Genomic DNA, 56234 nt, shown 5'->3' with positions numbered 1-56234 from the left:
GCATGGCGAGCGCGCGCTCGGCGATGTCCTGCGTGATGCGGCCGTCGCCCTTCACGTCGGCGTAGTCGCGCACGCGGCGCAGCAACCGGTTGGCGATGCGCGGCGTGCCGCGCGAACGGCGCGCGATCTCGAACGCGCCCTGCGCGTCGATGGGGGCGTTCAGCAGCCCCGCGGACCGCGTGACGATGCGCGACAGCTCCTCGGGCGTGTAGAACTCCAGCCGCGCGACGATGCCGAAGCGGTCGCGCAGCGGGTTGGTGAGCATGCCGGCGCGGGTGGTGGCACCAACCAGCGTGAAGGGCTGCAGGTCGAGCTTGATGCTGCGCGCCGCCGGCCCCTCGCCGATCATGATGTCGATCTGGTAGTCCTCCAGCGCGGGGTAGAGGATTTCCTCGACCACGGGCGAGAGGCGGTGGATCTCGTCGATGAAGAGGACGTCGTTCTTCTCGAGATTGGTGAGCAGCGCCGCCAGGTCCTTGGGCTTTTCCAGCACCGGACCGCTGGTCTGGCGCAGGTTCACGCCCAGCTCGGCCGCGATGATGTGGCTGAGCGTGGTCTTGCCCAGGCCCGGCGGGCCGAACAGCAGCACGTGGTCGAGCGCCTCCTCGCGCTTGCGCGCGGCGCCGATGAAAATCTCCAGCTGCTCGCGCGCCTTCGCCTGGCCGACGTACTCCTGCAGCAGCTTGGGCCGCAGCGCGCGCTCCAGCGCCTCCTCCTGCGGGGAGGTGGGGGCGGCGGAGACCACCCGCTTGGGCGGGGGCACGGGGGCGAAGTCGTCGGTCTGGATGCTCATGGGTTCGGGAAGCGGGAGAGGAAGGCCAAGCGCCGCCGGGCCGTCAGTTCGTCCAGGCGTAGTACACCGGGCCTTCGTACTTGAACACCGGGTAGGTCGCGATCACGAAATCGCGCTCGCCCTGGCTGATCGTGTAGAAGTGCGTGCCGGTTTTCGTGTTGAAGAAGCGGTACATCGCCGTGGAGCCATTGCCGGCCGCCGTCTGGGCATACCACGCGGGGCCTTCGTACTGGAACGCCGGGTAGGTGGCGCGCACGAAATCGCGCTCGCCGGCGTCGATGGTATAGAAGTGCGCGCCCGTCGAGGTGTTGAAGAAGCGGTAGACCGCGTTCTGGCCCGCCGTCGGGCTGCCGTAGGCATAGAAGACCACGCCTTCGTAACTGAACGCCGGGTAGGTCTGCTGCACGAAGTCGCGTTCGCCCGCGCTGGACGTGTAGAAATGCGCGCCCGTGCTGCCGTTGAAGAAGCGGTAGACGGCGGTGCGCCCGTTCGAGCTGGTAGCCGGGGAGAGCCACTGCTGCAGCGCCGCACCGTAGGCCACGTCGAAGCGGCCGTAGTAGTCAGAGCCGTTGCGTGCGGAGCAGGTGACGCTGCCGCCGTACAGGGTGCCGACCAGCGCGCCGTTCACGAAGAGGCCCGAGCCGCTGCTGCCGCCCTCGGTCACGCCGTCGGTCCAGCCGACGCGGTAGTAGTTGCCCGACGTGCCGCTGCAGGAGAAGCTGGTGCTCGACTCGCTCAGTGCGCTGCAGGAGCTCAGCGACGTGATGGAGCCGAACGAGATCTTCTGCAGATCGCCCCGGGGGTGGTGGATGCCCACCGCCGCGCTGCCGAGGGGCTGCGTGCCGGCGTTCCACGCGGCGAACACGGCGCCGGCCGGTGGCGTCTCGTTGAGCCGGACGAACAGCGTGTCGGTGCTGGAATTGGCATACAGCAGCGTGGCGCCGCCGGTGCGCGCCGTGGCGTTGGCCGACAGCGTGCGGCTGTTGCAGCTCGGCGAGCGGTAGAACCAGTCGGTGCGCAGCGTGGAGGCCACGGTCTGCGACGAGAAGCAGTGGTTGGCCGAGATGAAATACGGCGTGCGCGTGCCGTCGCGGTCGTTCAGCAGCGTGCCGGTGCAGACGTAGGCGTTGCCGTCGGGCCGCACGAAGACCATGCGCGCCACGGCGTTGCGCTGGCTGGCATAAGTGTCGTAGCAGGTGGAGTCGAGGTTGCAGGTTCCCGATTCGTTGATCTTGGCCTGCTCGCCGTCGTCGGCCGAGGGCAGGGAGAGATCGGTGTAGATGTGCGAAACCCGCGGGATCGCGATGTTCAGCGCGCTGGCGGGCGTGCCGGGCGGCAGCTCGATCTCGAGCGTGGCCTCGTCGCCGCCGGCATCGGGCGTCCACCAGGTGCGGGCCGCATCCGACGTGTCGCCGGCCGCGATGTTGCGGTCGATCGACTGCAGCACTTCCTGGCCCGAAATCTCGTAGACGGCGGAGGGGCGGTCCTGGCGGTAGACGCGCAATTGCGCGCCGCCCGGCAGGGCACGCACCAGCACGCCTAGGCGCAGGCCATGCGCATCCTGCGCCGAGACGCTGATCGCGGCAACGCGGCCGCCAGCCGGCGTGGGCGTCCATTGCAGCTGGGCCGACAGCTCGGCGGGGGTGGCCGTGGCGGCCACCGCACGCACGCTGCCGATCTGGCGAGCGCCGGTGCCCGTGGCCGCGGCATCGCTGCGCGCTTCCAGCATCGCGCCGAGCGACACGCGCGCCGGCACCACCGCAGGACGCGCGCTCATGTCCTTCACGCGAACGGTGTCCTGCGCGGCCGTGGCGGGCTGCTCGAGCGAATCCACGCTCCACACCACCGCCCGCGCCGTCGCCGCAGCGGGCGTGGCCGCGGCGGCTGCCGTGTCCGCTCCTCCACCCCCACCGCAGGCTGCCAGGAGCGCCGCGGCCCCCAGCAGAATCACCGATCGAACGCTCGCCAGTCTCAGATCCATGGCCATCCTCCTGTTGTATTTCGGCGGGCACCATGCACCGCCTTGACCCGACAATGTGCCACGGCCGCGTTGCAGTGCCGCCGGGCTCTCCGGTTTTTTCTCACTTCGCCAGCGCCTTGAGCGCCAGCTTGATGCCGTCGCTGACGCCCACGTCCTTCGGCAGGGCCTTCAGCGCGGCGGCGCCTTCCTTGTCGTTGTAGCCGAGCGCCAGCAGCGCCTGCAGGATGTCGGCCTGCGCGTCGTTCGCGGCCTCGGGGCGCGCGCCGATGTCGGCGCCGAGCTTGCCCTTGAGCTCCAGCAGCAGGCGCTCCGCGGTCTTCTTGCCGATGCCGGGCACCTTCACCAGACGGCCGACCTCCTGGAGCGACACCGCCTGCGCGAGATCATCCACCCCCATGCCCGAGAGGATGGACAGCGCCGTGCGCGGCCCCACGCCCGAGATCTTGATGAGCTCGCGGAAGGCCTGGCGCTCCGGCGCGCTGCCAAAACCATAGAGCAATTGCGCATCCTCGCGTACGATGAACTGCGTGAGCAGCTGCACGCGCTCGCCCACCGCGGGCAGGTTGTAGAAGGTGCTCATCGGCACCTGCACCTCGTAGCCCACGCCATGGCAGTCCACCAGCACTTCGGGCGGGTTTTTCTCCAGCAACGTGCCGGTGAGTTTGCCTATCATCTTCGTCCTGTCTTTTCGTCCTGCCGACGTACAACCGGAATTATCCGCGTGATCCTGCGCCACACCTTCACCCCCCACAACAACACCCGGCTCACGCACCTGTGCGGCCCGGCCGATGCCCACCTGCGCACCATCGAGGCGGCGCTGTCCGTCGGCATCGCGCACCGCCACGAGCAGTTCAAGGTGGACGGTCCCAAGGCCCGCGCCACCCAGGCGATGGAGCTGCTGCAGGCGATCTACGAGATCGCCGACCGGCCCGTGACCGAAGAGCAGGTGCAGCTCATGCTCGCGGGCGACGGTGCCCTGCGGGAGGCTCCCGACGGCGCCGTGGTGCTCAACACGCGCCGCGCCGACCTGCGCGCGCGCACGCCCACGCAGAGCGTGTACCTCGACAACATCGCCAGCCACGACATCACCTTCGGCATCGGTCCGGCCGGCACCGGCAAGACGTATCTTGCGGTGGCCTGCGCCGTCGACGCGCTCGAGCGCAGCGCGGTGCAGCGCATCGTGCTCACCCGCCCCGCGGTCGAGGCCGGCGAGCGCCTGGGCTTCCTGCCCGGCGACCTCACGCAGAAGGTCGACCCGTACCTGCGCCCGCTCTACGACGCGCTCTACGAATTGATGGGCTTCGACCGGGTGCAGAAGGCGTTCGAGCGCAACGCGCTGGAGATCGCGCCGCTCGCCTTCATGCGCGGGCGCACGCTCAACAATGCCTTCGTGATCCTCGACGAGGCGCAGAACACCACGCCCGAGCAGATGAAGATGTTCCTCACGCGCATCGGCTTCGGCGCCAGGGCGGTGGTGACGGGCGACGTGAGCCAGATCGACCTGCCCAAGGGCGCGATGAGCGGCCTGATCGACGCCGAGCGGGTGCTCAAGCGCGTCAAGGGCATCGCCGTGACGCGCTTCACCAGCGCGGACGTGGTGCGGCACCCGCTGGTGGCACGCATCGTCGATGCCTACGACGCCCAGCGCAGCAGCCGTTCCGGCGCGGCTTGACCGGCGGATCGCTACAGATAAAAGAGCGTCCAACGAAACCCTTCCAGCGCCGCTGCCGCATCTCGTCATTCGGGCGTGGACTGCCTGCGATGCAGAGCCTCGCCAGAACCGCGGCGATGAGACCGCTTCCTCACCACTCCAGCGCGATCGGAAACGGAAGGCGCACGCGATGCACTTGGCGCCTATCGGGGACGGTCATGCCGGAGGCTCCGTATTGGGGCAACCCGGTATCTGCGCCGCCTCCGTGCATTCCTGCGGGATGTTCTCGAAGACAACCTCCTTGCCCACATAGACTTTGTTGGCTTGCTCGGGCGGGTCGAGCTGCCAGCGGATCTCACGGCCGGCCGCAAGGTCGACCACCTGGCTTTCCCTCAGCCGCTCCCGGGGGTCGATCCGGTAGAGGCGGACGACGGACGGAACCTTCTGGTCGCGGTGCACGATGCGCTGCCACGGCGATGCGTGGTAGATCTCCAGCCGATACACATAGTGGGGGCTGTTGTAGCTGTTGAACAGTGTCGGCGTGGTCATATACCAGCCCAGCGCCACGCAGGCATCCAGCGCCAGGTACCAGACGATGCAGGACACGTTCTTGAGTCGGGGCAGTTTCATCACCACTCCAGCGTGATCGGGAACGCAAGGCGCGCAGGGCGCTTGGCGAAAGTGTTCATTCCGCAGCCTGGGTGCGGGGGCAACTCGGTATCCGCGCCGCCTCCGTGCATTCCGGTGGGATGTTTTCAAACATGACGCTCCCGGCATAGACTGTATTGAATTGCACAGGCGGATCAAGATGCCAACTGACGTCGCCGCCGCCGATGAGATCGACCACCTCGCTTTCTCCCAGCAGTTCTCTAGGCTCGACCCGGTACAGGCGGAAGATGGCCGGGTACTTCTGGTCGTAATGCACGATGCGCTGCCACGGCGATGCGTGATAAGTCTCCAGCCGGTAGACATCATGGGGACTGTTGTCGATGGTGAAAAGCGTCGGCCGGGTCGCATACCAGCCCAGCGCCACGCAGGCATGCAGCGCCAGGCACCAGACGATGCAGGACACGTTCTTGAGTCGGGACAGTTTCATCACCACTCCAGCGTGATCGGAAACGCGAGGCGCACGCGGTGCACATCGGAGACGATCATGAAATCCCCGCCCCGACCATGCAGGGCGCGCCATTGCCGGAAATGCCGGTTCTGCACCAGATAGCTCTGGCGGCTCGCGTCGTCGGCATCGGCGTATATCCACTGCTCGTCGAGGGGAATGTCCATCGCGGACCGGGGGGAACGCTTCACGCCGAGAGGCCCCCAGAAGCCCAGCGGCTGCGACAGTAAGGAATCGTCGTTGAAGTCATAGGAGTCGCGCAGGTAGAAGGCCAACTCGTCGATCGCGATGGATACCTTGCCCGATCCCCTGGGCCCTGCGGGCGTCACCAAGCCCGACACCGCGATCTTGAGCGTCGCCTCGCCCATGGCGCCGTAGAAGTCGTCCAGGGGGTCGCCGAATCGGCCTACGTTCAGGAAATTCACCTGGCAGGTGTCGTCCAGGATCTTGCCCGGCTGGTTCAGATCGCCAAAGCGCCAGGGCGGGGTTCTACCTATCGCCTGCTGTTCAACACGTTTTTTTAGCTCCACCATCCCCGCAGGGCTGTTCCATCGCGCCTGCAATTGGGACACGGCGGCCCGCACACGGGAAAAGCCCAAGGCCCAGCCCATGGTGACCACGTTTTCTTCCAATTGCAAGGCAGGCAACTGGTGTAGCTTGTTTGGCGACTTGCTGATTTTGATCGGCAGGCTGATCGTAAACCCCACGCCCCTGAACCACCGCTCCATCAGTGCCGCCGCCACCGGCCACCCCAGGTGCGAGCGCATCACACCCGGAATCTCATCGAGCCGGAAGCGCCGGATCTTGGGCGGCAGTTTCTTTTCGAGTTCCGAGCGAAGCTTCTCTATATCGTCGAATGGATGGAGCGGCGGCGTGGTGACGGCGTGTAACGGTGCCGGGCAGCCGCGCCGATGGGTGGGAGCGGCCCTGCCGAGAATCGCTTCTTTTTTGGTAGCGAGCTATCGATATTTTTCAGCGGCACGGGGGCAAAATGGCTGGACGCGCTTGGGCACACCCGCGACAGCCGGGGGACGCCCGGCGCACTCCGCCGCGCCGCCTGCGATGCAGCGCCTCGCCAGAACCGCTTCGCCGGGTTTGGCTTTCGCACCAAATAGCGAATCATTCAATCCATACGACGACGCTAGGCTCCCATGGCCCTGAACCAGCTCTCCCTCTCCCTGCAGTTCGCCCGGTTTCCCGGCGTGGAGGCGCACCGCGCCGCCCTGCCCCGGCATGCCGTCGTCCGCTGGATCCGCCACGCGCTCTCGCTGGACGCGGAGATTACCGTGCGCATCGTCGATGCCGAAGAGGGCCAGGCCCTGAACCGCGAGTACCGGCACAAGGACTACGCCACCAACGTGCTCACCTTCGACTACGCGCAGGAGCCCGTGGTCATGGCCGACCTGGTGCTCTGCGCGCCCGTGGTCGAGCGCGAGGCCCGCGAGCAGAACAAGGCGCTGCACGAGCACTACGCCCACCTGCTGGTGCACGGCACCCTGCACGCCCAGGGCTGGGACCACGAGACAAGCGCCGAGGACGCGGACGAGATGGAGGCCTACGAGACGGCCATCATGCAGGAGCTGGGCTTCGCCGACCCCTACGCGGACTGAGAACGGCCCACAGAGCCCTTCTGGCGTCGTTGCCGCATCTTGCCGTACCGGGCGTACCGCCTGCCGATGCGACGCCTCGCCAGAACCGTTTCGCCGGGCTCTATGGGCCGTTCTGGACCGTGCCCGGCGGGGCGATCCGCAGCGGGATCGTCACCGGCCCGTCGTTGACGAGGTGCACCTGCATCTCGGCCGCGAAGCGCCCCGTCTCCACCACCGGGTGCAGGGCGCGGGCGCGCGCCACGAAGTGGTCGTAGAGCCGGCGGCCGTCGTCCGGCGCGGCCGCCTGCGTGAAGCTCGGGCGGTTGCCGCCGCGCGTGTCGGCCGCCAGAGTGAACTGGCTCACGAGCAACAGGCCCCCGCCCGTGTCCTGCACGCTGCGGTTCATCTTGCCGGCCTCGTCGGCGAAGATGCGCAGCCTGAGCAGCTTGTCCAGGAGGCGGTCGGCCTCCGCTTGCGTGTCGCCGCGTTCGGCGCACACCAGCACGAGCAGGCCGGGGCCGATGCGGCCCACGGTCTCTCCGTCGATCTCCACGCGCGCCTCGCGCACGCGCTGCAGCAGGCCCATCATGGGTGCAGGCTCCTCGTTTCGTCGTCTTCCATGGGGGTGGCCACGGCTTCCATGCCCGTGGGCAGCAGTTCGATGGTGGCGCGCAGGCCGGGCACGGCATCCACCAGCGCCTGCTCCACCGCGCCGCGCAGCCGCGCGGCCTCGGACAGGCTCCAGTCGCCGGGCACGTGCAGGTGCAGTGAAACATGGCGGCGGCGCCCGGCGCGGCGCGTGGCCACGTGGTCGAACCGCACGCCGGGCTGGCGCCGGGTGAAGGCGGCCAGCGCCGCATCGATCGCCGCGCGCTCCTCGGGTTCCACGGCCTCGTCCATCAGGCCCTGCGATGCGCGCCAGACGAGGCGCCCGCCCTCGCGGCCGATGTTGAGCGCCACGGCGATCGCCACCACCGGATCGAGCCAGAGCCAGCCCGTGGCCATCACGCCCAGGATGCCCGCCACCACGCCGGCCGACGTCCACACGTCCGTGATCAGGTGCCGGGCATCGCCCTCCAGCGCCACCGAGCGGTGGGCGCGTGCGGAGCGCAGCATCATCCAGGCGAGCAGGCCGTTGAGGGCCGAGCTGGCCACCGACAGCGCCAGGCCCCAGCCCAGCTGCTCGATGGGCGCCGGCACCAGCAGCCGGTGCACGGAGGCCCAGAGGATGGCCAGCGCAGCGCCCAGCACGAGGATGCCCTCGAAGCCGGAAGAAAAGTATTCGGCCTTGTGGTGGCCGAAGGGATGGTCGCCATCGGCCGGGCGCTCCGCCACCGTGACCATCATCAGCGCGAACACGGCACCCGCCAGGTTGACGAACGATTCGAGCGCGTCCGACAGCAGCCCGACGGAGCCGGTCAGGTACCAGGCCGCGCCCTTGAGGCCGATGGTGGCGAACGCCACGCCGACCGAGATCCAGAGCAGCGTGCGCGGCGGCAGCGGCTTCATGCGCGGCCTCCAGGGAGGCACGAGCATGGGGAACGGTTCGGCGACAGGGCAGCGATCATGAGCGGACGGGAATGTAGAGCGATTCTGCCCGAGCATGCACCGTCCCAGCCAAGCGCCATGGGACCGTGCCGTGAACCTTTCAGCCCGCGCCGTCCTCGACCAGCCGCGCCTTGACGCTGCGGCCCTTCACGCGGCCGGAGGAGAGGCGCTGCGCGGCCTGCCGGGCCACGCTGCGCTCGACCGCCACGTAGGTGGAGAAGTCGTTCACGTTGATCTTGCCCACCTGCTCGCGCGTGAAACCCATCTCGCCGGTGAGCGCGCCCAGCACATCGCCCGCACGGATCTTCTCCTTGCGCCCGCCGATGATCTGGATCGTGGCCATGGGCGGCTGCAGCGGCCCGCCCGGCGCGGGCGTGAGGCCGGAGAGCGGATGCCATTCCGACGGGCGGCCCTGCAGCACCTCGATGCGGCCCACCTGCCCCATCTCCGGCAGGCTCGCGAGGCTGAGCGCCAGGCCTTCCGCGTCGGCGCGGCCGGTGCGCCCGATGCGGTGGATGTGCACCTCCGGGTCGGGCGCCACGTCCACGTTGATGACGGCCTGCAGACCGGCGATGTCGATGCCGCGCGCGGCCACGTCGGTGGCCACCAGCACGCTGCAGCTGCGGTTGGCGAACTGCACCAGCACCTGGTCGCGGTCGCGCTGCTCCAGGTCGCCGTGCAGGGCCAGGGCGCTGAATCCCTGCGCGCGCAGCACCTCCACCAGATCGCGGCACTGCTGCTTCGTATTGCAGAACGCGATGGCGGATTCCGGCCGGAAGTGGTTCAGCAGCTGCGAGACGGCATGCAGGCGCTCGCGCTCCTGCACTTCGTACCAGCGCTGCCCGATCTTGCCCTCGGCATGCTGGGCCTGCACCACGATGCGCTGTGGATCCTTCATGAACTGGCGCGCGATCCGCTCGATGCCTTCGGGATAGGTGGCGGAGAACAACAGCGTCTGGCGGGTGTCCGGGCAGCGGCGCGCCACCTGGGCGATGTCTTCGGAGAAGCCCATGTCGAGCATGCGGTCGGCCTCGTCCAGCACGAAGGTGGCCAGCGCGTCCAGGTCGAGCGTGCCGCGCTCCAGGTGGTCCATCACGCGGCCGGGCGTGCCGACGACGACGTGCGCGCCATGCTCCAGGCTCGCGGCCTGCCCGCGCAGCGGCACGCCGCCGCACAGGGTGACGACCTTGATGTTCTCCTGCGCGCGGGCCAGCCGGCGGATCTCGGCCGCCACCTGGTCGGCCAGTTCGCGCGTGGGGCAGAGCACCAGCGCCTGCACGGCGAAGCGGCGCGGATTGAGGCGCTCCAGCAGGGCCAGCCCGAAGGCGGCCGTCTTGCCGCTGCCGGTGCTGGCCTGCGCGATCAGGTCGCGGCCCAGCAGGGCGGGCGGCAGGCTGGCCGCCTGGATGGGCGTCATGCGCTCATAGCCGAGCTGGCGCAGGTTGGCCAGCACTTCGGGGGAGAGCCCGAGGGCGTCGAAGCCCGCGGACGCCGCGGCGGCCAGGGGAGCCGGGGAAGGGGGGGAGGGTTGCATCGCCCGATTATCCCGGCCCGGCCCTTTCCCGGACGCGCCATGCGGCGGGCGTGGACAATACGCCCATGGCCCAGATCCCAGAATTCACAGAGCCCACCTTCCACTCCGATCCCGCAGAAGCGCTCGCCCAGGTCCAGCGCATCTACCAGGAACAGATCGGCCACCTGCGCAACGCCATGCAGCGCTTCGTGGCCGGCGAGACGCCGAACGGCCACGTGCGGGCCTTCTACCCTTTCGTGCGGGTGCAGACCACCACGGTGGCGCGCGCGGCCACGCAGCTGGCCTACGGCTTCGTGGAAGGGCCGGGCCGCTACGAGACCACCCTCACCCGCCCCGACCTGTTCGCGCGCTACTACGCCGAGCAGTTCCGGCTGCTGCGCGCCAGCCACAACGTCGAGCTGGAGGTGGGCATCAGCAGCCAGCCCATCCCCATCCACTTCTCCTTCGCCGAGCATGACCACATCGAGGGCACGCTCACGGCCGAGCGCCGCATGCTGATGCGCGACGTGTTCGACCTGCCCGACCTCGCCGCCATGGACGACGGCATCGCCAACGGCACCTGGGAGCCGCGCACGGGCGAGGCGCATCCGCTGTCGCTGTTCACCGCGCCGCGCGTGGACTACTCGCTGCACCGCCTGCGCCACTACACGGGCACTGCGCCCGAGTGGTTCCAGAACTTCGTGCTGTTCACCAATTACCAGTTCTACATCGACGAATTCGTGCGCCTGGGCCACGCCGAGATGGCGAACCCCGACAGCGAATACGTGGCCTTCATCGAGCCCGGCAACGTGGTCACGCGCCGTACCGGCCTGCCCGCCGAGGCCGGCGACGAGCTCGGCGTGCCGCCGCCGCGCCTGCCGCAGATGCCCGCCTACCACCTCGTGCGCGCCGACCGCAGCGGCACCAGCATGGTCAACATCGGCGTGGGCCCGTCGAACGCCAAGACCATCACCGACCACATCGCCGTGCTGCGCCCGCACGCCTGGATGATGCTGGGCCACTGCGCGGGCCTGCGCAACAGCCAGCAGCTGGGCGACTACGTGCTGGCCCATGCCTACGTGCGCGAGGACCACGTGCTCGACGAAGAGCTGCCCCTGTGGGTGCCGATCCCGGCGCTGGCCGAGATCCAGCTCGCGCTGCAGCAGGCGGTGGCGGACGTGACCCGCGTGCCCGAGGACCAGCTCAAGCGCATCATGCGCACCGGCACCGTGGCCAGCACCGACAACCGCAACTGGGAACTGCTGCCCGACAACATGCCCCAGCGGCGCTTCAGCCAGAGCCGCGCCGTGGCGCTGGACATGGAAAGCGCGACGATCGCCGCCAACGGCTTCCGCTTCCGCGTGCCCTACGGCACGCTGCTGTGCGTGTCCGACAAGCCGCTGCACGGCGAGATCAAGCTGCCGGGCATGGCCAACCACTTCTACCGCGAGCGCGTGGACCAGCACCTGCGCATCGGCATGCGCGCCATCGATATCCTGCGCGCCGGCGGCGTGAGCCGCCTGCACAGCCGCAAGCTGCGCAGCTTCGCGGAAGTCGCCTTCCAGTAGGCGGGACGCCGCGGCGGCCACGCCACCACGCCGATGCCGCCGATGGCACTGGATTTCGTCACGCTGCTGGCCGTCACGGCCACCAACCTGTTCATGCTCTCGATCGCCCTGCCGCTCATCATGGGGCGGGAGGTGAGCCGTGCCGCGCGCTTCGCGCAGGCCAGCGTGGCGCTGCAGGCCCTGTCCTGGGGCGCCATCATCGCCTCCTCCCGGCTGTGGGACCAGGCCCTGTCCACGCTCTCCGTCGGTTGCGCGGCGGCGGCGCAATGGGCCTTGTTCGCGGCCCTGCAGGAATGGCTGGGGCCACGGCCCGGGCGCCGCTGGCTGCCCTGGCTGGTCGCCGCGATACCGATCGGCTACACCCTGGGTTTCGGCAGCTACCCCTTCCGCGTGGGCTGGGCCAACCTGCTGCTGGCCGTGCTGCTGGCCACCGTCGCGCGGGCCACGCTCGCGCCCTGGCGGCCGTCGCCCCGGCACTGGCGCGTGCTGCTGTGCGCCTGCCTCGTCGCCATGGCCGGCTTCACGGCCGCGCGCGGCGTGCTCGGCGCCTTCACCGAAGCGTATCCGAGCTTCCGCGCGCCGCATCCCGTGAACATCGCCGCCGCGCTCGCCGCCAACGTGACACTGGTGCTGGGCACCATGGCAGTGCTCGTGGCATGGCGCACCGAGGCCGAGGACAAGCTGCGCGCACTGGCCAAGACGGATGCGCTCACCGGCGTGCTCAACCGGCGCGGCTTCGACGTGCGGGGCCGCGCGCTGCTGGCGCATGCGCTGCGGCACGGCCTGCGCGTCACCGCCGTGATGCTGGACGTGGACCACTTCAAGCGCGTGAACGACACCCATGGGCACGGCACGGGCGACCACGTGCTCGCGTTCTTCGCGCGGCTGCTGCAGGACGCGACACGCACGGGCGACGTGGCGGGCCGCATCGGCGGCGAGGAGTTCGCCGTTCTGCTCGCGCATGCGCCGGGCGACCGCGCCGCCGAGAGCTTCGACCGCCGGCTGCGCGCGCGGCTGGCCGCCGACAGCCCGCAGGCCGTGGGATTCCCGGTCAGCTACAGCGCGGGGGCCGCCACCCTGGAGGCCGGCCTGCCGGACCCCGGCGCCATGGCCGTCGCCCCGCTGCTCGCGGACCTCATGGCGCGCGCCGATGCGACTCTCTACGAGGCCAAGCGCGCGGGGCGGGGGCGGCTGCAGGTGCAGCAGGGCACCACAGGCTGAACACCCGGCGATCACGGCGCCTCGATGTATCCACCGGCAAGGTTATGCAACTTCAGGAAACAGATGTTTACACATCGAGTCACGCCGATAGCATGGCCCGTTCACACAAAAGGAGGAACAGGCAGGGCATGGACATCGACAAAACCGGAAAAGTGCAGCATCCGCGTGTGCGGCTGGCGATCCACGGGGCCATCCAGCGCGGCGAGATGAAGGTGATCAACGGCATCATCGTCCACCAGACGGGGGCCTCCACGGCGCAGTCTTCATTCAACAGCTACAAGACGGCCAACCCCAACGGCGCGCACTTCCTCATCGACAAGGACGGCACGATCTACCAGACGGCCTCCGTCTACCAGAAGACCCACCACGTGGGTTTCATCAAGTCGCGCTGCATGGAGGAGCACAAGTGCACGCCGGCCGAGGTCGCTGCGCTCAAGGGAAAGACGGTGGGCCGCCAGATCGGCACGGTGGAAAAGCACAAGCCCTTCCCCAGGCGGTACCCGGACAACAGCGACTCCCTCGGCATCGAGATCGTCTCTGGGGTGCAGGGCCAGACCTTCGAAGCCGTGACGGGCGCGCAGCAGGTCTCGCTGACGTGGCTGACCGCGCAGCTCACGTCCACGCTGGGCATCTCCACGCGCGAGATCTACCGGCATCCCCAGGTTTCCTGGAAGAACGCAACCGAAGCGAGTACGGCGCAATGGTGAAACGACACGCAACCCTTCTCGCACTCGCCTGCTGCGCGGCAGTGCCGGCCGCCACCCAGGCCGCCGAATCCTGGATGCGCGCGCAGGTGGAGGCCCTGCCGGCCTCCGTGCGCCAGGTGCTGCCCTGCGGCCAGTGGACGGAAGCGTCCCGGCAGGGCACCTACCGCGTGGTGGAGGCAAACGTGAACGAGGGCGCAGGCAGCGAGCTCTATGTGCAGTGGGTGACCGACCCGCTGCAGGGCGATCCGTCGCGCGTCACGAAGACCATTGCCTTTTCCGAGCTGAACGACGACCACAGCCAATACCGCTTCGAATCCGTGCAGTGCCGCGCACGCGGCGCGGCGATCGAGATCACGGTGAAGGCCCGCTACGAGCACGACGAGGACGACCGGCTGCGCACCTTCAACGTGCGCGTGGAGCCGGGCGGGAGCTACCGCCTGGGCGAAGTCGGCGCGCGGAGGCGCAAGTAGCAGGGTCCGGCCGGTGCAGCTGCCGCCGTGGCGGCAGCCCCGGCGGGCGCCTCAGCGGGCGGAAGGCTGCAGTTTTTTCTTGAACAGGCCCAGCGCCAGGGCCGTCACCACGGTGCCGGCCAGGATCGCGGCCGCATACAGGACCACATGGTTCACGGCGTTGGGAATGGCCAGCACGAACACGCCGCCGTGCGGGGCCTGCAGGCCGATGTTCCAGGCCATCGAGAGGCCCCCGGCCACCGCGGAGCCCAGCACGCAGGCAGGAATCACGCGCAGCGGATCGCGCGCCACGAAGGGAATGGCGCCTTCGGTGATGAAGGCCAGGCCCAGCACGGCGGAGGCCTTGGAGGCTTCGCGCTCTTCGGCGGTGAAGCGGTTCTTGAACAGCCAGCAGGCCAGGGCGATGCCCAGCGGCGGCGTCATACCGGCGGCCATGGCGGCGGCCATGGGGTTGGCCACGCCGCTGGCGATCAGGGTGGTGGAGAAGACGTAGGCCGCCTTGTTCACCGGCCCGCCCATGTCGAAGGCCATCATGGCGCCCAGGATCACGCCCAGCAGCACGGCGCTGCCGGTCTGCAGGCCCTTGAGCCAGTCCGTCAGCGCGCCCATCACGGCGGCCATGGGCGCGCCGATCACCATCATCATCAGCACGCCGACGATGGCCGCGCCCAGCAGCGGCAGGATCAGCACGGGCTTGAGCCCGTCCAGCCCGCGCGGCAGGCGGATGAAGCGGTTCAGCCAGTGCACCGCATAGCCGGCGATGAAGCCTGCCGCGATGGCGCCCAGGAAGCCCGCCCCCACCGTGCCGGCCAGCATGCCGCCGACCATGCCGGGCGCGATGCCGGGCCGGTCGGCGATGGAGTAGGCGATGTAGCCCGCCAGCGCGGGCAGCATGAGCGCGAAGCCCGCCTTGGCCCCGACCTGGAACAGCACCCAGCCGAGCGTGCCCTTGTGGGCGTCGTCATAGACGTAGATGCCGCCCAGCGCGAAGGCCAGCGCGATCAGCAGGCCGCCGGCCACCACGAAGGGCAGCATGAAGGACACGCCCGTCATCAGGTGCTTGTAGGCGCCGGAGGATTCACGCTTGCCGGCCGCTGCCGGGGAGGCCGTGGCCACGCCGCCGGCCGCGGGGGCAGGCGATGCGCAAGCGCCCCACGCCTGGGCCTGCGCCCGTGCCTGGGCGAAGACCGCCGCCGCATCGTGGATGGCGGCCTTGGTGGAGGTGGCGTAGAGGCGCTTGCCGGCGAAGCGGTCGCGGTTCACCTGCGTGTCGGCCGCGATCACCACGAGGTCGGCCTCGGCGATCTCGCCGGCAGTGAGCGCGTTCTGCGCGCCCACCGAGCCCTGTGTCTCCACCTTGATGGTGTGGCCCAGCGCACGCGCGCCCTGCTCCAGCGCCTCGGCGGCCATGAAGGTGTGGGCCACGCCCGTGGGGCAGGACGTGATGGCGACGATGCGCAGGGGGCCGTCCTGGGGCGCGGCGGTTGCGGGCGAAGCCGCAGCGGGCGCGGCGGGTGGCAGCGAAGCAGCGGCCCGTGCAGGCGCACCGCCCGCGCGGGCCAGCGCGGCGCGCACCACGCGCTCCGCATCGGCCAGCACCTCTTGCGGGGCGGCTTCGTGCACGGGAGCCGCGGCCGTGCCCAGCAGGTCCTGGCGGTCCACGGGCATGTCGGCGGCGATGATGGCCGCCGCGGCGCCCGCCAGTTCGCCGTCGCTGAAGCCGCCCTGGGTGCCCAGGCTGCTGTGTACGCTCACGGCGATGCGGTGGCCGAGCGATTCGGCCGCGGCGCGCAGCGCCTCGGCCACCATGAAGCTGTGCGCCGGGCCGGCCTGGCTCGCGGCGATGGCGATGAGTTGGGCCATGGGGTGTGTCTCCTGATTGCTTTAGAGCGGCGTGGCCTGGATGGATGCGGCCAGGGCATCCACCTCGGCGCGCGGGGGCAGTCCCGGCGCGATGCGCTGGATGCGCGCGGCCGCGCAGGCCATGCCGAAGATCGCGGCGGCGGGCATGGCCCGGCCCTGCGACAGGGCGGCGAGCGTGCCCGCCACCAGTGCGTCGCCCGCGCCCACCGTCGTGGCGACGGGCACGCGGGCGGCCGCGGCCTGCCAGCAGCCTTCGGCCGTGGCGATCACCGCGCCATCGCCGCCCAGGGACACGGCCAGCTGCCGCACCCCGTGCGCGCGGCACAGCATGCGCGCGGCCTGCGCCACATCGGCGGGCGTGGGCAGTTCGCGCCCGGCCAGTTCTTCCAGCTCCGCCCGGTTGGGCTTGATGAAATCCACGGGCACCACGGCGCCGCGCGCCGGATCGGCCAGCGCCTGCAGCAGCTGCCGCAGCACCGCGCCACCCGTGTCGATGGCGATGCGCGCCCCGCGCGCCGCCACGGCGCGGGCGATGCGCTCCCACACGGCGACATCCGCGCCGGGCGGCAGGCTGCCGGCCAGTTCGCACCAGTCGCCGGGCCGCGCCTGGGCGCACAGCGCGGCGGTCAGGCCGGCCTCGGCGCGCGCGAGGGCCGCGGGCTCCAGGGCCAGGCCCGGCAGGTTGATGTCGGTGGAGTCGCCGCGCGCGGCGTCGGCGATCTTGATGTTGGTGCGCGTGGCGCCCGGCAGGCGCAGCATGCCGTCCGCGATGCCGCGCGCGGCGAAGGCGGCCGCGAACACCGCGTCGTTGTCCGCGCCCAGCCAGCCGGTGGCCGTCACCGGCACGCCCAGCGCCGCGAGCACGGCCGCGACGCCCACGCCCTTGCCGCCGGCTTCCACCTGCTGGCCGAGCGCGCGGTGCACGCTGCCGGGCACGAGGGACTGGACCCGCACCGTGTGGTCGATGGCCGGGTTGAGGGTGACCGTGAAAACGCGGGGCAGATGGTTCTCAGCCATGGTCCGCCTCCTGCCCGGGTGCCTGCGGGGCCGGGCGCAGCGCGGCGCCCAGGGCGCGCACTTCGTCGGCCGTGTCCACGTCGAGCGCGCTGCGCGCCAGCGCCTGCAGCTCGGCCAGGGAATGGCGCCGCAGCAGCGCCTTGACGGTGCCGATGTCGCCGGCGCTCATGCTCAGTTCCTGCACGCCCAGGCCCACGAGCAGCGCAGCGCCCAGCGGCTCGCCCGCCAGGCCGCCGCACACGCCCACCCAGCGGCCGTGCCGCGCCGCGCCGGCCACCGTGCGCTCCACGAGGCGCAGCACCGCGGGATGCAGGCTGTCGGCCATGCCGGCGAGTTCGGGATGCTGGCGGTCCACCGCCAGCGCGTACTGGGTGAGATCGTTGGTGCCGATCGAGAAGAAATCCACGTGGGCGGCCAGGCGGTCGGCGGTCAGCGCGGCCGAAGGCACCTCGATCATGATGCCGACCGGCACCGCGGGCGCCTGCAGCTCGGCGCGCACGGCTTCCATGCGCGCGCGCAGTTCGCGCACCTCTTCCACGGTGCTGATCATCGGGAACATCACCTGCAGCGGGCCGTGCCGCGCGGCGCGGTAGAGCGCGCGCAGCTGGGGCACCAGCAGGTCGTCGCGCCGCAGCGCCAGCCGCGCGCCGCGCACGCCGAGGAAGGGGTTCTCCTCCACGGGCAAATCCAGGTGGGGCACGCGCTTGTCGCCGCCGATGTCCAGCGTGCGCACCACGAGCGGCCGGCCCTGCAGCGCCTCGACCATGCCGCGGTACGCCTGGTATTGCGCTTCCTCGTCCGGCACGGTGTCGCGCTCCAGGAAGAGGAATTCGGTGCGCATCAGGCCCACGCCTTCGGCGCCGGATTCCAGCGCCTTCGCGACCTGGTCGGCGCGGTTCACGTTCGCGGCGATCTCCACCGTGTGGCCGTCGGTGGTGGTGGCGGGCTCGCGGCGCGTGCGGGCCTCCTCCTCCTGCCGGCGGGCCAGGCGCGCCATGCGCTCGCGCGCCTCCACCAGCGCGGTTTCGCTGGGCGCCACGTACAGCCGGCCGCGGTAGCCGTCCAGGATGGCCGGCGTGCCGCCCAGCGCCGGGCCTGCGCCGTCCCGCCCGGGCAGCACGCCCGGGCCGGCGGCCACCACGGCGGGCAGGCCCAGGGCGCGCGCCAGGATGGCCGTGTGCGCCGTGGGGCCGCCGCGCGCGGTGCAGAAGCCGCGCACGCGTTCGGTGTCGATCTGCGCGGCCATCGAGGGAGAAATGTCGTCGGCCAGCAGGATGGCATGGTCGGGCCAGGCGGCCCCGGCCGCATCCGGCCCGGCCGCCTCGCCGCCCAGGCCCAGCAGGTGGCGCAGCACGCGCTCGCCCACGTCCTGCAGGTCGGCCGCGCGGGCGGCCAGGGTGGCGTCCGGCAGCGCGCGCTGCGCGGCCACGCGCTCGTGCACCGCGTGGCGCCAGGCCCAGGCGGCGCCGTGGCGCTGCACCACGGTGCGGCTCACGGCCTGCATCAGTTCGGCATCGCGCAGCAGCCCCTGGTGGGCCGCGAAGATGCCGGCCTGCTCGGCCCGGCCGGCGGCTTTCGCCCCGGCGGCCAGTTGCTCCAGCTGCGCCTGCGCGGCGGCGAAGGCCCGGTCGAGCGCCGCGGCCTCGGCGGCCACGGAAGTGAAGCGGTCTTCCACGTCCAGGGCGGCCGCCTCCGCATGCACCAGGGTGCCCACGACCAGGCCGGGGCTGGCGGCGATGCCGGTGAAGGTGTGCCGCGCCGCGGGCTGCCAGTCGCCCAGTTCGCGGCCCAGGCCCTGGGCCTGGGCCTGTCGCGCGGCCGACAGTTCGGCCTGCCGCGCCTCTTCCTCGCCGAGCCGCACGATGGTGGCGGCCAGCGTGGACAGCGCGGCGGCCGCGTCCGGGCCCTGCGCGGACACGCGCAGCTGCGCGCCACGCCCGGCACCCAGGCCCAGCAGAGCGGCCACGCTCTTGGCGTCGGCCACCGAGTCGCCGCACCGCACGTGCACCCGCGCCTGGAAGCGCCCGGCCACGCGGGCCCATTCGCCGGCCGGCCGCGCATGCAGGCCGCTGGGGTAATTGAGGGAGAGTTCGCGCCCGAGCGGGAAATCCTCCAGCGCCGCGCCCTGGGCCCCGGCGCCCCCAGCGCCCTCCGGCGCATCGGCCGTGAGCGCGCGCACGATCTCCTGCGCATCGCCCGTGGTGGCCAGGCGCTGCATCAGGGCGGAGTCGCGCATCACGCGCGTGAGCCGGCGCAGCACCTGGATGTGCTCGTCGGATGCCGCGGCGATCGCCACCACCAGCTTCGCCTGCTTGGCGTCGTCGCCCCAGCGCACGCCGGCCGGCACCTGCAGCACGGCCAGCCCCGTGCGGCGCACGAGGTGCTTGTCTTCCACCATGCCGTGCGGAATGGCCAGCCCTTCGCCCAGGAAGGTGTTGGCCACCTTCTCGCGCTGCAGCAGGCTGTCGACATAGGCGGGCTGGATGTGGCCGGCCTGCGCCAGCAGTGCGCCGGCGGCGCGCACGGCATCCTCGCGGTTGTGCGGGGCCGCCCCGAGGCGGACCTCGACCGGAATGGTGGACATGGGCATGTCTCCTGAATTTGGTATCGATTCCAGACACGATTATGGAACGGTGGCTCGCGCCCGGGCAAGCCGCACCGCCCCCCTGCCGCCCTGAAAACCAGGGAAAACACCTAGAAAATCACAGTGCACAAGCATTTCTGCGTGCACATCGATGCCACCGGCAGCCATGGGATGGAAAACCGCTGCCGCACCGCTTGCCAGATGAATCATGGAATCGTTACCATCCAGCGAACCCTGTACCGGCGCCCGTGTGCCCGGTACCCGCCCCGTTATCCCAACCGCCTTGCCCAGGAGTCCGGATTGGCCAGCATCAAGGACGTCGCCCAGCGCGCCGGCGTCTCCACCACCACCGTCTCGCGCGTGCTCACCACGCCCGGCGCCGTGCGTTCCCCGCTGCGCGAGCGCGTGGAGCAGGCCATCGCCGAAATGGGCTACCGGCCCAACCTCGCGGCGCGCCGGCTGCGCCAGCGCCGCGCCTCGATCGTCGGCCTGATCGTCTCGGACATCCGCAGCCCCTTCTTCACCGACGTGGGCCGTGCCGTGGAGGATGTGGCCTACCGCAACGGCCTGCGGCTCATTCTCTGCAACAGCGACGAGAACCCCGCCAAGGAGCAGTCGTACCTGGAACTGATGGCCGACGAGCAGGCCAGCGGCGTGATCCTGTCGCCCACCATGGAGGGGCTGCAGCGCCTGCGGCCTGCGGACTGGCCGTTTCCGCTCGTGCTCGTGGACCGCGCGCTCGAAAGCTCCCACGTGGACCGCGTGGTGCTGGACAACCACGCCGCGGCGCGCCGCGCCACGGAACACCTGCTGCAATCGGGCTGGCGGCGCATCGCCCTGCTCGCCGGCATCCACAGCACCACCGGCCAGCAGCGCCATGCGGGCTATGCGGACGCCCTGGCGGCGCACGGGCTCGCGCCGCGGCCGCTGTGGCTCGACCCCACGCGCGACGCGGGGCAGCGCGCCACCGCGCAGTGCCTCGCGGCGCCGCCCGCCGAACGCCCCGACGCGCTGCTCGCCACCAACGGCCTGCTGCTGCTCGGCGCCCTGCAGGCGGTGCAGGCCGCCGGCCTGCGCACGCCGCAGGACATCGGCATCGCCGGCTTCGACAACAACGACTGGACCGCCCTGCCCGCGCTGGACGTGACCACCATCGCCCAGCCCACCTACGACATCGGCCGCACCGCGGCGGAACTGCTGCTGCAGCGCATGCAGGACCCGGCGCGGCCCGCGCGGCGCGTGGTGCTGGAGGGGGAACTGGTGGCACGGGGCTCCAGCGCAAGGTCCTAGGACTTCGCGCGCCACGGCCCCGCTTCGCACCGCGGGCACGGTGGCACGGGGCCTGCGGCTACCGTCGATGACAGCCACGTCCGCTCCACGCGGCATGGCCGCTCCATGCTCCGTATCCTGCGAACCTTCCCGATTACGTCCGCGCGGCACACCGCCTCGCGTGCAACCCCGGACCCTGTCCCGAGTCCTGCCGGCTCGGCGCCACGGGGCACCACCCTCCGGCAGCTGCTCCGCGAGCCCGAGGCGGCACCCGGGGCTCCGGCCCCCCGGCAGGCGCCGCCGAGGCCACCGGAGCAGCCACGCCACCGGGCCACGCTGTGGGAGCTGATGCACGCCGAAGGCGGGAGGGTGGGCGCGGGCCTGCATCCGCCCACCGGGGTCCTGTCGCGGCACAAACCCGCGGCGGCGCCCGGCCCGCAGGGGGCGGCCCATGGCGAACGCCTGCGGAAGTCGGCCGCCGATCTGCAGGCCGTGGACCCGGCTTCGGCCGAGGCGTTCCGGCGGTGGACCCGCGGCCTGCAGGACCAGGCCGCGGTACTCGACCATCCACTGACGGAGACGGACCTGGAGCTGGTCGATGCCGTGGTGGCCGAGGCCCTGCGGTCCACCGCCTTCCGGCGGTCCTTCACCGACTTCCTGGTGGAGCATGCCCCCGGCGACCACCACCTGGACGGATCACCGCGCGACGAAGGTTTCCAGCGCATCGCGGGCGACGCCCGCACCGCCTATGCGTGCATGCTGGAGCACCGGCTCATGAGCGGCCTGGACCAGGACGAGGCACGGCGCCTGCTGGTGGACGCATTGCGCGATCCCCGCCTGGGCCTGTCCCGCGACACATTGCTGCACGAAAGGCCACCCACCGGCGGCCCCGAGCGGATATGGCCGCCATTGCGGGCCTACGTGGTCCTGCACGACGCGGTGGGCTCCGCGGCCCAGGAAGAAGCCGCCGACCTGGCGGTCGATGCTTTCGAGCAGGCCCTGCAGGGCTACATCGACGAAGCCGAGGCCGTCGCGCGGACCAAGGCAGCGCAAGCGCACGCGAACGGCGTGACCGAGCGGCGGGCCCCCGAACTGCTGGAGGCCTGGGATTTCGGCGGCACCGCCCCTGCGGCGGACGGAGCGAACGCCTCCCTCAGGGCCGGGGCCGGAACGTGATCACCATCTCCGGGGGAAACTGCCCCTCGTCATCCGCGGGCACCCGCTTGACGCGGGCCGCCGCGCGCAGCACGGCGTCGTCCCAGGCCTTGCTGCCGCTGGGCTGCACCAACCGGTAGCTTTCGATGGCACCCTGAGCGCTCAGGCGCAACCGGAGCTCGGCCGCGGGATTGCCGGAAAGCCCCTCCGGCAGGACGATCTGCGGCTGGAAAGCGTCCCGGATCCGCTGGGCATGGGCGCGCGGCCCGGCCGAGGCGTCGGCAGCGGGCTTGTCCGACAGCTCGAAACGGAACGGGATGCGGTAGCGTGCGTCCACGGCGTGCCCCTGGCTGTCCCTGGCGGGGTGGAAGGTGGCATTGCGCACCGCGGCCAGGGCCGACTCGTCCAGTTCCCGGTGGCCGGAGCTCTGGGCGATGGAGACGTCCCGCGTCTGTCCCGTGACACCGATGGCGGCGGAGACGACGACGCGCCCTTCGAGCCCCCGGCGACGGGCCTCGGCGGGATAGACGGGCTGCAGGGGCTTGACCGGGACGGGCCGGGCGGAGAGCGACGGAGGCACGGCACCCACCGGCTCCCGGGGCGGCAGGCCGGTGGAAGCGCCGGACGCCCCGGCTCCGGAAGGCAGGCTGCCGTGCACGGGCGCAGGTGGCGAAGGCGACGCCGGCAGCGAGGTGTTCTGCAGGCACATCCGCAGCAGGGTACAGACGACCAGCACGGCGAAGATGATCCAGCCGTTGCCGATGCGGCCGGGGGAACGGGACACCGAAGACGGTGCGCAAGCCGGCCCGGGTGCCCTCGACGGCGCATAGGTCAGCCAGCGGCGCCACCGCGGCACGGCATCCGCCCACTCGCTCCACTGCTCCACGTTGCCCACCGCGGTGATCACGTGCAGCCAGTGCGGGAACAGCCTGCGCAGATGCAGCGCCCCGGGAAGCTGCCGCAGCAGGAAGCCCGTGCGCGGACGCCGGCCGTCCCGCAGCCGGCGGATGAGGTCCCGCTGGGCGGTCCGCACCTTCTTCGGCTGCGCGTCGTAGAAGTCGAGTTCATCGATGGCGGACGCGACCACTGCCCCGGCGTGTCCGAACGCGGCCAGCCTGCCGCGATCGTTGCGCCAGCCGAAGCACTCCATCGCCGGACCGAACAGATACTCGTGGCCCGGCCGCCAGCCATCCGCCAGCAGGGACACCACGCCGCCTTCGAACAGGAAACGGGCGTCCATGTCGATGAGGCGCTCGCTTTCCAGCGCCTGCGTCAGCCAAGCCCGGACCTTCTCGAGGGCGCCACGGCGCCGCTGCGGCAGCATCGCTCGCATTTCCTCGAAAACCCCGCGGGCCGCGCTTGCCGCGGCCCGGGCGGCGGCATGCCGGAGCACGGCCGCATCGCCAGGGCCGCCGCCCGGCTCCCGCCCGGCCGGCACCGGCCCGGTGCGCGCTGGCGATTGCGCTGGCGATTGCGCTGGCGATTGCGCGGGCGCAGGGGGGCCAGCGGGCACCGGTGGCACGGCGCGGGGCAGCGGCTCCGCCTGCCGCGGCCCGCCGTACTGAGCGCCGTCTCCCGTGCGTGCAGCGCCCGCGCCGTCCCGGGCGGCGTCCCCGGCCGCATCCGCTTCGGCCGGAGCCACCGGCACCTCGTCCTCTTCTTCGCCCTCTTCCTGCTGGCCATGGGCGAACCATTGCAGGGACAGCTCGTACGCCTGGCGCAGGGACTGGAAACCGTCGGGGTCCTGCTCCTGGTCGATCTGCTTGAGCAGCCGTGCGTAGGCGCGGCGGATCGCCCGGTCGTCCGCCGCCTCGTCGAGGCCGAGGTGGGCGAGGAACGGCGGCGGCCTGCGGCGTTCCGTGCTCACGGCTCGTCGTCCGCCAGGACGGCCCCCGTGCGCTCCAGGTGGGCCAACTGGTCCTCCAGCAGCTTGCGCGCCTTGGCGACGACGCGGCCGTCCTGGGTGGCCAGGGCCCCCTCGAAACGCAGGATCTGCTCCGCCAGCCACTCCCGCGCGCCCCCCCGCAGTTGCTGGTAGATGCGCTCCGCATGCGCCATCACGGTGCGGTTCTCCAGCGCATCGCGCGGATGGATCTTCAGGGCGTCCATCGCCGCGAGGCGCTCGGCGATCTCGGCTTCGGTGAGCAGGCCCGGATTGCCTTCGATGACGACGCTGAAGGTCTTTTGCGTACTGGGCACCGTGGCTTCCACCTGCAGCAGGCCATTCACGTCGTAGCTGAAACGCACGTCCACGGAAGACTCCTCCCGGCTTTTGCCCGGCAGTTCGATCCGGAGATTGCCCAGGTGGATGTTGTCGTGCACCATGCGCGACTCACCCTGGTAGATCTCCAGGTCGATGCTCTCCTGGTCCTCCCGGGCGGGCACGTAGCTCTTCATGCGGCTGGCCGGCACGACGGTGTTGCGCTCGATGACGGGATCGAAATGGCCGGGCGTGGAGGTTCCGTCGGGCAGGCGCTTGTTCACCGCCACGCCCAGGGAGTACGGCGACACGTCGGTCATCACCACTTCGTTCAGGGCCGCGTCCTTCGCCTTCAGGCCGGCCTGGATGGCCGCGCCCAGGGCGACCACCTCGTCCGGGTTGAAATCGATGGCGGGAAAGCGGCCGAACATCGTCGTCGCGAGCCGCCGGACCATCGGCATGCGGGTGGCGCCGCCGGCCAGCACGATGTTGTCCAGCATGACGGTGCGCAGGTTCGCGTCGCGCAGGGCCCGCTCCACCGGCAGCCGCAACTGCTTGAGCAGCGTGGCGCAGGCGCTTTCGAGCAGGGCCTCGTCCACCTCGAGGGACAAGGGCTTTCCCCCGTGCTCCACCGAGAGCACGGCCTGTGCGTGCTCGCTGAGCGCCCGCTTCGTCCGCTCGGCCGCCGCGAGGAGCCGCTGCATGAAGTGGCTGTCCCGGCGCAGGGATTCGGAGAGCTTCAGGCGCTCGAAGAACAGGTCCACCAGGGCCTGCAGGAAATCCTCGCCGCCGAGGAAGTTGTCCCCGGCGGATGCCCGCACTTCCATCACGCCGTCGAACATTTCCAGGATGGAGACATCGAAGGTGCCGCCGCCCAGGTCGAAGACGAGGAACCGGGTCTCGCTGTCCTGCTGGTGCAGCCCGTAGGCCAGCGCCGCCGCCGTCGGTTCGTTGAGCAGCCGATCGACCCGCAGCCCGGCCAGCGCACCCGCGGCCCGCGTGGCCTTGCGCTGCGCGTCCGAGAAATAGGCGGGCACGGTGACCACCGCTTCCTCCACCGGTTCGCCGAGGAACGCTTCGGCATCGGCCTTGAGCGCGCGCAGCACCAGCGACGACAGCTCCTCGGGCCGGAACGCGCGCCCGGCCAGCGCCACGGTCCTGTCGCTGCCCATGTAGCGCTTGAAGTTCGCGGCCGTCCGGTCAGGGTGGGTCTGCAGCCGCTCGCGGGCCGCGCGCCCGACCAGCACCGTGACGTCCTCGTCCAGGCTGACGCAGGACGGCGTCAGCGTCTCGCCGAGCGCGTTCGGAATCAGGACGGACCGCCCGTCCTTCCATGCCGCCACCAGGCTGTTGGTGGTTCCCAGGTCGATGCCGATGATCATTTTCTGCTCCATCTCCTTGGCATTCAGGCATCGCTCGAACCGTGCGCGGAGCCCTCCGGAAACGGCGGTCGCGACGCCGCATTGCCGCTGCCGGCGTCAAAAGACCGAGCTTGCCATAAAGTGACGCGAAGCCTTGGCGGCTTGGCACCTCATCGGCCGCCATGGGGCCTGCCACGGCGGCCTTCGCGGCGCCTCAGGGCCGGTCGCGCAGGGCCATCGCCCGCTTCACCGCGCGTTCGGTATCGACGAAGCCCTGGCCCGAGCGAACGTCATAGCCGGGCGCGCTGAGCGGGTCGCCGGGGTCCGCCATGTCGCGCGCCGTCTCGCGCAGCGCCCGCCCCACCTCGTCGGCGCGCATCTTCATGCCCGAGGCCTGCAGCATCAGGGCGGCGATGCCGGCCAGGTGGGGCGAGGCGGCGGAGGTGCCGAAGAAATTCGGCCAGCCATTGCCGTCCGTGTCCACGCCGAAGACCGAGTTGTCCACCCCGTCGGGAGCGCAGAGATCCGGCTTGTGCGTATCGAGCGGACGGGACAGCACCACCCCGTCCGCGTCGCGTGTGCGCGCGAAGCCGCCGGTGGAAGAGAACGGCTCGGCCAGCGGCCCGCGCGGCGTGTTCATCTGCGAATGGCGCACGGCGCACGCGATGATGGCGCCCTCCGACGCGTTGTGGCCCACGGCGGTCGCGGAGTGGAAGGCCGCATCGCGCGGCCAGTCCACCAGCGCCATGTCGTTGGGCTGCGCGATCAGCTTGAAACGGCCGGGCAGCCGGCCGATGCCTTCGGGCATGCCGACGCCGATGTGGATGGTGAAGGCCGCGTCGGCCGCGTCCGGATTCAGGAAGGCGAAGACGAACTCGAACGGATCACCGCCGACGTTTCGCGTGGCGGAGACATAGGAGATATTCCCGCTGTGGTCGTCGGCGAATACGAACAGGTCCAGGTCGGAGGCCGAGCCGGAGCGGGACCGGGTGAACGAGGCGAAAGGCTCGTCCCATTGCATCACGATGCGCAACCGGCCGCCGCGGTGCAGGGTGACCGGAAAGGTGGTGTGCCCTCCGCCCCAGTCGTGCATCCGCCAGCGGCCCGCCGCCGCCCCTCCCATCGTCAGCCCGCGTGCGGGCAGGGGCTGGAACCGGCCTTCGGCGGACCAGTCGGCGAAGTTGGTCGCGGCACTGATGGAGAGCACGTTCCCGCTGGCAAGAAGCTCCCGCTGGGCAACGCCGATCGGGCTCTCCTGGAACCAGGGGTCGTTGGTCCAGAACATGTCGTCGCTGATGACGTTGGCGCCTGCCTTCGCGAGGGCGCGCAGGCCGTCGGCATGGTCCTGGACGCTCTCGGGGATATAGACCGCCAGGGAAGCGCCGGGGGCGACGTCGTGGATGATCTGCGCCATGGCGCGGCCCTCGTCGCTGTCCCTGCCATCGCGGTCCTTCAGCACGCGCACGGGCTGAAGGCGGCCGTTGGGATTGCCGCGCCCTGGCAGGTCGCCGCGCGCCACGTCCGTGGCCGCGCCGCCCTGCGTGTCGTAGCCGGTGGAGGTCACACCCACCACCACGCCCGATCCATCCACGCCGAAGGTGCGCCGCGCGCGCTCGGAGCCCTGCACCGCGTCCCCCTGCGACGTCACCGCGCCCACGCTGCCGAAAGGCTCAGGCGCCGGCCGCACGAAGCGCGCCGTGCGCAGCGACTGCAGCGCGCCCAGGCTGGCCACGGGCATCCGGCCCAGCACCAGGTTGCCCTGCTGGCGCACATCCTTGGCACCCAGCCGGCGCAATTCGTCCGCCAGTGCGGCATCGTCGCCGAGCGACAGGGCCTCGATGCGCACCATGCCGTCCACCACCCGCGGGCCGACGAAGCCTCTCGCGGCATCCGCGGGAACGACCAGGTTGCCGCCGCGGCGCAGATGCTCTCCCCAGAGCATCTTCAACTGCGGATCGATGAAGGACCCCTCCTCCATCGCCGCCACCCCGGCGCTTTCCGGCCGGACCACCACGCCGCCCGCGGCGTCCGGCCCGGCCATCGCCCCACCTGCCGCCAGGGCGCACGCCAGCCCCGCGCCCCATGCCAACCACTGCCTGTTGTATTGAAATTGCAGCATCCGAGATACCTCGTACGGCGCTTCGCGCCATGGACATCCGTTCATCGAATCGTCCAGGCACAGCCTGCCGCCAGCGGTCACGCCGCGGCCCGGACGGCCGGGCGCACCATGCGCCGGGCGACGGATTCCATCACGCCACCGCCGGTATTTCTCCTGCATTGCAACGGATGCACATCGCTGTTGCACCCTGCGACTTTTAAGTCGGTTCGCTGACAGCCACGCGTGGGGGGCGGTGCCGCGGGCTGGCCGGCAGCCGCCAGCCGCTCACGCCGCGCGCGGCCTCACCCTGCCCGCCGCCAGCCGCGCATTGGCGCGCGCCGTGTCCACGTCGTCCGCCCGGGCCACGGCCACGCCCATGCGGCGCCGGGCGAAGCTCTCGGGCTTGCCGAAGAGGCGCAGGTCGGTGCCCGGCACGGCCAGGGCTTCATCGACGCCGTCGAAGGCGATGCCTTGCGCATCGACGCCGCCGTAGATCACGGCGCTGGCGCCGGGGTTGCGCAGCGACGTATCGACGGGCAGGCCCAGGATGGCCCGGGCGTGCAGCTCGAATTCGCTCTGGTGCTGCGTGGCCAGGGTGACCAGGCCGGTGTCGTGCGGGCGCGGGCTGACTTCGCTGAACCAGACCTCGTCGCCCTTCACGAACAGTTCCACGCCGAACAGTCCCTGGCCCGAGGGCTGGCCGTCCAGGCCGCGACCCAGGTCGTCCGTCACGGCCCTGGCGATGTCCCTGGCGCGCTGCAGCGCGAGCGGCGGCATGGGCTGGGGCTGCCAGCTTTCCACGTAGTCGCCGCTGACCTGCTTGTGGCCGATGGGCTCGCAGAAGGATGTCTGGATGCTGCCGTCGGCTGCGCGGGCGCGCACGGTGAGCAGGGTGATCTCGTATTCGAAATCGATGAAGCCCTCGACGATCACACGGCCATGGCTCACACGGCCGCCGGCCATGGCGTAGTCCCAGGCCTTTTGCACGTCGGCCGGGCCGTCCAGCTTGCTCTGGCCCTTGCCGGAGCTGCTCATCACCGGCTTCACCACGCAGGGAAAACCGATGGCGGGCTGGCCGTCGGTGCCGTCGATGGCGGCCTGCAGTTCCTCGGCCGAATCGCAGAAGCGGTAGGGGCTGGTGGGCAGGCCCAGCGTCTCCGCGGCCAGGCGGCGGATGCCTTCGCGGTCCATGGTGAGGCGCGCGGCGCGGGCCGTGGGGATCACGCGCACGGTGCCGGCGGCCTCCAGCTCTTCGAGCATGGGCGTGGCGATGGCTTCGATCTCGGGCACGACCAGGTGCGGGCGCTCGGCCTCGATCAGCGCTTTCAGCTGCGCCGGATCGCTCATGGTGATGGTGCGCGCATGGTGGGCCACCTGCTGGCCGGGCGCGTTGTCGTAGCGGTCCACCGCCGTGGTTTCCACGCCCAGGCGATGCAGGGCGATGAGCACTTCCTTGCCCAGCTCGCCGGAGCCGAGCAGCATGACTTTGGTGGCGGAAGGCGAGAGGGGGGTGCCGAGAGTGATGGGCATGTGATCGTCGAAGGAAGGTGAAGGAGAAGGGGAAGGCGAAAGGGCGGCCAATAATAGACGCCATGGCCACATCCTCCCCGCTTTTCGAGATCGCCCACCTGCGCAAGCGCTACGGCGGCACCGCCGTGGTGGACGACCTGTCGCTGTCCATCGCGCCGGGCGAATGCCTGGGCGTGATCGGGCCCAACGGCGCGGGCAAGACCACCACGCTGCGCATGTGCCTGGGCCTCACGGCGCCCGACGAAGGCAGCGTGCGCTTCCACCCGCCGGGCGGCGGCGCGCCGCTGCTCATGCCGCGGGACGCGCGCGCCATCAAGGCGCAGCTGGGCGTGGTGACGCAGTTCGACACTCTCGACCCGGATTTCACCTGCGCGGAGAACCTGCACGTGTTCGGCCGCTACTTCGGCCTGCGCGGACGGACGATGGACGAGCGCGTGCCGCGGCTGCTGGAGTTCGCCGCCCTCTCCCACAAGGCCGGTGCGAAGCCGGGCGAACTCTCGGGCGGCATGAAGCGGCGCCTCTCGCTCGCGCGGGCGCTGGTGAACGATCCCGCGCTGCTGCTGCTCGACGAGCCCACCACGGGCCTGGACCCGCAGGCCCGCCACCTGATGTGGGAACGCCTGCAGCAGTTGCTGCAGCAGCAGGGCAAGTCGATCCTGCTCACCACCCACTTCATGGACGAGGCCGAGCGCCTGTGCACGCGGCTGCTGGTGCTGGACCACGGCCGCAAGATCGCCGAGGGCCGCCCGCGCGAACTGATCGCCGGGCACCTGGAGAGCGACGTGGTCGAGGTGTACGGCCAGGGCGCGCTGGCGCTGGCCGAAGACGCCGCGCTGCGCCCGCTCGCGGCGCGCGTGGAAGTGAGCGGCGAGACGGTGTTCTTCTACACGCAGGATGCACGCCCGCTGCTCGCCGCGCTCGACACGCATCCGCAGCTGCGCCGCCTGCACCGCCCCGCCAACCTGGAGGACCTGTTCCTCAAGCTCACCGGCCGCCAGATCCGCGAGTGAGGGGCTGCCGCCCTCGTGCCCGAGCCTGCTCCCCTTTCCTTTTTCCGCCGCCTCCAGGACCGAACCCCATGGACTCTCCCACGCCTTCCACGCCCAGCCACTGGCGCCCGCCCGCGCCCACCGCGCGCTGGTGGCCCGTGTTCCTGCGCAACCTGCTCGTGTGGCGCAAGCTCGCGGTGCCGAGCCTGCTGGGCAACATCGCCGAGCCGCTGATGTGGCTGGTGGCCTTCGGTTACGGCATGGGGGCGCTGGTGGGCCAGGTGAACGTGGGCGGGCATGCGGTGCCCTACATCCTGTTCCTGGCCAGCGGCTCGATCTGCATGAGCGCGATGAACGCGGCGAGCTTCGAGGCGCTCTACTCCGCGTTCTCCCGCATGCACGTGCAGAAGACCTGGGACGGCATCATGAACGCCCCCGTGGGCCTGGACGACGTGGTGCTGGCCGAGATGCTCTGGGCCGCGTTCAAGGCGTTCTTCACCGTGACGGCGATCATGGGGGTGATGCTGGCGCTCGGCATCAGCCACAGCCCGAAGCTGCTGATCGCGTGGCCCGTATTGCTGCTGGCGGGCGTGATGTTCTCCAGCATCGCGCTCATCTTCAACGCCCTGGCCAAGGGCTACGACTTCTTCACCTACTACTTCACCCTGGTGCTCACGCCGATGATGTTCCTGTCGGGCGTGTTCTTCCCGCGCGAACAGTTGCCGGACCTGGTGCGCCGCGTGTCGGACTGGCTGCCGCTCACCAACGTGGTCGAATTGGTGCGGCCGCTCTTCATGGACCAGTGGCCCGCCCATCCGCTGCGCCACGGGCTGGTGGTGGGCCTCACCGCGCTGGTCTCGTTCTGGATCGCGCTCGCGCTCACGCGGCGGCGCTTCGCGAAATAGGTTTTTCCGCTGTCCTTTCTTTTGTCTTTTCCACTCGTTCTTCAGGAGGATTCCCAATGACGATCAACACCGTCGGCATCATCGGCGCGGGCACCATGGGCAACGGCATCGCGCAGGCCTGCGCGGTCGCCGGCATCGACGCGGTGATGGTGGACATTTCCGACGCGGCCGTGAAAAAGGGCCTCGCCACCGTGTCCGGCAGCCTGGACCGGCTCATCAAGAAGGAAAAGATCACCGCGGCCGACAAGGACGCGGCGCTGGCGCGCATCAGGACCTCGACGAACTACGACGACCTGAAGGCCGCGCAGCTCATCATCGAGGCCGCCACCGAGAACCACGAACTCAAGGTGAAGATCCTCGAGCAGGTGGACGCGATCGCCGCGCCCGATGTGATCGTGGCCTCCAACACCTCGTCGATCTCGATCACGCAACTGGCCGCCGCCACCTCGCGGCCCGACCGCTTCATCGGCATGCACTTCTTCAACCCGGTGCCGATGATGGCGCTGGTGGAGATCATCCGCGGCCTGCAGACCAGCGACGCCACGCACGACGCCGTGAAGGCGCTGGCCGAGCGCCTGGGCAAGAGCCCCATCACGGTGAAGAACGCGCCGGGCTTCGTCGTGAACCGCATCCTGGTGCCGATGATCAACGAGGCCTTCTTCGTGCTGGCCGAGGGCCTGGCCACGCCGGAAGACATCGACGCCGGCATGAAGCTCGGCTGCAACCAGCCGATCGGCCCGCTGGCGCTGGCCGACATGATCGGCCTGGACGTGTGCCTGGCGGTGATGAATGTCTATCTGGAAGAGTTCGGCGACAGCAAGTACCGGCCCTGCCCGCTGCTCAAGGAAATGGTGGCCGCGGGGCGCCTGGGCCGCAAGACGGGCCAGGGGGTGTACAGCTATTGAGGGGTGCCGCCGAGGCCGCGCGCCTGTGCCTCGCGGCCGATGTCTCCGGCCTGCGCCTGCATGGCCTGCACCACCTGCGGCAGGCGCGCCTCGGTCAGGCGCGAGGTGATCGCCGTGACGGCGATCGCCGCCACCGTGCGGCCGGCGGGCGTGCGCACCGGTACGGCCACCGCGCGCGTGCCGCGCACCACGCCCACGGGCGCATAGGCATGGCCCAGTGCGCGCGCCTGCGCGCAGCGCTCCAGCACGTCCGCGGCATCGAGCCGCAGGGCCCGCAGGCGGGCGGCGTTGCGCCCGAGGATCTCCGCGGCCTCCGCGGCATCCAGCGCGGCGAGCAGCACCACGCCGCTCACGCCCACTCCCAGCAGCCGGCGCGCGCCCACGTCGATGGACAGCACCTTGACGGGGTAGCTGCCGATGGCCCGATCCAGGCACACCGAATCATCGCCCTGGCGGATGGTGAGGAAGGCGGTTTCTCCCAGCGTTTCTCCCAGGTGCCGCAGGTGCGGCGCGGCGATCGCGCGCAGCGGAAAGCCCGCGGGCCGCGCCAGCCCCATGAGCGAGACCTCCCGGCCGATGCGGTAGCGGCGCGTGGCCGCGTCCTGCTCCACCGCGCCCTCCTGCACCAGCGCGCGCAGCAGGCGGTGCGCCGTGGGGCGGTTGAGCCCCGTGGCCAGCGAGACGTCGATCAGCCGCACGCCGCTTTCCTGCCCCCCCGCGACGATGCGCAGCACCGCGATGGCGCGGCGCACGCTCTGCGCGCCGTCGCGCGGGACGTCAGTGTCGGGAGGAGAGCGGGACATGCGCGCTGCCCCGCGCTCACTGCGCCGTGGTCACGGTCTTGGCGGTCTGCGGCATGGTGCGCAGCGTCACCACGCGCCCGAGCGTGGCGTAGTTCGGCCCACCGATGCGGCAGACGGGGTCGAGCGCGAGCGTGTCGATCTTGCCGTCCCGCAGCAGCCCCTCGCGCACGTGGAAGCGCAGCACCTCGCCCACGAAGAACTCCGCGCCCGTATCGCCGAACGGGATCACCTGCGACAGGCGGCACTCCATCGCGACGCCGGCGTCGGCGATCCGCGGCACCGCGACGGCCTCTCCCGGTGCCGTGGCCAGGCCCAGCAGATCGGCCTCGCTGACCTCGGGCGGGTGTTCCGCGCTGCTCTCGTGGATCTGCTGCAATTGCCCGCCGTGGCCGATGTTCACCACGAACTCGCGGCGCGCGAGGATGTGCGTGCCCGTGTCCTTGCGCCGCCCGGCCTTGCGCCCGATGTTCACGCCCAGCAGCGGCGGCTTGTTGGAGACGAAGGTGAAGCAGGAAAACGGCGCGAGATTCACCACGCCGGTTTCGGACAGCGTGCTGATCCACGCGATGGGGCGCGGCACGACGATGCCGCTCAGGAGGCGATAGGTGGCTTCGGGGCCGAGATCGGCGGCGTCGAGGGTATCGGTCATGGCAGTGCGGCGGGTGCAGTCGGGTGGGTAGGAACCCGCCGGGCGCCGCACTGGCGGCGGCAACCGGGGGCTGCCGGCATTGTGGAAAGGGTAGCCGCCGCCCGGGCCGCCCAATCGCCGATTTGTTCCACATCGCGGACTCTTGCGACGCGGGCGCATTGCTGCGGCAGGGACCGCTTCCTACGATGGGTCCAACGGCCGCGAAGACCCCGATGGGCACCGGCCGCCTGCAACGAGACAGGAGACAAAACCCATGCACAGACGCCTCATCCTGCGCGGCGCGGCAGGCCTCGCCGCCACCGCCGCGCTGCTGGCGGGCCCCGCGGCGGCACAGCCCGGCAACTGGCCCGACAAACCCGTGAAACTGGTGCTGCCCTACCCGCCCGGCGGCAACGTGGACGGCGCGGCGCGCATCATCAGCGAGCAACTGCAGGCGCGGCTGGGCCAGCCGTTCGTCGTGGAAAACCGCCCCGGCGCGGGCGGGCTCATCGCGGGCGAGGCCGTCGCCAGGTCCGCGCCCGACGGCTATACGTTCTTCATGGGCGCGAACGGGCCGATCCTGTTCTCGCCGCTCATCTTCCGCCGCAACGCCTACGACTGGAAGAAGGATTTCGCGCCGGTGAGTTCGGTGTCCTTCACGCCGCTGGTGCTGCAGGTGCATCCGTCCACGCCCTACCGCACGCTGGCCGACCTGCTCGCAGCGGCGCGCGCGGGCGGCGGCAACATCACCATGGCCTCCCCGGGCGCGGGCACCACCAACCATCTCGTGAGCGAATACCTGCAGCGCGAGAGCGGCGCGAAGTGGCTCACCGTGCACTACAAGGGCAATGCCCCGGCCACCACCGACCTGCTCGGCGGGCAGGTGCAGTTCAACTTCGACCAGATCTCGGTAGCGCAGCCCTTCATCCAGGGGGGCCGCACGCGCGCCCTGGCCGTCACCTCGCGCGAGCGGTTGCCGCAACTGCCCGACGTGCCCACGCTGCGCGAATCGGGCTTCGCGGATTTCAGCGCCGAAACCTTCACCGGCGTGCTCGCGCCGCGCGGCACGCCCCAGCCGGTGGTGGACCGCTTCTCCGAAGCCCTGCGCGCCGTGCTCGCCGATCCCGCCGTGCAGGAGAAATTCCGCGTGCTCGGCTCCGAGGCCCGCGGCAGCACGCCCCGGCAATTCACCCAGTACCTCACCCAGGAAGACCAGCGATGGACACCGATCATCCGGCAGGCCGGCATCACGGCGGAATGACGCCCGCGCAGACGGCAGCGCAGGGGGCCCCGGCGCCCGCCGCGCGCACGAGCATCTACGTGGAAGGCTTCAGCCACAGGAACCCCATCCCCGCGGCCTGCCGCGTCGGCCCGCTCGTGGAGAGCGGCAGCGTGCTGGGCACCGACCCGGCCACGGGCGCGGCGGCTCCCACGATCGAGGCGCAGTGCCGCTTCATGCTGGACAACCTGCGCCGCATCGTGGAGGCCGCGGGCGGCAGCACGGCCGATGTCGTGAAGGTCACGGTCTGGATGAAGGACCGCAGCCAGCGGCCCGCGCTCAACGCGCCCTGGCTCGAGATGTTCCCCGACCCGGCCTCGCGCCCCGCGCGCCACGCGATCCACGCGCCCGATCTCGACATGGGCAAGCTCATAGAGTGCAGCTTCACGGCCTATATCGCCTGAGAGCGGCTCCCGCGTCCCTTCTGGCGTCGTTGCCGCATCTTGACCGCCCGCGATGCGGCGCCGCGCCCGTGCCCTCTCAATCGTCCACGCATTGAAAACGACCCGATGCCCGACTACCTTCCCTTCGATCCCCATCCCCGCGCGCCCGTGCCGCTGCCGCCGCCACTGGCCTGCGACAGCCAGTTCCACGTCTTCGGCCCGCGCGACCGCTACCCCGTGCGCGCCGGCGCGGCCTACGAGATGCCCACGGCCACGTGGGAGGTCGCGCAGCGGCTGCACGCCACGCTGGGCATCGCGCGCGGCGTGATCGTGCAGGCCACCACCTACGGTGCCGACCATGCGGTGGTGCTGGACGCACTCGCCGCGCTCAACGCGGACGGTCCGCGCCGCTACATGGGCTGCGCCAACGCCGCCGTGCTGCTGGAGCGCGACGACGCCTACCTGCAGACGCTCCACGATGCGGGCGTGCGCGGTGCGCGTTTCACGCGCGGTGGCCTCGGCATCCAGTTCACGGCCGACCAGATGGACCGCGCCCTGTCGCGCGTGCGCGAACTGGGCTGGTACGTGAAGGTGCAGCCCGAGCCTTCCGGGATCGCCGGGCAGATGCGCGCCTTCGACGCGCTGCGCGACGTGCCGGTGGTCATGGACCACATGGGCCGCGCGGACCCGGCGCTCGGCGAGGCGGACCCGAACCTCGCCTGCATGCGGGAGCTGCTCGCGCGCGGCAATTACTGGGTCATGCTGTCGCTGTCCGAGAAGCTCTCGCACGAGGGCCCGCCCTGGAACGACGTGGTGCCGCTCGCGCAGCGGCTGATCGCGGCGGCGCCGGAGCGCTGCATCTGGGGCAGCGACTGGCCGCATCCCGTCTCGGTCAGGCAGCCGCCCAACGAGGGCAGCCTGCTGGAACTGCTCTACCGCTTCGCGCCCGACGCCGCCGTGCGCGAGCGCATCCTCGTCACCAACCCGGCACGGCTCTTCGGATTCGACACGCCATGAAGCTTCTTTCCTTTCTCACAGGCGGCCAGGTACGCTGGGGCGCCGCCACGCCGGACGGCATCGTCGATCTGGGCCGGCGCCTGCCCGCGTTCGGCAGCGTGCTCGCGCTGCTCGAAGGCGGCGAGGCGGCGCTGGCGCAGGCGCGCGAGGTGCTCGCGGGCGCGACCGCTCCCGACCATGCGCTGGACAGCGTCACGCTGCTGCCGCCGGTCCCAGCGCCGCGCAAGATCTTCTGCATCGGCGTGAACTACGCGCACCGCAATGCCGAGTACCGCGACGGCAGCGATCTGCCGCGCTACCCGAGCATCTTCCTGCGCGTGCCGGATTCGTTCGTCGGCCACGGAAGGCCGCTGCTGCAGCCGCACGAATCGCGGCAACTCGACTACGAGGGCGAGATCGGCCTCGTGATAGGCCGCGGCGGTCGGCGCATCGCGCGCGAGGACGCGCTGCGCCACATCGCCGGGCTCACCTGCGTGAACGAGGGCACGGTGCGCGACTGGGTGCACCACGCCAAATTCAACGTCACGCAGGGCAAGAACTTCCATGCCTCCGGCGCGATGGGCCCCTGGATCGCCACGGCCGACGAATTCCCGCAGGGCTACGGACGGCTGCGCGTGCGCACGCGCGTCAACGGCGAGACACGGCAGGACGACACGACCGAGCACCTCATGTTCGATTTCGCGCAGCTCATCCACTACCTCTCCACCTTCACCACGCTGGAGCCCGGCGACGTTGTCGTGACCGGCACGCCCACCGGCGCGGGCATCCGCTTCGATCCGCCGCGGTTCCTGCAACCCGGCGACGTGGTCGAGGTGGAAGTGGACGGCGTGGGCGTGCTGCGCAATGCCGTGGAGGCCGAGGCATGAGCGCCGCGTCCGCTGCATCCTCTCCTCCCGCACCCGCCCTGTCGGCAGACCAGCTCGGCGAAGCGGCGCGGCAACTCGACGAGGCCGAACGCACGCGCGTGCCCTGCGCCCAGTTCTCGCGACAGTATCCGGACATGGGCATCGATGATGCCTACGCGATCCAGGACGCGTGGATGCAGCGCAAGCAGGCCCGGGGCCGGCGCGTCATCGGCCACAAGATCGGGCTCACGTCCAAGGCGATGCAGCGCGCCGTGAACATCGCGGAGCCGGACTTCGGCACGCTGCTGGACGACATGCTCTACCGCGACGGCGCGAGCCTGCCGGCCGACCGCTTCCTGCAGCTGCGCATCGAGGCCGAGCTCGCCTTCGTGCTCGCGCGGCCCTTGGCAGGCCCGCACTGCACGCTCTACGACGTGCTCGACGCCACGGCCTACGTCACCCCGGCGCTGGAGATCCTGGACGCGCGCATCCAGCGCGTGGACCCGGAGACCGGCCGCACGCGCACCGTCATCGACACCATCTCCGACAACGCGGCCAACGCCGCACTGGTGCTCGGCGGCCGGCCTTTCAGGCCCGCGCTGCTCGACGCGGATCTGCGGCGCATCGGCGCCATCGTCACGCGCAACGGCGACGTGGAAGAGACCGGGCTCGCGGCCGGCGTGCTGAACCATCCCGCCAACGGCGTGGCCTGGCTCGCCAACCGGCTGCACCGCCACGGCATCGCGCTGCAGGCCGGCGAAGTGGTGCTCGCGGGGTCGTTCATCCGGCCCATCGACGTGGCCCGTGGCGATACCATCGTGGCGGACTACGGCGAGTTCGGCACCGTTGCGTGCCACTTCGGCTGAGCGATTCCCCAGACCCCGCTCTCCGCGAAACCGCTTCCTTCCATGCCCCAGCCCAACCGCTTCAAGCGCGCGCTCGCCGCCGGCCAGCCGCAGATCGGACTCTGGTCCACCCTGGCCTCGCCCTATGCGAGCGAACTGCTCGCGGGCGCGGGCTTCGACTGGATGCTGCTGGACACCGAGCATTCGCCCAGCGACGTGCCGCACATGCTGCAGCAACTGCAGGCCGTGGATGCCGAGCGCGACGGGCGCACGGCCGCCGTGGTGCGGCCCGCATGGAACGACCCGGTGCTCATCAAGCGCTACCTCGACATCGGCGCGCAGAGCCTGCTGCTGCCCTTCGTGCAGAACGCCGACGAGGCGCGCGCCGCGGTGGCCGCCATGCGCTACGCACCGCGCGGCATCCGCGGCATGGGCGGGTCGGTGCGGGCCACCCGCTTCGGGCGCGACACCGGCTACCTCGCGCAGGCCGAGAACGAGCTGTGCCTGCTCGTGCAGGTGGAGACGGCCGAGGCACTGGAACGCATCGAGGACATCGCCGCGTTGGACGGCGTGGACGGCATCTTCATCGGCCCCGCCGACCTCTCGGCCAGCATGGGGCACGCGGGCCGGCCTCAACACCCCGAGGTGCGCTCGGCCATCGACGGCGCCATCCGCCGCATCCGCGCCTGCGGCAAGGCCCCCGGCATCCTCATGGCCGACGAGGCCCGGGCGCGCGAATGCCTGGACCTCGGCGCGCTCTTCGTGGCCGTGGCCATCGACATGCTGCTGCTGCGCCAGGGCGCCGACGCCGCGGCCGCGAGGTTCCGGGGCGGCGCTGGCGCGGCACCGCGGCAGCCCCCGGCCTCGCTCCCCTACTGAACCCCGCCGGCGGCGGGCTGCCGGCCCCACGCCTGTCATGGTCATCCGCCAATTAAATTGCACGCAATTTAATTGGCCGCAATAATCCAACCCATGCCTTCCCGCACCATCCCGGCCACGGCCCCGCTCCCCGCCCTCCAGCGGCTGGACAGCCAGGTCTGCTTCGCCCTCTATTCGGCGTCGCTGGCGATGACCAAGCTCTACAAGCCGCTGCTCGATGCCGTCGGGCTCACCTACCCGCAGTACATCGCCATGCTCGCCCTCTGGGAGCAGGACGGCATCACGGTGTCCGAGCTGGGCGAGCGCCTGTGCCTCGACTCGGGCACGCTGACCCCGCTGCTCAAGCGCATGGAAACTTCCGGGCTCGTCGCCCGCGAGCGCGATCCCCAGGACGAGCGGCGCGTGCGCATCACCCTCACGGCCGGCGGCCGGGCCCTGCGTGGCCGGGCCGAAGCGATCCCGCACTGCGTGCTGGAGCGCAGCCAGTGCACCATTCCCGAACTGGAGGCGCTGACCGCGCAGCTCACGCAGCTGCGCGAACGGCTCTCCCGCAGCCCGGGCTGACCGCCGCCACCGCGGCGCGCCCGTTCCTTTGTTCTTTCGTCCATCAACCCCAAGGAGTCCACATGACCACGCTCGACAAAGTTCTCTACACCGCCCGCGCCCACACCACCGGCGGCCGCGACGGCGCCTCTCGCAGCGATGACGGCCGCCTGGACGTGAAGCTGTCGTCCCCCGGCACCAGCGGTACGGGCACCAACCCCGAGCAGCTCTTCGCCGCCGGCTACTCCGCCTGCTTCATCGGCGCCATGAAGGCCGTGGCCGGCAAGGTCGGCGTCACCATTCCGCAGGACCTGGCCATCGACGCCGAAGTGGACCTGGGCCAGATCCCCAACGCCTATGGCATCGCCGTCCGCCTGAAGGTGTCCCTGCCCGGCGTGGACAAGGCCAAGGCGCAGGAACTGGTGGATGCAGCCCACCAGGTCTGCCCCTACTCCAATGCCACGCGCGGCAACATCGACGTGACGATCACGCTGGCCTGATCCCCGCGATCGCCGGCCGGCCGCCCGCCAGCCGGGCACGCGACAGCGATCACACTCCAGCACGCCACGCCGGCGGCACGCGCACGATGACCGCCTATCCCGACGAGAGCCTCCGCATCCAGGGCCGCGCCGCGGGCGGCGTCGGCTTGCAGGCCAACCGCAGGGCCATGGAAAGCGTGTACGCCGGCGGCTTCTCCGGCCCTCGGCGGGTCAAGGAATTGCCGATGCCGGAATAGCTATTTTCTTCAAGCAGAAATAGCGTCTCTGCCATTGCTGCGTTCATATCAGCCCCGCACCGCGCGTGCCGTGGCCCGAAAGTCTTCTTTTTTGCAGCATCCGTCCGCAGAAACGGACGTTTCCGAGCCATCATGTCGGGCTGCGCTCCCGCCTCTCCAGCATTCCACGCTCCCCGATCCACGCCGGCCTTCTGCGCCTGCGCCCGCCATGAAGATCGCCCTGCTGTCCGACATCCACGCCAACCGACAGGCGCTCGAGGCCTGCCTCGCGCATGCGCGCGCCCAGGGCGCGGAACAGTTCGCACTGCTCGGCGACCTGGTGGGCTACGGCGGCGATCCGGTGGCCGTGGTCGATGCCGTGATGGAGCTGGCCGCGCAGGGCGCTCCCTGCGTGATGGGCAACCACGACGCGGCCGCGCTGGACCCGCCCGTGGACTCGCCCCTGCTGGGCGAGCAGAGCGCGCAGTGGACGCATGCGCAGCTCGCGCCCCGGCACTGCGAGTTCCTCGCGGGCCTGCCGCTCACGCGCCGGCTGGGCGCATCGGCCCTGCTGGTGCATGCCAGCGCGGACGATCCCGCGCACTGGCACTACGTGCACGACGCGGGCGCGGCGGAACGCAGCATGGCCGCCGCGAGCCGGCTCGACCCGGCGATCCGCTACGTGTTCTGCGGCCATGTGCACGAGCAGGCGCTCTACTTCCTCACCCCCACGGCCAAGCTCATGCGCTTCGCGCCGCAGCCCGGCGTGGCCGTGCCCGTGCCGCCGCACCGCCAGTGGCTGGCGGTGGCCGGCTCGGTGGGCCAGCCGCGCGACCGCGACGTGCGCGCCATGTACGCGCTGTTCGACGACGGCGCCGCCACGATCACCTTCCACCGCGTGCCCTACGACCACGCGGCCGCGGCGGCGGCCGTGCGCGCCGCGGGGCTGCCCGCCTTCTTCGCGGACCGGCTCGAGGAAGGCCGCTGACCCGGCCGGCCCCTCCATGAAGCTGCTCGCTCCCGGCACCGCGGTGGACGGATTCGTGGTGCACGAGTGCCTGCACGCGGGCGGCATGGCGCATATCTACCGCGTGTCCTGCGCCGACCCCGCGCAGGACCCGGGCTTCCCGCTCGTGATGAAAGTGCCGCGCATGACGGCGGGCGACGGTGCCGAGAACATCGTGGGCTTCGAGGTGGAGCTGCAGATCCTGCCCGCGCTGCAGGGCCCGCACGCGCCGCGCTTCGTGGCCGCGGGCGACCTGGCCCGCCTGCCCTACCTCGCCATGGAATACGTGGAGGGCGACACGCTGCAGCACCGCCTGGACGCGGGCCATCGCCCCGGCGCGGATGACATCGCGCGGCTCGGCGCGGCCATGGCCCTCGCGGCGCACAGCCTGCACCAGCAGAACGTCTGCCACCTGGACCTCAAGCCCGCCAACGTGCTGCTGCGGCCGGACGGCAGCGCGGTCCTGCTGGACTTCGGCCTCTCGTTCCACGCGCACTACCCCGACCTGCTGGCAGAGGAAATGCGCGAGGCCGTCGGTTCGCCCGCCTGGATCGCGCCCGAGCAGGTGGTGGGCGTGCGCGGCGATTTGCGCAGCGACGTCTTCGCCATCGGCGTGATGCTCTACGAACTCGCCACCGGCGAACTGCCCTTCGGCGCGCCGGCCACCCGGGGCGGCCTGCGCCAGCGGCTGTGGGTGACGCCACGCCCGCCGCGCCAGCACCGGCCGGACATCCCGCCCTGGCTGCAGGAGGTGATCCTGCGCTGCCTGGAGCCCGAGGCCGCGCAGCGCTATCCGTCGGCCGCGCAGCTCGCGTTCGATCTCGCGAACCCGGAGCAGGTGCCGCTCACCGAGCGCGCGCACCGCCTGCGCGGACCGGGCCTGCGCGCCCACCTGCGCCGCTGGCTGCGGGCCGCGGGCATGCACTACCAGCCCAGCCCGCTGCCGACACGGCTGATCGAGGCTGCCCCCATCCTGATGGTCGCGCTGCCCGGCGAGGACGCCACCGACACGACGCTGCAGTCGCTGCGCGAAGCGGCCGCCCGGTCGCTGGGAATACGGCCGGGAGCGCGGCTGGCCTGCGTGACCGTGGTGTCGCCTTCCGCCAGCAGCGCGACCGATCCCGCGCGCAGCGAGACCACGCTGCACCGGCGCCACCTCGTGCGGCTGCGGCAGTGGGCCTCCGGATTGGACCTGCGCGGCCACGGCGCGAGCTTCCACGTGCTCGAATCCGGCGACGTGGCGCAGGCACTGGTGCGCTATGCCGCGGGCAACCGGGTGGGCGTGATGATCCTCGGCGCGGCCACGCACGGCGTGCCGCTGCAGCGCTTCATCGACACCATCCCGCTGCGGGTGGTGCGGGATGCGCCCTGTACGGTCATCCTCGTGAAGCCGCAGCAGCCCGCCAGCGACAATGCCGGCCATGCACCATCCACCAGCGCCTGAGCGCGACGACCTCCACCCCTACGCCCTCCTCACGCCCGACCTCGTGCTGGACGCGCTCGCGTCCATCGGCCTGCACGGCGACGGCCGGCTCATGGCCCTGGGTTCCTACGAGAACCGCGTCTATCAGGTACACCTGGAGGACGGCACGCGCGTGGTCGCCAAGTTCTACCGCCCGGGCCGCTGGAGCGAGGCGCAGATCCTGGAGGAGCATGCCTTCTCCGCCGAGCTGGCCGAAGCCGAGGTGCCGGTCGTCGCACCGCTCGCCGTGGAGGGCCGCACGCTGCACGCGCATGCGGGCTTCGCGTTTTCCGTGAGCCCCTGGCGCGGCGGCCGCACGCCCGACCTGGACGACTTCGAGGCCCTGGAATGGATCGGCCGCTTTCTCGCGCGCATCCACACCGTGGGCGCGGCGCGGCCGTTCGCGCACCGCCCGGCGCTGGATGTGCGCAGCTTCGCCGCCGAGCCGCGCGACGCCCTGCTGCAGGCGGAGGCGATCCCGCTGGACCAGCAGTCGGCCTGGACCGCCGCCTGCGGCGATGCCATCGCGCTGATCGAGGAAAAGATGGCGGGCACCGGTGCCACCGCGCCGTGTGCCGTGCTGCGCCTGCACGGCGACTGCCACCCGGGCAACGTGCTCTGGACGCCCGCCGACCTGCCCGGCGGCGGGCCGCATTTCGTGGACCTGGACGACGCGCGCATGGGCCCGGCCGTGCAGGACCTGTGGATGCTGCTGTCGGGCGAGCGGCGCCAGCGCACGCAGCAACTCTCGGCCCTGCTGGACGGCTACGAGCAGTTCCGGGACTTCGACCGCCGCGAACTCGCGCTGATCGAGCCGCTGCGCACGCTGCGCCTCATCCATTACAGCGCCTGGCTCGCGCGGCGCTGGAGCGATCCGATCTTCCCGATCAACTTCCCGTGGTTCGGCAGCAGCGATTACTGGCGCGGCCAGGTGGACATGCTGCGCGAGCAGATCGAGGCGATGCAGGAGGAGCCGCTGGCGGCGTGAAACGCAGGAAGCACGGCCGCGTCCACAGCGCACCACGGCCGCGCAGGAAACGCAAACAATTGTCAAATTCCACGCCTGGCGCACGCGGGACGTTAGTTTTGAACGCTTCGTATTTCCGCGAAGCGCTGCGGCCGGCCTGCGCGGCCGCGCCGTCGCTCCGCTCCCGTTTCCATGCGCATTGCAGTCCTCGACGACGACCTGATCCTTATCGAACTCATACAGGCAACGGCCGCCCGTGCCGGGCATTCCTGCTACCTCTACCAGGAAGGCAAGGAGTTCCTGAAGGCGCTGCGCACGGAAACCTTCGACCTGATGGTGGTGGACTGGCACTTGCCCGACATGGAGGGCCTGGAGGTGATCCGCACCGTGCGCGCGGCATCGATGTCCGTGCCCATCCTGTTCATCACCCGCCGCAATGCCGAGCAGGACCTGGTGGAGGCGCTGGCCAGCGGGGCCGACGATTTCATGACCAAGCCGCTGCGCATGGGTGAATTCATCGCGCGCTGCAGCGCCCTGCTGCGCCGCGCCTATCCGCAGGTGGTTTCCGGCACGCTGATGTTCGGGCGCTACCGGTTCGATCCGGACAAGCGCAGCCTGCTGGTGGACGACGTGCCGGTGGAGCTGAAGAACAAGGAATACGAGCTGGCGCTGTTCATGTTCCAGAACGCGGGACGGCTGCTGTCGCGCGAGCACCTGCGCGAGGCGATATGGGGCGGCATCCACGACGCACCCTCGCGTTCTCTGGACACGCACATATCCCGCCTGCGCGCCAAGCTGGCGCTGGCGCCGGACCATGGCTACGTGATCACGGCGGTGTACGGGGTGGGTTATCGGCTGGAAATAGCGGCACCCCCTGAGTCGCCTTCGGCGCCTTCCCCCTGAAGGGGGACGACGCCAGTGGCCCGGAACATGTTGCCCCCCTGTGTCGCCTTCGGCGCCTTCCCCCGAGGGGGACGACGCCAGTGGCCCGGCGGAGCCGGTTCCACGGCGTCTGCTGGCGTGGCCTGCTCCGCGGCCTTCTGACGGGAAAGGCCGTGCCTTAACGCATGCTGTCCATCGTTTTTGAAATGTTTGAACCGGGGGGCTGGCGCCCCCCGATCCACTCACCTCATCGGCCGCGCCGCTGGCCGGGCGTGGAGTGGCGCAGGGCCAGCAGGCCGAGCAGGCACGACAGCGCGATCAGGCCCCACTGCGACAGCGTCGGGATGGTGGCCACTCCGCCGGGCGGCGACTGCACCGTGGTGGTCTTGGACGAGCTGTTGTTGCCCGGATTGGTGTCGCCCGGCGCGTCCAGCGTGGCGGTGTTCACGAGCGGCCGTGCGCCGTCGTAGGGCGACGCGAGCTTCGCCTTGAAGCGGAAGTCGCGGCTCGCGCCGGACAGCAGTTCGCCGACGGTGCAGTTCACCGTGCCGGACGCGAACGTGCAGTCGGTGGACGACACGAAGGCGAGGCCCTGGGGCAGCGCGTCCATCACCTGCGCGCCCTGGCTCGTGAGCGGGCCGAGGTTGCGCACGGTGAGCACGTAGTCCACGTCGGCGCCGGGCGCGAGCGGGCCGTCCGGGCCGGTCTTGGTGAGGGACAGGTCGGTGGCGATCGCGTCGCGCTTGGTCGAGGTCTGGTCGTAGGTGGTGTTGTTCACCACCACGTCCTGGCCGCCGCGCAGGAACTCGGTCTCGCGCACCGCCACCACGGCCTTGTGGAACACGGTGCCCGACTCGGCGCCCGTCGGCAGGCTCAGCGCCTTCATGCGGAACGTGATGGTGGCGACCTCGTCCTTGGCGAGCCCGGGGAAGGTGCACACCACGCTGCCGGAGGTCGCGCCCACGGCGGGCTGCACGCAGGAGCCGCCCCGGTCCACCGTCAGGTTGCCGGTGTAGGCGAAGGTGGCCGAGGTGGCGCCGTTGGTCGGGTGCGTGACCGGGAAGGTGTCGGTCATCACCACGTTCGTACCGTACGAAGGTCCGGAGTTCTTCACCGTGATGGTGTAGGTGGTTTCAGCGCCGAGCGCGATGGCGTCCGCGCTGTGCGCCATCGACACCAGCACGTCCAGCTCGGGCTGGGTCAGCTCGACCTGGGCCTGGGCCCGGTTGTTGGCCAGGTTGGGCTCGTCGGTCGCGGTGCCGATCTCCACCTCGTTGTTCAGCGTCTGGCCGGCCGTCCACGCGGTGGTGGGCCGCAGGCGGTAGGTGACCTCGTACTGCCCGCCGTTCGCCAGCAGCATGCTCGCGCCCGTGGTGCCCCAGCGGCAGTTGAGCGTGCCGTCGCTGCCCACCGGATCGCAGGTGCCGCCCCCGGTGGCCGTGGGCGTGCCGATCAGCACGGTGCCCGCGGGCAGCGTGTCCTTCAGCCAGACGTTCTCGGCCGACGACGGGCCGTTGTTCTTCGCGCGCACCGTGTAGGTGACGGGCTCGCCGGAGATGGCGCGCGGCGTGGGCGACACCGTCTTGGAGGCGACGAGGTCCACGCGCGCCGTGACCTCGCTCTGCACGGTGGAGGTGTTGTTGCCCAGCACCGGGTCCACCACGTCGGCGGAGAACGCGGTGGCGGTGTTGCTGCGCTGCGCCGTGGTGGCCACGGTGGGCCGCACGGCCACGGTCACCGTGGCGCTCGCGCCGCTCGCCAGCGTGCCGAGCTGGCACAGCAGCGTGGACGAGGTGGCGTTGGTCGCGCCCGAGGGCGTGCAGGTGCCCGCCGTGGTGTTCACCGACACGACACCCGGCGAGCCGCTGCTCGACACCAGGCTGCCCAGCGCATCGCGCACGCTCACGTTGGTGGCGGGGTTCGGGCCCTGGTTGGTCACCACGAGCGTGTAGGTGAGCACGTCGCCCGCCGGCACCGAGGCCTTGTCGAAGGTCTTGACCACGCGCACGTCGGCCGACACTTCGCTGCCCGGCGTCTGGTCGGAGGCGCCCACGCCGATGCCCTGGCAGTTGATGCCGTGGGCGGGGTCGTTGATCCACGGGTCCTGGCGCGTGCCGCCGCTGGCGGGGCTGAAGTTCACGCAGGCGTTGTTGGTGGCGGAGCCCGCGGTGGTGCGCACGGCGTCCACCACGATGTCCGGCGCATTGCTGTTCACCGCCAGGCCGGCGACGCGCTCGCACGTGAAAGTGCCGGGGCCCACGAGCGGCAGCGCGCTGCAGGACCATCCCGCACCGGAGGCCGCGTTCAGCCCCGTGAGCGTCACGCCCGCAGGCACCGAATCGTTCACCACCATGGAAGGGATCTGCGGCGTCGCGCCCGAGGTCGCGGGCACGGCCAGCGGCCCCAGGTTGCGTACGCGCAGCCGGTACTGGTAGGTCTGGCCGATGGGAATGGCCACGCCCTGCCCGTTCTGGTAGTTGGACGCGGACTTGGTGATCTGCAGGTCGGACACGTCGGTGGCCGTGATGAACACGTCGGGCGTGGTGTTGTTGTTGGTGTTCGGGTCCGTGCGGCCCGTCATCGCCACCGTCGCGCTGTTGGCCAGCGTGCCCGTCTGCTGCACCTGCGCCCGCACGGTGATCGCCGGCAGGTTGGTGTAGTTGGAGGCCATGGCGGCGGGCAGATCGCAGGTGATCTGCTGGCCCGCGGGCGTGCAGGTCCAGCCGGAGCCGGAAGCGGACACGAAGGACAGGCCCGCGCCCAGCGTATCCACCACGCGCACGGGCACGCCGTCGAGCGCCATGCCGCCGTTGAGCCGGGGCGTGAGGGTGTAGGCCACCTCATCGCCGATCCCGTAGCTGGTTGCGCCGCTCACCGCCTTGGTGACGGACACATCCGAGCCCGTGCCGGCGACGTTGACCTCGGCGGTACCGGTGTTGTTGGACGGCTGGCCGTCGGGCATTTGCGTGGAGCCGTCCTTGTAGCCCTGCACGGAGAACGACGTGGTGATGGAGCCGGTCACGTTGGGCGCGGCCTCCACGCGCAGCCGCGGGGCCACGGCGCCGGCGGCGAGCGCTCCGGCGCGCGAGCAGGTCACCACCGTGGCCGGATCGGGGGCTCCCGGCGAGACCACCGGCGAGGCGTTCGACGCCGCGGGCGTGCAGCTCCAGCCATTGGTGCCGCCCGCGCGCGTCACCGCGGTGCCGGTGGGCACGCTGAACGAGACCTGGACGCGGCCGCCCGCGGGAATGTCGGTCGGTCCCTGATTGCCCACGTCCACGAGGTAGGCATAAGGCTGTCCGGGCGCGATCGGACTGCCCGGGGGCGCGAGCGGGTCGGTCGCCGCCGAGAGCGACAGGTCCGCGGCCTCGGTGGTGGTGATGCGGCGGTCCAGCGCATCGTTGCTGGGGTCGGAATCGGTCTCGTTGCGCGTCACGCGCGCGCTGTTGATCCAGTTGGTGGACACGGTGGGCAGCACCAGCTCGAAGTCCACGGTCTTGGTGGCGTTCACCGCCAGGGTTCCCAGGTCGCACTGCACGACCTGGTTCGCTGCCGTGATCGTCGTGCCGGGCGCGATGGCCGGCAGGCAGGACACACCGGCCGGGCTGGTCGTGACGGACCGGAACACCGCGCCCAGCGGCAGCGTGTCCGTCAGTTGCACGCCGGTGGCGGCGCTGCCGGTGTTGTGGCGCACCTTGACCACGTAGTGGAAGGTGCCGCCGGCCGGACCGGACGCGGAGGCGGGAACGGCATCCTGGTTGACGAGCACGTCCGTGCTCTGGGCCTGGGCCGCGCCGGCGGCCAGCGCCAGCACGGCCGTGAGGGCGCCGAGGTGAAGGCTGCGCGCGGCCCTGGCGGGCGTGGCGAACATGGCGCGGCGGGTGCCGGGCGGCGCCGAAGCGCCCGCCCGCCATGGAGAAGATTGATTCATGCCGGTCTCCCTGAGTGTGATGGACTGGACCCGGCCACACCGCGACACCACTGCAGCACCGCGAGGTGCGGTGGAGTGGGGGCGGCATGGCGCGAGGAGTTGGCAGAATCTATGGAATGGATCACCACGATTGCGGAATTCAACAATTGTTGACAATTCCTGCTCTGCCGTGCGTTGCCCGCCACACCACGTACTCCGTACGCTGTGCTGCCGCCCCTCCCTTGCGCCCCCATGCATTGCCCAGCCGACGACTCCACGACGCTTCCGCTCCGTTGCCCCGCCCCTGCGCCGCGGGGCCGCGCGCCGTGGCGCGGTTGCCTGGCGGGCATCGCGCTCATGGCGCACGCGGCGTTCGCGGTCCCGGCCCACGCAGGGGCGGACGGCGTCTCGGTGCTCCACTGGTGGGTGTCCGGCGGAGAGCGGGCGAGCATGGACGCGATCCGCGACTTCACCACCGGGCGCGGCATCGCATGGAGCGAGTTCTCCACCCCCGGCAGCGGCACGGCGCGCTATACGGACGTGCTGGCCGCGCGGGTGCGCGCGGGGCGGATTCCCACGGCCGCGCAGATGATCGGCTACGACATCCACGCATGGGCCCGCCGGGGCCTGCTCGACGACCTGGACGACATCGCCGCACGCGAGGAGTGGGACGAGGTCGTGCCCGACGAGATCCAGCGGCTGTCCAAATGGCAGGGCCGGTGGGTGGCGGCGCCCTTCAACGCGCATTCCACGAACTGGCTCTGGCTGAACAAGCACGTCGCGGACCGCCTCGGCATCACCCGGCCGCCCGACACGTGGGCGGACCTGATCGCCCTGCTCGACCGCGCGCGCGCCGCGGGTGTGCCGCCCATCGCCATAGGCCACGAAGCGTGGGAGCACACCCTGCTCTTCGAGTCGGTGGCGGCCGGCGTGGGCGGTGCCGCCTTCTACCGCCGGGCGTTCGTGGACCTCGACCCTTCAGCGCTCACCGATGCCGTGGCGACGACCATCTTCGACCGGATGCGGCAGCTGTCCGGCTATCTGGAGCCCGGCTACATGCAGCGACGCTGGGACGAGGCCACGGACCGCGTGGCGCGCGGCCGCGCGCTGCTGCAGGTGCAGGGCTTCTGGGTGGATGGGGAACTGCGCGTGCGCGGCCTGTACGCCGGCGTGGATTACCAGTGCTGGCGCTTTCCCGACACGCAGGGCATGGTGCTGTTCAACAGCGACCAGTTCATCTTCTTCCGCCGCCCGGCCGGCGAGCGTGCCGCGCAGCTGCGCTTCGCCTCCGCCCTCATGGACCGCGAACTGCAGACATCCGTCAACCTGCGCACCGGCGCCGCGCCCGCGCGGGTGGACGTCCGCAAAGCCCTTTTCAACACCTGCGGCCGCCAGGCCATCGCCGAGTTGCGCGGCGCCAACATGCGCCGGACCCTGCTCGGATCCATCGGCATGGGCAACGCCCACCCCTCCAGCGTGAAAATCGCCATCTACGAAGTGGTCACGCGCCACCTGCAGCGCAGGATCGACACGCCGGCCGCGGTGGCGGCGCTGCGCCAGGCGATCACGCCCCACCGCTGAGCCGCCCGGCCCGCCACGCCGCCCCGTCCCGCCCGCCATCCCTTCGCCACCTTTCCCGGAGCCGCCGCATGGTCCGCACCCGCCCGCTGTCTCATCTGCCGCTCACCGCCAAGATCGTGTTCCTCGTGGCACTGATGGGCGCGGTGTCCATCGCGACCGCCCTCTACACCACCCGGACGATGGGGCACATCACCGACGACTACCAGGCCCTCATCGACCGCGAGGCACAAAGCGTCCTGCACGTGAGCGACGCGGCCCTGCTGCTCGGCGAGTCGAGCCGCCTCGTCTATGCGGTGCTCACCGAACAGGACGAGAACACCATGCGCGCGGCCCTCGCCACGCTGCAGCGGCTGCAGGCGCAGTTCGAGACGCAGATCGATACCACCGAGCGGCTCGTGCCCGGGGATGCGGCCCCGCTGCGGTCGATCCGCGAGCAGGCGGCCCATGCCTTCACGCTGGCCGCCCGCATCGTGGACGCCGCCGCCCGCTGGCGTGGCGACCGGGCGCTGCAGATCATCCACGGCGAATTCGAGCCCGCGCTGCGCACGCTGCAGCAGGCCATGAACCGGCAGCGCGACGAATCCACCGACCGCTTCCGGACGGCGTCGGTGCAGCTGGGACACCTCACGAGCCGCACGATCCTCAACACCGCGCTGGCGGTGGCCGGCGGCCTGGCGCTGGTGATCGCACTGTCCACGTGGGTGGCCGTCTCCCAGATCTCGCGCCCCATCACGCAGCTCACGCGGCACATGGAGAGGCTCACCGACCGGCACTACGGCGACCCCATCACAGGCACCGACCGGCGCGACGAGGTGGGCACCATGGCCAAGGCCCTGAAAGTGTTCAAGGACAGCATGCAGCGCGAAGACCGGCTCGCCGTGGAGCTCGCGGCCAGCGCCGAGGCGAGGCGCCTGTCGGAGCAACTGGTCGATCTCACCAGCGCCATTCCCGGCGCGGTGTTCCAGTTGCGCATGGCGCCGGACGGCGGCGGCCACCGGTTCCTCTTCGTGAGCGACAAGGCCGAGGACCTGCAGGGCCGCAACGCCCAGGAGCTGCTGCAGATGCAGGGGCCGCTGCATGCCGCCTACGGCCTCGACGAAGACGCGGGAGCGCTGCTGCAGGGGGCCTTCGCCCGCAGCCTGCGCACGCTCGAGCCGCTGGATTTCGACGTGGAGGCGCTGCGCGGCGACCGCCCCCGGTGGATCAAGACACTGGCCACCGCGCGTGCGCTGCCCGACGGAGCGGTGCTGTTCAACGGGGTATGGCTGGACGTGACGGAGCAGCGCAACCAGGCCCGCGCGCTCGCCCAGGTGGCCGAGGAGAAGGCCACCTTCCTCGCCGTGATGAGCCACGAGATCCGTACCCCGCTCAACGCCATCCTGGGGCTGGCCCAGCTCGCCCTCCGGGAACCACTGCCGCCCGCCCAGCAGGAGCGGGTGGAACAGCTCTACCGCGCAGGCCGGCGCCTGCTGCGCATCGTGGACGACACCCTGGACTTCTCCAAGATCGACGGCGGGCACCTCGTGCTCGAACATGCGGAGTTCGACGCACGGCAACTGCTGGCCGACCTCTGCGAGCTGTTCGAACCCCGCGCCCGGGACAAGGGTCTGGCGCTGCGCGTCGGGTTGTCGGAAGACCTGCCGCCCCATCTCGTGGGCGATGCGCACCGCATCGCGCAGATCCTCATGAACTTCGTGAACAACGCCATCAAGTTCACCGAATCGGGCGAGGTGGCCGTCGCGCTCGAGGCCGAGGCGCAGGACTCCGAAGGCACGGTCGTGCTGCGGGGCACCGTGCGGGACACCGGCATCGGCCTCACCGCGCAGCAGCGCGAGCACCTCTTCCAGTCCTTCCACCAGGCCGACGCGACCATCACGCGCCGCTTCGGCGGCACGGGCCTGGGGCTGGCCATTTCCCGCCGGCTCGCGCGGCACATGGGCGGAGACGCGGGAGTGGACAGCACGCCGGGACTGGGCAGCACGTTCTGGTTCACCGTGCGGGTGCGGCGGGCGGACGGCACCGTCCGCCCCGCGGCACCGGCCCTGCCGCCGCTGTCCGGGGCGCCGGCCGCGCTGGCGGGCCGGCGCGTCCTGCTCGTGGACGACAACGAACTCAACCGGCTCGTGGCCACCGGCCTGCTGGAGGCGGGCGGACTGCAGGTGGACACGGCCGACGACGGCGCGCAGGCGCTCGAGCAATTGGCGCGGGCGCCCGACGGCACCTACGACGCCGTGCTCATGGACATGCAGATGCCCGTCATGGACGGCCTCACCGCCACCCGCCGCCTGCGCGCCCAGCAGCGGTTCGCGACCCTTCCGGTGATCGCGATGACCGCCAACGCAGCACCCCAGGACGTCGAGCGCGCACGCGCGGCGGGCATGGACGACCACCTGCCCAAGCCGGTGCTGGAACTGCCGCTGTGGGCGATGCTGGCCCGCTGGATCACGCCGTCCGGCCTTCGCGCAGCATCGTCCCCGCCAGAACGCACCGCCGCGCCGGGCACCCAAGCAGGCCGCGGCCTGCAGGAGGTCCTGGCCCTGCCCACCTTCGATGCCGCGCCGCTGGAGGAACTGGCGGGACTGCTCGCGCCCGGCCACCTCGACGCGCTGCGCGAACGCTTCGCCCGGGATGGCGATGCGCGGATGCGCCGGCTCGGCCAGGCCTGGGAGGACCGCGACTGGCCGGCGCTGCGGGAGGAAGCGCACGGCTGGGGCGGAACGGCCAGCAGCTTCGGGCTGCTGCGCCTGGACGCCCTCACGCGCCTGCTGGAAGAGGAAGCGGTGCGGTCACTGGCCGCGGGCGACGGGCATGCGCCGCCCGCCGTTCTGCTGGACGCCGTGCGCGAAGCCCTTCGCGACGGCCTGGCGCAACTGCAGGGCCACGCGCTGCAGGCCCGCTCCCCGCAGACCGGCGCCACGGCCTGAGCGCCATGCGCCGGAGCGCTCAGAACTCCGCGTGCAGGCGCACCGAGACAATATCCACCGGCCCGCGGTCGCGGTTGTAGCCCGGATTCCGGATGCGCTGCGCGCCCAGCGACACCGCCGAATGCAGCGCACCGGCGGCCGTTGGCACCGGCGGCATCACGGCGCGGTAATACACCTCCCACACCCGCTCGCGGCCGTAGTTCAGCGCGCCGTCGCCCAGGAACGCGCCCTGCCCGCCGGCCGCCAGGTAATCGCGGTGGCCACCCGACAATCCATTCACCGCCAGGGCCGCGCCCATGCGGTCCGCAGGCCGGCCCCAGGCCGCGCCGGACCACTGGCCGCCCACCGACAGTTGCCGGTCGATCTCGGTGAACGCGAACGTCTCCTGCCGCCCGCCGCTGCGGCCCGCGCGCACGAACACGCCGGCATCCTCGCCCAGCGGCGCCTCCAGGGTCACGGCCCAGCCGGTCTTGGTCTGCAGCCGGCGCACCGCGCCCACGTCCGGCACCGTGCCGGCGGCCTGCCCCAGCGCCACCGCATCGTCGAACGCGCCCATCACCGCCCGGTTGCGGAACCACAGCACGCGACCGCGCAGCGGGCCCGCCGGCAGGGCCACGGGCAGGTCGGATTCGGCCTCGATCTGGTCGCCGTAACGGCGCTGCCAGGCGCGGTCGAGCTTCGGTCCGTTGGATTCGCGCGGCTGCAGCCCCCGGCCGCCGCGCACGGCCCACTGCGGCGTGCGGTATTCGAGGATGCCGGCCCAGGTGTAGCCGCGCGCATCGGCGGCGTAGTCCCACGGCCCCGGCGCCAGGAACGACCAGTTGAAGAACTGCTCGCGCGGATCCTTGGCATAAGGGTTCGGATCGAAATAGTCCAGCAGGGAGACGTTGCCCAGCACCAGCGTCCAGCGCCGCGCGGTGGCCGTGCCGCCCATTTCGTTGAAATCCGCGTCGATCTTCTCCGTCTCGCCGCCCGCATTCCAGCGCTGCAGCCAGAAGAGCCGCGCCCGGTAGGCCTTGAGCTGTGACCCGGAAGAGCGCGCCAGCTCGCCGTTGGAGAGCCCGCCCGCGCCCGCGAGGTGGGACAGCGGCACGCCCCGGGCGGCCTCCGGATTGAAGTGCAGTTGCCCCCCTTCCCAGGGCCGCACCGCCAGGTCGGCCGTGGCGGTGAAGGAGTAGGAGCGCTCGCGCGTGGGCACCAGGCTGTTCGGGCCGGTGTAGGCCGCGTCGAAGGCCGGCTTGCGCTGCCAGACGTAGGTGGTCTGGGCGTGCAGGGCCACGCGGGGCTCGGGCGGAGCGTCGCCGTCCGCCGCGGCGGTCGCGGGCGCAGCGATGGGGGAGCCGTCCGGAGACGCAGCCCAGGCCCCGGTGGCAGGAATCGCCAGCAAGGCGGCGGTCAGGAAAGGAACGCGGAAACGGGTCGGCGCGGTAACGGACAGGGGCAGGAAGCTACGCATGGGCCGGCATTCTGGCAGCGCCCGGCGGCGCGGCCGTGTCGGCCTGCCCCCGGTGTGACTCGGCCGCCACACTGCCGGGCAGGAAGGTCAGCGCAGGGGCCGGCGCGGGGGCAGGCCCGCCGAGGCGCTGGAAGACACCGGAATACCGCCGACGGAGCGCTCCGGCGGAACCGGAACGCCGGCCGCGGGAGCCTCTGCGGCCGGGTCGGGAGAAGCCGGCGCCGCCGCGCCCGCGCCGGGCACCCCATCGGCGTCCGGCGCGGCCGTCGGCTCCTGCGCGGGAGCCCCGGCCTGCGCGGGAACCCCGGCGCGGGCGGCCATGGACCGCCGCCAGGCACCGATCACCACCTCGTTCACGAACGCCCGGTCCAGCCAGAGCCAGATCACGATCGGCGCCAGCGTCGGCACCACCAGCGATCCCAGCTGGTAGCCATAGACCAGGGCCTCCATCTGCCACTGCGCCACGCGCAGCGTGCGCACGTCGAACTGCGCCGTCAGCAGCAGTTGCATCAGCAGTTGCATGCAGAGGCTGAAGGCCTGCAGCGGCAGCAGCAGCGCGTAGCCGGCCAGCGCCCGCACCGTGCGGCCGGGCCCGCGCGCGGCCAGCAGCAGCGCCAGGAAGATCGGCAGCCCGTAGGCGTAGCGGCCCGGATCGGATTCGAGGGTGATCTCCACCGGCTGGTTGCCCGTCTGCGGCGTGGCGATGGCCACCGAGGTATCCACCTCCAGCCGCCCCGGGGCGAGGCGCGCCTCGCGCACCCAGCCGGACGCGGTGCGCTCCAGCGCCGCCCCGGCCACCAGGCCGACGGGGTAGGACGTCCAGGGCGACACCCGCGTCCACGCGAGCGTGAGCAGCACGACCCCGATGAAGAGGCCGATGACGAAGGCCTTCAGGCTGGCGGCGCGGCGCATCGCGGTCGCGAGGCTTCAGGCCAGGGCCGCGGCCGGGGGCGTGGCCGGCGGCGCGCCCGGGCCGGGCGGGGAACCGGCGGACGACGGCCTGCTGCCCGCGCGCACCCACAGCAGCCAGACGATGAGCACGTCCACCATGATCAACGCCTGCCAGAGGTACTCGTGCGCGAAATTGAACACCGACGTGCTCCACTGGCCCAGGTAGAACAGGCTGATCACCCGCACGATGTTGAGCGCCTGCACCGCCACGAAGCCCGCCGCCAGCCCGACCAGCTTGTGCCGCCAGGTCGAGGGGAAGGCCATCACCGCCGCGAACAGCACGATGCAGGCCTCGATCCCGTTGCAGCCCGCCTCGATCGACACGCCGAAGCCCGTCTGGTGGTTCCAGAGCACCTTGCCCGCCGCCGCGGCCGAGCTGTCGAACCACATCACCATCGTCGCGCAGATGCGCGCGAGCAGCGCCGTCCACGGCAGCACCAGGTGCTCCTGCACCCAGTTGAGCATGTTGATGCCGAACAGGGTGAGCTGGAGGGTGAGGAAGATGAGGAAGAAGCGCAGCATGGCCGTGGGGCTCCGCGGAGGACGTGGGGATCGCTGCGCATTATCCGGGAGCGGTGGGGAGCCGCCCGATCAGCGCCTCATGCGTGTTTGTACAGACGCAACCCATCAACCTTCGGGAACAAAAGTTACCCGGCGCAACTTTTTGATCAATTAGAGAAATTTATGATCCCGGCCGTTCGAAATGAACTCAGCCGCAACCCGGGAGGTTGCGCTCTATAAAGATAACTGACGAGGGGTATAACCATGAGCGGCAAACCCGCCGCCCGCCAGGGCGACTTGACGAAAAAAGGCGGCCCGATCGTCCAGGGCTCGGCGACGGTGCTGATCGGCTCGGCGGGAGGCGTGGCGTGCTCGGTGTGCCCCGGGGGCATGGCGGTGGGCAACCCGGTGAACCCGGCGCTGGGCGCGAAGGTGCTCACGGGGGGCGATGAACTGGACTTCGCGCTGCCCGGGCCATTGCCGCTGGCGTGGCAGCGGGTGTACAGCAGCTATGTGAACGCGGAGCATGGCGCGGCGTGCGGGCTGCTGGGGTATGGGTGGAAGCTGCCGCTGGAACTGCGGTTGGTACTGCAGGATGAGCGCGCGGTGCTCTTCGATGCATCCGG

Annotated in this window: 49 protein-coding genes and 1 pseudogene (1 of these 50 running past the window's edge); 28 read left to right on the top strand and 22 right to left on the bottom strand. The window is 71.1% G+C overall.

The genetic code is table 11. The features are described 5' to 3' along the window. From ruvB to ruvA, 3 genes are all read right to left on the bottom strand, one after another. Positions 1-793: the 5' portion of a Holliday junction branch migration DNA helicase RuvB gene (gene ruvB, locus BLR99_RS00240; RefSeq protein ID WP_074686515.1), read on the bottom strand. 281 nt of this gene lie to the left of the window's left edge; the window shows 793 of its 1074 coding nt (coding positions 1-793); the start codon lies at positions 791-793; its stop codon lies beyond the left edge, outside the window. A gap of 43 nt (positions 794-836) precedes the next feature. Further along, positions 837-2774: a trypsin-like peptidase domain-containing protein gene (locus BLR99_RS00235; RefSeq protein ID WP_074686668.1), complete on the bottom strand. Its 1938-nt coding sequence runs from the start codon at positions 2772-2774 to the stop codon at positions 837-839. A 100-nt stretch (positions 2775-2874) separates the two neighbouring features. Further along, positions 2875-3447, bottom strand: a complete 573-nt coding sequence (gene ruvA / locus BLR99_RS00230; protein WP_074686513.1) for a Holliday junction branch migration protein RuvA — start codon at positions 3445-3447, stop codon at positions 2875-2877. 48 nt (positions 3448-3495) lie between these two features. On the opposite strand from ruvA, the gene BLR99_RS00225 reads away from it, so the two are divergent. Beyond that, positions 3496-4446: a PhoH family protein gene (locus BLR99_RS00225; protein ID WP_074686511.1), complete on the top strand. Its 951-nt coding sequence runs from the start codon at positions 3496-3498 to the stop codon at positions 4444-4446. A gap of 195 nt (positions 4447-4641) precedes the next feature. Here BLR99_RS00225 and BLR99_RS00220 read toward each other — a convergent pair whose 3' ends face one another. From BLR99_RS00220 to BLR99_RS00210, 3 genes are read right to left on the bottom strand one after another with little or no spacing between them, the layout of a single operon-like run. After that, positions 4642-5055 carry a hypothetical protein gene (locus tag BLR99_RS00220; RefSeq protein ID WP_074686509.1) on the bottom strand — a complete coding sequence of 138 codons (414 nt, stop codon included), beginning with the start codon at positions 5053-5055 and terminating at the stop codon, positions 4642-4644. A gap of 55 nt (positions 5056-5110) precedes the next feature. Then, positions 5111-5521: a hypothetical protein gene (locus tag BLR99_RS00215; RefSeq protein WP_017438784.1), complete on the bottom strand. Its 411-nt coding sequence runs from the start codon at positions 5519-5521 to the stop codon at positions 5111-5113. Further along, positions 5521-6387: a DUF6402 family protein gene (locus BLR99_RS00210; protein ID WP_074686507.1), complete on the bottom strand. Its 867-nt coding sequence runs from the start codon at positions 6385-6387 to the stop codon at positions 5521-5523. The genes BLR99_RS00215 and BLR99_RS00210 overlap by 1 nt, the downstream gene beginning before the upstream one ends. Before the next feature lie 303 nt (positions 6388-6690). On the opposite strand from BLR99_RS00210, the gene ybeY reads away from it, so the two are divergent. Next, positions 6691-7149 carry an rRNA maturation RNase YbeY gene (gene ybeY / locus BLR99_RS00205; RefSeq protein WP_011797256.1) on the top strand — a complete coding sequence of 153 codons (459 nt, stop codon included), beginning with the start codon at positions 6691-6693 and terminating at the stop codon, positions 7147-7149. Between the two features lie 100 nt (positions 7150-7249). Here ybeY and dtd read toward each other — a convergent pair whose 3' ends face one another. The 3 genes from dtd to dbpA form a co-directional block, all read right to left on the bottom strand. Then, positions 7250-7717: a D-aminoacyl-tRNA deacylase gene (gene dtd / locus BLR99_RS00200; protein ID WP_011797257.1), complete on the bottom strand. Its 468-nt coding sequence runs from the start codon at positions 7715-7717 to the stop codon at positions 7250-7252. Then, positions 7714-8637 (bottom strand): cation diffusion facilitator family transporter, encoded by a 924-nt coding sequence (locus BLR99_RS00195; RefSeq protein ID WP_074686505.1) that lies wholly within the window; start codon positions 8635-8637, stop codon positions 7714-7716. The genes dtd and BLR99_RS00195 overlap by 4 nt, the downstream gene beginning before the upstream one ends. Before the next feature lie 139 nt (positions 8638-8776). Beyond that, on the bottom strand, positions 8777-10210 hold the full coding sequence (gene dbpA / locus BLR99_RS00190) for an ATP-dependent RNA helicase DbpA (protein ID WP_074686503.1): 1434 nt from the start codon (positions 10208-10210) through the stop codon (positions 8777-8779). A 65-nt stretch (positions 10211-10275) separates the two neighbouring features. On the opposite strand from dbpA, the gene BLR99_RS00185 reads away from it, so the two are divergent. The 4 genes from BLR99_RS00185 (at position 10276) to BLR99_RS00170 (ending at position 14155) form a co-directional block, all read left to right on the top strand. After that, on the top strand, positions 10276-11757 hold the full coding sequence (locus BLR99_RS00185; RefSeq protein ID WP_011797260.1) for an AMP nucleosidase: 1482 nt from the start codon (positions 10276-10278) through the stop codon (positions 11755-11757). A gap of 42 nt (positions 11758-11799) precedes the next feature. Next, complete coding sequence (locus BLR99_RS00180) at positions 11800-12978, top strand: GGDEF domain-containing protein (RefSeq protein ID WP_041827605.1); 1179 nt, start codon at positions 11800-11802, stop codon at positions 12976-12978. A 128-nt stretch (positions 12979-13106) separates the two neighbouring features. Beyond that, positions 13107-13685, top strand: coding sequence for a peptidoglycan recognition protein family protein (locus tag BLR99_RS00175; RefSeq protein ID WP_074686501.1), 579 nt, complete (start codon positions 13107-13109; stop codon positions 13683-13685). Then, positions 13679-14155, top strand: a complete 477-nt coding sequence (locus tag BLR99_RS00170; RefSeq protein ID WP_074686499.1) for a hypothetical protein — start codon at positions 13679-13681, stop codon at positions 14153-14155. The genes BLR99_RS00175 and BLR99_RS00170 overlap by 7 nt, the downstream gene beginning before the upstream one ends. A 51-nt stretch (positions 14156-14206) precedes the next feature. On the opposite strand, the gene BLR99_RS00165 is transcribed toward BLR99_RS00170, so the two are convergent. The 3 genes from BLR99_RS00165 to ptsP are packed head-to-tail and all read right to left on the bottom strand — an operon-like array spanning position 14207 to position 19625. Continuing rightward, on the bottom strand, positions 14207-16018 hold the full coding sequence (locus BLR99_RS00165; protein WP_048857674.1) for a fructose-specific PTS transporter subunit EIIC: 1812 nt from the start codon (positions 16016-16018) through the stop codon (positions 14207-14209). A gap of 21 nt (positions 16019-16039) precedes the next feature. Then, positions 16040-17035, bottom strand: a complete 996-nt coding sequence (locus BLR99_RS00160; protein WP_048857675.1) for a 1-phosphofructokinase family hexose kinase — start codon at positions 17033-17035, stop codon at positions 16040-16042. Next, the gene (gene ptsP, locus BLR99_RS00155) at positions 17028-19625 is read right to left on the bottom strand and encodes a phosphoenolpyruvate--protein phosphotransferase (RefSeq protein ID WP_377702736.1); all 2598 of its coding nucleotides are present in this window, start codon (positions 19623-19625) and stop codon (positions 17028-17030) included. Before ptsP ends, BLR99_RS00160 begins: the two co-directional genes overlap by 8 nt. Before the next feature lie 294 nt (positions 19626-19919). Here ptsP and BLR99_RS00150 point away from each other — a divergent pair, with 294 nt between their 5' ends. Both BLR99_RS00150 and BLR99_RS00145 read left to right on the top strand, forming a co-directional pair. Further along, positions 19920-20909 carry a LacI family DNA-binding transcriptional regulator gene (locus tag BLR99_RS00150; protein ID WP_048857676.1) on the top strand — a complete coding sequence of 330 codons (990 nt, stop codon included), beginning with the start codon at positions 19920-19922 and terminating at the stop codon, positions 20907-20909. 327 nt (positions 20910-21236) lie between these two features. Further along, positions 21237-22064: a hypothetical protein gene (locus tag BLR99_RS00145; protein ID WP_011797268.1), complete on the top strand. Its 828-nt coding sequence runs from the start codon at positions 21237-21239 to the stop codon at positions 22062-22064. Here the strand turns inward: BLR99_RS00145 and BLR99_RS00140 are convergent. The 4 genes from BLR99_RS00140 to purT all read right to left on the bottom strand — a co-directional run bounded on the left by BLR99_RS00140 (position 22042) and on the right by purT (position 29232). Continuing rightward, on the bottom strand, positions 22042-23910 hold the full coding sequence (locus BLR99_RS00140; RefSeq protein ID WP_041827607.1) for a TonB family protein: 1869 nt from the start codon (positions 23908-23910) through the stop codon (positions 22042-22044). The two genes, BLR99_RS00145 and BLR99_RS00140, sit on opposite strands and share 23 nt — an antisense overlap. After that, positions 23907-25625, bottom strand: a complete 1719-nt coding sequence (locus tag BLR99_RS00135) for an Hsp70 family protein (RefSeq protein ID WP_011797270.1) — start codon at positions 25623-25625, stop codon at positions 23907-23909. Before BLR99_RS00135 ends, BLR99_RS00140 begins: the two co-directional genes overlap by 4 nt. Positions 25626-25818: 193 nt before the next feature. Then, complete coding sequence (locus BLR99_RS00130; protein WP_074686497.1) at positions 25819-27723, bottom strand: S8 family peptidase; 1905 nt, start codon at positions 27721-27723, stop codon at positions 25819-25821. Positions 27724-27987: 264 nt separating this feature from the next. Next, entirely contained in the window at positions 27988-29232 is a 1245-nt protein-coding gene (purT, locus tag BLR99_RS00125) for a formate-dependent phosphoribosylglycinamide formyltransferase (protein WP_011797272.1), read from the bottom strand. 107 nt (positions 29233-29339) lie between these two features. Between purT and BLR99_RS23965 the strand changes: the two are divergent. The 4 genes and pseudogenes from BLR99_RS23965 to BLR99_RS00110 form a co-directional block, all read left to right on the top strand. Next, positions 29340-29891, top strand: a pseudogene (locus BLR99_RS23965) (ATP-binding cassette domain-containing protein); the annotation flags it as partial. Positions 29892-29906: 15 nt separating this feature from the next. Next, a complete protein-coding gene (locus BLR99_RS23960) occupies positions 29907-30242 on the top strand; it encodes an ATP-binding cassette domain-containing protein (RefSeq protein WP_491893103.1) in 336 nt (111 codons plus the stop codon). Between the two features lie 68 nt (positions 30243-30310). Next, a complete protein-coding gene (locus BLR99_RS00115; RefSeq protein ID WP_011797274.1) occupies positions 30311-31126 on the top strand; it encodes an ABC transporter permease in 816 nt (271 codons plus the stop codon). Positions 31127-31182: 56 nt separating this feature from the next. Next, positions 31183-32031 carry a 3-hydroxybutyryl-CoA dehydrogenase gene (locus BLR99_RS00110; protein ID WP_011797275.1) on the top strand — a complete coding sequence of 283 codons (849 nt, stop codon included), beginning with the start codon at positions 31183-31185 and terminating at the stop codon, positions 32029-32031. Here the strand turns inward: BLR99_RS00110 and BLR99_RS00105 are convergent. Together BLR99_RS00105 and BLR99_RS00100 are read right to left on the bottom strand one after the other, a co-directional pair. Further along, the gene (locus tag BLR99_RS00105) at positions 32025-32834 is read right to left on the bottom strand and encodes an IclR family transcriptional regulator (protein WP_011797276.1); all 810 of its coding nucleotides are present in this window, start codon (positions 32832-32834) and stop codon (positions 32025-32027) included. The genes BLR99_RS00110 and BLR99_RS00105 overlap by 7 nt on opposite strands. Before the next feature lie 16 nt (positions 32835-32850). Beyond that, positions 32851-33483 carry a flavin reductase family protein gene (locus BLR99_RS00100; RefSeq protein WP_011797277.1) on the bottom strand — a complete coding sequence of 211 codons (633 nt, stop codon included), beginning with the start codon at positions 33481-33483 and terminating at the stop codon, positions 32851-32853. Positions 33484-33736: 253 nt separating this feature from the next. Between BLR99_RS00100 and BLR99_RS00095 the strand changes: the two genes are divergently transcribed. The 13 genes from BLR99_RS00095 to BLR99_RS00040 all read left to right on the top strand — a co-directional run bounded on the left by BLR99_RS00095 (position 33737) and on the right by BLR99_RS00040 (position 44306). Then, on the top strand, positions 33737-34723 hold the full coding sequence (locus BLR99_RS00095) for a Bug family tripartite tricarboxylate transporter substrate binding protein (protein ID WP_011797278.1): 987 nt from the start codon (positions 33737-33739) through the stop codon (positions 34721-34723). After that, positions 34720-35145 (top strand): RidA family protein, encoded by a 426-nt coding sequence (locus BLR99_RS00090; RefSeq protein WP_011797279.1) that lies wholly within the window; start codon positions 34720-34722, stop codon positions 35143-35145. Before BLR99_RS00095 ends, BLR99_RS00090 begins: the two co-directional genes overlap by 4 nt. Positions 35146-35250: 105 nt before the next feature. Then, positions 35251-36141 carry an amidohydrolase family protein gene (locus BLR99_RS00085; RefSeq protein ID WP_011797280.1) on the top strand — a complete coding sequence of 297 codons (891 nt, stop codon included), beginning with the start codon at positions 35251-35253 and terminating at the stop codon, positions 36139-36141. Beyond that, positions 36138-37007 (top strand): fumarylacetoacetate hydrolase family protein, encoded by an 870-nt coding sequence (locus BLR99_RS00080; RefSeq protein ID WP_011797281.1) that lies wholly within the window; start codon positions 36138-36140, stop codon positions 37005-37007. Before BLR99_RS00085 ends, BLR99_RS00080 begins: the two co-directional genes overlap by 4 nt. Further along, positions 37004-37852, top strand: a complete 849-nt coding sequence (gene hpaH, locus BLR99_RS00075; RefSeq protein WP_011797282.1) for a 2-oxo-hept-4-ene-1,7-dioate hydratase — start codon at positions 37004-37006, stop codon at positions 37850-37852. The genes BLR99_RS00080 and hpaH overlap by 4 nt, the downstream gene beginning before the upstream one ends. Before the next feature lie 42 nt (positions 37853-37894). After that, positions 37895-38710 carry an aldolase/citrate lyase family protein gene (locus BLR99_RS00070; protein WP_011797283.1) on the top strand — a complete coding sequence of 272 codons (816 nt, stop codon included), beginning with the start codon at positions 37895-37897 and terminating at the stop codon, positions 38708-38710. Between the two features lie 93 nt (positions 38711-38803). Further along, on the top strand, positions 38804-39274 hold the full coding sequence (locus tag BLR99_RS00065) for a MarR family winged helix-turn-helix transcriptional regulator (RefSeq protein WP_011797284.1): 471 nt from the start codon (positions 38804-38806) through the stop codon (positions 39272-39274). Positions 39275-39336: 62 nt separating this feature from the next. Beyond that, the gene (locus BLR99_RS00060) at positions 39337-39753 is read left to right on the top strand and encodes an organic hydroperoxide resistance protein (RefSeq protein WP_011797285.1); all 417 of its coding nucleotides are present in this window, start codon (positions 39337-39339) and stop codon (positions 39751-39753) included. Between the two features lie 86 nt (positions 39754-39839). Next, entirely contained in the window at positions 39840-39989 is a 150-nt protein-coding gene (locus BLR99_RS22965) for a hypothetical protein (protein ID WP_017439796.1), read from the top strand. 208 nt (positions 39990-40197) lie between these two features. Continuing rightward, entirely contained in the window at positions 40198-40956 is a 759-nt protein-coding gene (locus BLR99_RS00055; RefSeq protein WP_011797286.1) for a metallophosphoesterase family protein, read from the top strand. A gap of 16 nt (positions 40957-40972) precedes the next feature. Then, positions 40973-42418 carry a serine/threonine protein kinase gene (locus BLR99_RS00050; RefSeq protein ID WP_011797287.1) on the top strand — a complete coding sequence of 482 codons (1446 nt, stop codon included), beginning with the start codon at positions 40973-40975 and terminating at the stop codon, positions 42416-42418. Continuing rightward, a complete protein-coding gene (locus BLR99_RS00045; RefSeq protein ID WP_116212486.1) occupies positions 42387-43424 on the top strand; it encodes a serine/threonine protein kinase in 1038 nt (345 codons plus the stop codon). The genes BLR99_RS00050 and BLR99_RS00045 overlap by 32 nt, the downstream gene beginning before the upstream one ends. Positions 43425-43595: 171 nt before the next feature. Continuing rightward, on the top strand, positions 43596-44306 hold the full coding sequence (locus tag BLR99_RS00040; protein WP_011797289.1) for a response regulator transcription factor: 711 nt from the start codon (positions 43596-43598) through the stop codon (positions 44304-44306). A gap of 226 nt (positions 44307-44532) precedes the next feature. Here the strand turns inward: BLR99_RS00040 and BLR99_RS00035 are convergent, their stop codons facing one another. Next, on the bottom strand, positions 44533-48216 hold the full coding sequence (locus BLR99_RS00035; protein WP_048857677.1) for an IPTL-CTERM sorting domain-containing protein: 3684 nt from the start codon (positions 48214-48216) through the stop codon (positions 44533-44535). Between the two features lie 429 nt (positions 48217-48645). On the opposite strand from BLR99_RS00035, the gene BLR99_RS00030 reads away from it, so the two are divergent. Both BLR99_RS00030 and BLR99_RS00025 read left to right on the top strand, forming a co-directional pair. Next, positions 48646-49776: an ABC transporter substrate-binding protein gene (locus BLR99_RS00030; RefSeq protein WP_211481570.1), complete on the top strand. Its 1131-nt coding sequence runs from the start codon at positions 48646-48648 to the stop codon at positions 49774-49776. 68 nt (positions 49777-49844) lie between these two features. After that, positions 49845-52700 (top strand): ATP-binding protein, encoded by a 2856-nt coding sequence (locus BLR99_RS00025; protein ID WP_011797292.1) that lies wholly within the window; start codon positions 49845-49847, stop codon positions 52698-52700. A 19-nt stretch (positions 52701-52719) separates the two neighbouring features. Here BLR99_RS00025 and BLR99_RS00020 read toward each other — a convergent pair whose 3' ends face one another. The 3 genes from BLR99_RS00020 to xrtH form a co-directional block, all read right to left on the bottom strand. After that, positions 52720-54156 carry a carbohydrate porin gene (locus BLR99_RS00020; protein WP_011797293.1) on the bottom strand — a complete coding sequence of 479 codons (1437 nt, stop codon included), beginning with the start codon at positions 54154-54156 and terminating at the stop codon, positions 52720-52722. A gap of 87 nt (positions 54157-54243) precedes the next feature. Beyond that, on the bottom strand, positions 54244-55068 hold the full coding sequence (locus tag BLR99_RS00015) for an exosortase H-associated membrane protein (protein ID WP_074686495.1): 825 nt from the start codon (positions 55066-55068) through the stop codon (positions 54244-54246). 15 nt (positions 55069-55083) lie between these two features. Further along, the gene (gene xrtH / locus BLR99_RS00010) at positions 55084-55629 is read right to left on the bottom strand and encodes an exosortase H (protein WP_011797295.1); all 546 of its coding nucleotides are present in this window, start codon (positions 55627-55629) and stop codon (positions 55084-55086) included. Positions 55630-55872: 243 nt separating this feature from the next. Between xrtH and BLR99_RS00005 the strand changes: the two genes are divergently transcribed. Next, positions 55873-56234: DUF6531 domain-containing protein (locus BLR99_RS00005; protein ID WP_139160115.1), on the top strand; the 362-nt coding region annotated here is incomplete at its 3' end.

The organism is Paracidovorax citrulli (assembly GCF_900100305.1).
Lineage (GTDB): Bacteria > Pseudomonadota > Gammaproteobacteria > Burkholderiales > Burkholderiaceae_C > Paracidovorax > Paracidovorax citrulli.
The sequence above is the reverse complement of the archived record's forward strand: the minus strand, read 5'-3'. Positions and strand labels throughout refer to the sequence as shown.

What these genes read in the sequence shown, in the direction of transcription:
- BLR99_RS00160 (WP_048857675.1), bottom strand. Translation starts at nt 17,035, where the DNA reads ATGGCTGAGAACCATCTGCCCCGCGTTTTCACGGTCACCCTCAACCCG.
- BLR99_RS00185 (WP_011797260.1), top strand. Translation starts at nt 10,276, where the DNA reads ATGGCCCAGATCCCAGAATTCACAGAGCCCACCTTCCACTCCGATCCC.
- ybeY (WP_011797256.1), top strand. Translation starts at nt 6,691, where the DNA reads ATGGCCCTGAACCAGCTCTCCCTCTCCCTGCAGTTCGCCCGGTTTCCC.
- BLR99_RS00015 (WP_074686495.1), bottom strand. Translation starts at nt 55,068, where the DNA reads ATGCGCCGCGCCGCCAGCCTGAAGGCCTTCGTCATCGGCCTCTTCATC.
- BLR99_RS00115 (WP_011797274.1), top strand. Translation starts at nt 30,311, where the DNA reads ATGGACTCTCCCACGCCTTCCACGCCCAGCCACTGGCGCCCGCCCGCG.
- BLR99_RS00040 (WP_011797289.1), top strand. Translation starts at nt 43,596, where the DNA reads ATGCGCATTGCAGTCCTCGACGACGACCTGATCCTTATCGAACTCATA.
- BLR99_RS00095 (WP_011797278.1), top strand. Translation starts at nt 33,737, where the DNA reads ATGCACAGACGCCTCATCCTGCGCGGCGCGGCAGGCCTCGCCGCCACC.
- BLR99_RS00035 (WP_048857677.1), bottom strand. Translation starts at nt 48,216, where the DNA reads ATGAATCAATCTTCTCCATGGCGGGCGGGCGCTTCGGCGCCGCCCGGC.
- hpaH (WP_011797282.1), top strand. Translation starts at nt 37,004, where the DNA reads ATGAGCGCCGCGTCCGCTGCATCCTCTCCTCCCGCACCCGCCCTGTCG.
- ptsP (WP_377702736.1), bottom strand. Translation starts at nt 19,625, where the DNA reads ATGCCCATGTCCACCATTCCGGTCGAGGTCCGCCTCGGGGCGGCCCCG.
- BLR99_RS00065 (WP_011797284.1), top strand. Translation starts at nt 38,804, where the DNA reads ATGCCTTCCCGCACCATCCCGGCCACGGCCCCGCTCCCCGCCCTCCAG.
- dtd (WP_011797257.1), bottom strand. Translation starts at nt 7,717, where the DNA reads ATGATGGGCCTGCTGCAGCGCGTGCGCGAGGCGCGCGTGGAGATCGAC.
- BLR99_RS00220 (WP_074686509.1), bottom strand. Translation starts at nt 5,055, where the DNA reads ATGAAACTGCCCCGACTCAAGAACGTGTCCTGCATCGTCTGGTACCTG.
- BLR99_RS00130 (WP_074686497.1), bottom strand. Translation starts at nt 27,723, where the DNA reads ATGCTGCAATTTCAATACAACAGGCAGTGGTTGGCATGGGGCGCGGGG.
- purT (WP_011797272.1), bottom strand. Translation starts at nt 29,232, where the DNA reads ATGCCCATCACTCTCGGCACCCCCCTCTCGCCTTCCGCCACCAAAGTC.
- BLR99_RS00045 (WP_116212486.1), top strand. Translation starts at nt 42,387, where the DNA reads ATGCCGGCCATGCACCATCCACCAGCGCCTGAGCGCGACGACCTCCAC.
- BLR99_RS00050 (WP_011797287.1), top strand. Translation starts at nt 40,973, where the DNA reads ATGAAGCTGCTCGCTCCCGGCACCGCGGTGGACGGATTCGTGGTGCAC.
- BLR99_RS00030 (WP_211481570.1), top strand. Translation starts at nt 48,646, where the DNA reads ATGGACGCGATCCGCGACTTCACCACCGGGCGCGGCATCGCATGGAGC.
- BLR99_RS00080 (WP_011797281.1), top strand. Translation starts at nt 36,138, where the DNA reads ATGAAGCTTCTTTCCTTTCTCACAGGCGGCCAGGTACGCTGGGGCGCC.
- BLR99_RS00215 (WP_017438784.1), bottom strand. Translation starts at nt 5,521, where the DNA reads ATGAAACTGTCCCGACTCAAGAACGTGTCCTGCATCGTCTGGTGCCTG.
- BLR99_RS00060 (WP_011797285.1), top strand. Translation starts at nt 39,337, where the DNA reads ATGACCACGCTCGACAAAGTTCTCTACACCGCCCGCGCCCACACCACC.
- BLR99_RS00055 (WP_011797286.1), top strand. Translation starts at nt 40,198, where the DNA reads ATGAAGATCGCCCTGCTGTCCGACATCCACGCCAACCGACAGGCGCTC.
- BLR99_RS00110 (WP_011797275.1), top strand. Translation starts at nt 31,183, where the DNA reads ATGACGATCAACACCGTCGGCATCATCGGCGCGGGCACCATGGGCAAC.
- BLR99_RS00070 (WP_011797283.1), top strand. Translation starts at nt 37,895, where the DNA reads ATGCCCCAGCCCAACCGCTTCAAGCGCGCGCTCGCCGCCGGCCAGCCG.
- BLR99_RS00105 (WP_011797276.1), bottom strand. Translation starts at nt 32,834, where the DNA reads ATGTCCCGCTCTCCTCCCGACACTGACGTCCCGCGCGACGGCGCGCAG.
- BLR99_RS00170 (WP_074686499.1), top strand. Translation starts at nt 13,679, where the DNA reads ATGGTGAAACGACACGCAACCCTTCTCGCACTCGCCTGCTGCGCGGCA.
- dbpA (WP_074686503.1), bottom strand. Translation starts at nt 10,210, where the DNA reads ATGCAACCCTCCCCCCCTTCCCCGGCTCCCCTGGCCGCCGCGGCGTCC.
- BLR99_RS00165 (WP_048857674.1), bottom strand. Translation starts at nt 16,018, where the DNA reads ATGGCCCAACTCATCGCCATCGCCGCGAGCCAGGCCGGCCCGGCGCAC.
- BLR99_RS00235 (WP_074686668.1), bottom strand. Translation starts at nt 2,774, where the DNA reads ATGGATCTGAGACTGGCGAGCGTTCGATCGGTGATTCTGCTGGGGGCC.
- BLR99_RS23960 (WP_491893103.1), top strand. Translation starts at nt 29,907, where the DNA reads ATGGACGAGGCCGAGCGCCTGTGCACGCGGCTGCTGGTGCTGGACCAC.
- xrtH (WP_011797295.1), bottom strand. Translation starts at nt 55,629, where the DNA reads ATGCTGCGCTTCTTCCTCATCTTCCTCACCCTCCAGCTCACCCTGTTC.
- BLR99_RS22965 (WP_017439796.1), top strand. Translation starts at nt 39,840, where the DNA reads ATGACCGCCTATCCCGACGAGAGCCTCCGCATCCAGGGCCGCGCCGCG.
- BLR99_RS00085 (WP_011797280.1), top strand. Translation starts at nt 35,251, where the DNA reads ATGCCCGACTACCTTCCCTTCGATCCCCATCCCCGCGCGCCCGTGCCG.
- BLR99_RS00100 (WP_011797277.1), bottom strand. Translation starts at nt 33,483, where the DNA reads ATGACCGATACCCTCGACGCCGCCGATCTCGGCCCCGAAGCCACCTAT.
- BLR99_RS00180 (WP_041827605.1), top strand. Translation starts at nt 11,800, where the DNA reads ATGGCACTGGATTTCGTCACGCTGCTGGCCGTCACGGCCACCAACCTG.
- BLR99_RS00020 (WP_011797293.1), bottom strand. Translation starts at nt 54,156, where the DNA reads ATGCGTAGCTTCCTGCCCCTGTCCGTTACCGCGCCGACCCGTTTCCGC.
- BLR99_RS00175 (WP_074686501.1), top strand. Translation starts at nt 13,107, where the DNA reads ATGGACATCGACAAAACCGGAAAAGTGCAGCATCCGCGTGTGCGGCTG.
- BLR99_RS00135 (WP_011797270.1), bottom strand. Translation starts at nt 25,625, where the DNA reads ATGATCATCGGCATCGACCTGGGAACCACCAACAGCCTGGTGGCGGCA.
- BLR99_RS00025 (WP_011797292.1), top strand. Translation starts at nt 49,845, where the DNA reads ATGGTCCGCACCCGCCCGCTGTCTCATCTGCCGCTCACCGCCAAGATC.
- BLR99_RS00195 (WP_074686505.1), bottom strand. Translation starts at nt 8,637, where the DNA reads ATGAAGCCGCTGCCGCCGCGCACGCTGCTCTGGATCTCGGTCGGCGTG.
- ruvA (WP_074686513.1), bottom strand. Translation starts at nt 3,447, where the DNA reads ATGATAGGCAAACTCACCGGCACGTTGCTGGAGAAAAACCCGCCCGAA.
- BLR99_RS00145 (WP_011797268.1), top strand. Translation starts at nt 21,237, where the DNA reads ATGCACGCCGAAGGCGGGAGGGTGGGCGCGGGCCTGCATCCGCCCACC.
- BLR99_RS00090 (WP_011797279.1), top strand. Translation starts at nt 34,720, where the DNA reads ATGACGCCCGCGCAGACGGCAGCGCAGGGGGCCCCGGCGCCCGCCGCG.